The following is a 57,671-nucleotide window of genomic DNA, read 5'->3' as shown; positions in this document are numbered from 1 at the left end:
ACAGGCGAGCCCTAACGTTGAAAAGCAGGCTGCAAATCAGCAGATTCAAAACCCCGGCTTGCCGGTATCTTGAGCCGATATTCAGCCCCTTTGACTGGATGCAGCCTATGCATGAAACAATGGAACAGGCGTTTTCCCAACCAAAATGAGCTAACTTCTTGCGTCTCCATGTACTGCCACACTTCACCAAAATTCTCAGCGATAGTGGGATCCGGCAGTTCACGGTTTGCTGCCCGTTTGGCTAATTCTGCCCACATGTAATGCCATTCATTACTGTCGGCGGTGACAAGTGAAATACCATTCATAGGATAATCCTCTTTCAAATGTTGAAGCGGAGGATCTATCCCCAGACGGGTATAAATCCCCGTCAGGGTATAAGTGGTTAAAGCAAGCGCTTTAGAATCGGTAACGCAGCCTGGCCAGATGCTCGGCCTGCTGACAGGCGAGCCGGTAGGCCTTTCTGCGCTCGGTATGTTTGCAAGGCAACGCAACACGGGTGCTTACGTAGGTATATTCACCTTTGTACCAACCCTTGCGGAACGTCAGTACCGCGTTGACCGAACCATCATCACTGCAGATAACATGCGCGCGAACGGCAAAATTACCTGCTGCATTGACGTACCAGTCAGTAAACCGCGGCGGCGCCATGCGAAAAGATATTCGCTGGACGGTCGTTATGACACGGTGCAGGGTTGAGATGAAATCAGGAACAGCTGAAGAAGTAAAAGCAGACATGGTGTATCTCCTGTAATGAAGAGACACCAGCCCGAGGGGAAGGTATCTCCCCGGGGGATTGGACTGCGGTAATCGCAATCGTCAGTACATCTGTCATTACCTTCATCACCGTTAAGTGATCCCTGTTCTCAAAGGTTAAACAGGGTTACCGCCACTGGGGCTTCCTCTTTCAGGCTACGAGGCTATTTGCAGTCACCCGAAGGCATTTCTCACAGACCGCTGAAACTTTGGTTGGCACTCACCCGAAGGCGCTTCTCACAGAGTGCTGAAGCATTGGCTGGTTGTCCGAAGACAACGAGTAAGCCTGTTCATTTTCAGAGCAAATCTGAGATGTGTCAACCCCCCAGATAAACGATATACTCTTACATTACTAATGGGATACAAAAATGATTAAATTTTCCAATAATCTCTGGTTAACCTGCCATTAAACTTAGAAGGATATAATTATGGCAAAACTTAGAAATAGATTTTGTGTTGAACTTTGGGATGCAACATCAGCAATATCTGTTATGAAAATGCTGGCAGAACAGGCTGAATACAATATCAAACGAGCTGTAGATGAGGTCTGTAAGCCTGATGCTGTATTAGAAGAGGTGTATGATGATTATGGAGAAGATGAACATGGAGTGCCTTACACCTTTGAACGAACCTGTTACACTTACGGATCATGTATTGGTCTCGATCGTGATGAAGTAAAAAATGAATATATATATTTAATTACCCAACTCACTCGACGCTCAGCATTTCTTACAATCTATGGTCTTTTCGAACACCGTATGAATGAATGCGTAAAACTGATGCTTGATTTATGTGGTTATACTGAAAAGCTAGAAAAAGGAACTCTGGAAAAAACGCATCAGGTTCTAAAGAAGGGGATTGGAGCAAAAGGTATTGTTGATGTCGACCATCTTACAATACTCCGTAACATTATGGCTCACGGAGATGGTATTTATACTGAATATAAACAAATCATCAATAAGTCCACAAAGAAAACCCCTAGTGAAAAGCGAACGATAAATGCATTAAACAGGGCCATGTCAAACTCTTTAATCACCGTAAATGATTTTGGTGGTGTATTATTAAAAGATAACTTTCTAAGTGACATCACAAATGAAATTGAGCGCTATATTGCAAGTTTAAATAAAGAAGTGGAAAAATACAGTAATTAAGACAGCAACATTATCCATTTAGAATTACATTTTAGAGGTCGCAGCCCTGTGTGAGCTGCGACCGTTTAACACTACTTACTCAATATCATTTTTAAAATAGACTTGTCGAATATAACGTCCCCGACCATCCCCGTGACCTAAATCCATCGAGACCAATGCATTTGCTTCCTCTCTGCTCATGCCATTTTTAACGTGATGCGTTACAGCATCCCTGGCATAGGCATATCTCAAACTATGGGGCGCATCCTTTCCAGTCATACCAGCCTCACGTACGATATTTCTGTATCGCTCTATTGCCGTATGCAGAGATGGCTTATCAATCAGCTTCCCTCTATTCTCACTACAATGCTTTATCGCCTTATTCAAAATGGACAAGACCTTCTCGCGATTAAATACTGTTGTTTCCCGGGCCCGCCCCCCTTTCGTCCCGAAAATGACCTTAACCCTATCATTGCCATTCAAAATGGCCTGCTTCCAGGTTTTTAGTGACTTGGCAGACTGGACTGTTTCTTCTGTTCTCAATCCCAGGTAACGGGACAACTGCACACCTATTGCTACGCCCTCATCTTTTTTAAACGCATAGCTAACAATTGCGGCCAACTTATCATCCGGAAGCGCTGTTTTAGTTCCGTCGCGACTTGCCCCTGAGATACCTAATGCCTGGTTACTCAATTTCTCATGCGAAGGATCAGCAAGTTTATTCCGTCCTGCAACTGACATGATCGAACGTACCGCTGCCATTTCATTTTGAAGTGTGCGTTTTGATATATCTTCAGCCATACGGCTACTAATATACTTTTCGATATGAGACGTCTTGACGTGTTTTACATCACGGATTTGGATATTTAATTTTGCAAGGCGTTCAGAAAAACGCTCTGCTATTCTCGAACGGTCTGCGACAGTTTTAAAACTTCCTCGTCCCTGGCGGGCGAGCGTAACCAGCTGCTTGCTGAGCTTTGACATAACTTCTCCTCCCACGGGATACACACCCCTCTGCTTTCCACAAAGCAGACGGATCTGTATCCCGATAATTTCAACCCCGACGACACGGTTACTTTTGCGCTTCCTGCGTCTCGACTGGTATCTGTGCATCGGGGCGGCGAAATGTTGAGTTATTTCGAAGCTCCCCAGGTCTCTGACCTGTTCGCGGCTTACGCCGGGCTGACGTTCGTCAGACTGCTTCCACACACTACTGTTCGTAGTGTCGCCATCGATACCGAGTCGATTTCCTCCTTTTAGATAGTGAAACGTTCAAAACGGTGTTTTCCGTCGTAATTACGTTGAAGTGAATGAGTGTTTAAAACCGTACTGACACGGACTACGTGTTGGTCAGATGGTAGTAAAACGTTGAAAGCCACGTCGTGCGTGGGTTGAGACGTTATGCGCTACGCGCGTCACTTGGTAGTGTCTTCGCCACTTCACAAGTGACGCGCGCTCCTCTGCTCCTAATGATACTCACGTAAGCGGCCAAATGTACCAAATGGCCTTATACGTGCGTTCAAAAGTCGCATCGTCAGCAACACGTCATAAAAGATAAAAGAATCAAAACGTTGAAGCGTAAAACCTCGCCGTGGCGAGCTTTATCGCTGAAAGACGTAATACATACGTTATTGGTGAAAGGAACCGTACCAGGACTGGCGCGGTTGAGTCGTTAATGAACCTTCATCACAGTCGTGATCTCCGTTCTCAAAGGGTAAACGGAGGTACCGCCACATGGGCATCCTCTTCCAGGCTACGAGGATATTGTGACCACCCGAAGGCGTTTCTCACAGGTCACATGAAACATTGGATGGCACTCACCCGAAGGCGTCTCTCACAGAGTGCTGAGACATTGGATGGTCGTCCGAGGACGACGATACAGCTCGGCTAGGGTAAGCGATCCTCCTGATTACAGTCAATTACCCATATCTATTTTCATTCAATTTTTTGATGTTGAATAAGATGAAAACAGTGGTTCTTTACCTTTTTTGGACTTCCCCGTATGAATATGATTAATATCAGTAATTAACTCATCGACTCTCATTTGTACTCTTACATCAACCTCATCATGTAGGATATAGTTAAGTTTGTAATATGGATAAGCATCTATGCATGAAAGTCTGTATGCTTCTATTTTTTCACCATTAAAAATGAAAGCCCTATAATCATTATCGGTAACTTTAACAAATCTCGCTGTCAATCCGCGACGAAATGTTTTGTACTCCCCACCACAATAAAACCTAGCAGAGGAATCTAACTCGATTGACTCCTTCATGAAGGAAGTTTCAACTTCATTCTTATGCTTCACCAGGTGAATGGAAATTAGAACAATCAATACGGCCAATGGGAATGCAATAGGCAAAGCATCATACCGGGCCCGCAAGAAATAATGCACCTTCCCGTTCTTTCCAGTAAACATCCCCTCCACTGATTTATTTTCGAAACATATAATAAAAATATAGATAAAACCAGAGAGCAAAAACAAAAGAAAAGCCAGAGCAACAATAAAAAATACATATGTAATTATTCTTGACGATGCGAATTCATATGTTACATCCATATACTCCATTGTTTTGTATTTTGAGAAAGAATAAATACAGTAAACAATAACCAAAGAGATAATTCTTGCCACCCAAATAACCCGCTTTTTAGAGTCATCCACCTCCCCCTTTGGGTTTAATATATACAAATAAGCAGAAACAATCATTAAGAAAACAGAAACAAACAAAATACCTAGTGGGTAATCATAAATCAAGTAACATTCAGTCAGCATCAAATAAACAACCATAAGCACGGTTGCAGCATACAAACATAAAAGAGAACTCTCATACCTGGATATTTTTATTCTATTTTTACGAACTCTTCTTTCGAGAAACTTCCTAGTCATTAGCCTAGCGGATGGAGTCATTATCGATACAACAAAACCAAACATATTTATAAATATAAATACTGAAAACCATCCTGATTCAGAAGAAAAAAGACAGGAAATAGCAACCCCAAAAAGGAATACATACTGCAAATAAATGATTTTATTAGGCCTTAGTACCGTTTCCCTACTCTTCATTGATCCAACCTCTTATGTATAACAATTTACTTAGCGGCTATATATTAGCAACTAACTTTTGGGATGTCTGAGTATCTGGTTGTAAAGGCAGGAGACAACTTCTCTCTACGCATTTTCCAACCAGGATCGTCATTATGCATCCCTTGTCCTGCAAACCATACCTTCGTCTTCCCTGAGTTGTTCAACCCATCCAGCAATGTCATTAACTTATCGCTATTTCGATGTAGTTTGAAATCGTCAAATAACGTCAGTTGTGACACAGCACTGCTGCGAAAATCACTAAGCATAACACCTGCCCGATGATAACGATGCCCCGAAATAAATACGGCCTCTAACGCTTTGACTGCCGCCCCAATTATAGCCCTGGTATCCTGAGTTGCGACGGCTAATTCAGTTGAAGCCTGGTTCTTATAAAACACCTCATTTTCAGCAAATGGGCTGGTGCTGACAAAAACACTGATCCTCTTGCAATACTGGTGCTCAGCCCGTAGCTTTTCAGCTGCACGCTCAGCATGTGCGCAAATTGCCTGGTGCACGCTGTCCTCATCTGTTGGTTTTTCACCAAAAGAACGGGAACAAATGATCTGTTCTTTAGGCGCCGCAAACTCCTCCAGGCCCAGGCAAGATATTCCGTTTAGCTCCCGAACGGTCCTTTCAACCACAACGGAAAAGTTTTTGCGTGCGAATACCGGCGAGAGTCTGGAAAGTTTCAGCGCAGTATCGATACCCATCAGCTGCAGCTTTTTGGCCAACTGCCTCCCAATCCCCCAGACTTCCTCTACCGGCACCAGGGCCATCAGCTTTTCCTGGCGCTGCCGGCAACTCAAGTCAACGACCCCCTTTGTCGCTGGCCAACGTTTACTGGCGTACTGGGCCAGCTTGGCCAGCGTCTTCGTCGGTGCGATCCCGACTCCCACTGTCAGATGCGTGCGGCGCCGTATCTGCTCACGCAGCTGCTGGCCGAACTCATCCAGCGCGGTCAGCCTTCTCATCCCAGTGAGATCACAGAATGCCTCATCAATACTGTATATTTCGACGCGAGGGGTCAGTTGCTGCAAAATAGTCATGACTCTGTCAGACATGTCAGAATACAGACTATAATTGCTGGAAAAGGCCACTACGCCTCTGCGCTCGGCCTCCCTGGCCACCTTGAACCAGGGGTCCCCCATTTTGTATCCGAGCCGTTTGGCGGCAGCCGATCGCGCAATAATACAGCTGTCATTGTTGGACAAAACCACGACTGGTTTCCCCCTTAGATCCGGCCGAAATACGGTCTCGCAGGATGCATAGAAGCTGTTGACATCAACCAGGGCAAACATGGTCAGGAATCCCGTGATTTAAAGCTGTGGACGAGATGGCGTACAACTCCAAACACTACGGTGTCGACATCCTCCGTCAGGGGGATCGGTGAATATTCCGGATTGGCCGGCAGCAATGCCGGCATCGGCAGCAACTGGAGTCGTTTACAGGTGAACTCACCGTCAACGGCCGCAATAACAATGTCACCGTGGCGCGCCTGGCGAATGCACTCGACAACTAGAAGATCTCCGTCACGAATGCCGGCGTTCCGCATCGAATCACCCTCGGCACGAACCAGGTATGTGCTCTCCGGGTAGTGGATAAAGAAGTCATCCAGCGACAGGCGTTTTTCGACATAGTCCTGCGCCGGCGACGGGAAGCCACACGATACCCCGTCACCAAAAATCGGGACACCGGCCCTCTTCTTCTGCGGGTCTGCTTGCATTTCAAGGGCGGTATAAGCCATCAGATACATAGCTCACCTTTATGAATAAACTGTTCATACATACAGTATAATAATAAGAATTTTACTATGACAAGGGAGAAATCAGGCAGGAGCAGCAAAGCGATGAGTTACAATGAGAAATTGAGAAATATGGAGGCCTGACGATGACCCACTCATGCAACCTGGCCAACTTGTCCAAAGAGGATATGGGTAAGGTGAACGTCGACCTGGCTGCCGGCGACGTTGCCTTCAAGGAACGCTACAATTATGCCAGAGCTCACTGAGTTGGTTAAAGCTAAACACCCTAAGTACTTGTGGGCATACTTCAAAGAGCGTCACCCCATCACTGAGTGCAGAAAAAGGGCAGTTTAATATCGGACATCTTTGTACATCATGATCACTTTTTTTACCAATCATGACACATGAGGCATTAATTTTAGCCAGCCCTTTTCCTCTCTAGATTCCTTCACTCTAGGCTGATAGATACGCTTTACCTATTTCAAAGATGTCGTACCTAACAGTAATGTGTTACCTGTTTCCAATACATTAATAAGAGAACGATGCCAAACCATTCTTTCGTGCTCATTGTCTAGTCCACATCTTCGGATATCAGTATGCAATCGTCGTAGCAGTTGTGCTTATCGAAGTCCTGTAATCCAAGGTAGGTATTGAAACTTAATCTCCCTCCGTTTGCAGCTTCGGGCTGCGGCGTAATGCCGCTAGCCAGCGATAGTGCGAGCAAAGTTTCGTTCCAGTACGGGCGTTTCATACTATGCTGAGAAATATGTGATACCGAGCGAACACGCGACAGTCGTTGAGGCCGTAGAATACATGATTTATGTGCTTCAACACTATCTGAGTCATCAACCAGCAGGATCCTATAGACCTGTGTTTGAGACAGTTGTTTGATGATGCTCGACGCAAACTCACTGAATCCAATGATAATAAACGTGTCTCCTTTTTCGGCTCGAGCAGGTAGTTCTCGGATAATCCGAACATCGACCAATTGAGGGAAGTGGCCCATCATCCGATTTGCATAAGGGTTATTCTGCACCACCGCATAAACGTTTCCGCCCTGACTGTTAATAATGCTGTCATCAATGCAATAGGCCATCAAGGCTGCATCATCTTTTTGGTATTTCAACACCTCGGTTTTGTTAATTTTGTTGAACTCGTAAAACTCACATGCTGTCGAGGCCGGTAATATCAAAGGGATGGATTGACGGACGTATAATGGTAATGCCGCCAGTGCTGCAAAACTGGAAAAATGACCAACAACCACCTCTGCACCCCATTCAATTAATTCAATAGCGGCACGTTCTCCTCCTGTTTTCGATTTTTCATCGTTGACAATTTTCAACGTGTTTTTTTTGAATTCAGGGAAATACTTGAGGCTATAATTAATAGCCTCAATAAAGGTTTGAGTATGGCTATTGGCATCTTTCCCTAACGCAATCGCCAATCCGATTTTTTTCATCGTGTCGTCACAACCACTTGCTGGCTGTAATTCATGGCTTTCTCTTCTGTCTCTTGTCGGCTGTCACCCTTAACGCCCAAGAAACCGATAATGTCGTTCCCCAACGGCGGGCGTTTGATGACACTACCGAGCGGCGAAATGATTTTCAGCATGAAGGTGTTCGGATCCTGCATGATGTGTTCGGGGACGCTGATGGTGTCAATGCGCCCTGGCGCAGAGATCAGGCAAAGCGCGAACGTATGTTTACCGGTTGGTGCATAACACAGGTAGTCCGGCTTCCGCCCAATAGCCATATCAATGACCGCTTTTATTGGGCAATAGCCAGCAGAGATCCGGGCCATAAAATCAAGTCCGCCACCACCGGGCCGGGCGGCAATCTCTACGATATAAGGCTCCCCCTGATGGAATCGGATCTCAGCGTGCATCACACTGCGCGTCAGTCCCTGAGCCACGGCGCCGGCATGCACCGCTTCGTGCACACGCTTCAGCTCCAAGCCATCAAGATCGGTCGGCGTGTGATGAACATCATCATCAAATGAGTTTCCTTCCAGCGTGACACGATCGACGATGGAGCCCAGCACCGTGACACCGTCCCAAATATAGGCCTCGATCAGGAATTCACGCCCATCCAGATACGACTCTACCAGCAACGAGTTGAGGCCCAGCACATCCGTGATCCCTTCATTTTTAAACTGGCTCATTTCTGAGATGCCGATCAAGGCCTTAGGAAAGAACTCAGCCATTTGCTCAGGTGTGTCGACACGATAGACAAACTGACTGGCCGAACCCAGTGTAGGCTTGAGGATCACCGGATAACCGAGTGCAGTCGCCGCTTCCAGTGCTTCAGGCAGCGCCGATGTCAAACGAAATTCTGGGTGAGGGGCCTGCCCGGCCCGGTGGGCTTCGCGCATAGCGATCTTGTTGCGACTTTTTACCGCAGCCTCGACCGAGATGCTCGGCAGTTGCAGTGCGTCGGCGATTATAGCCGTGGCGATCACGCTGTTTTCCGCGAAAGTGAACACCCCGTCAAAGTGAAAATCCTGATGCAGCTGAGCGGCAAGTGAGGTCAAGTCATTGATATTCATACTGTTGGAAATAAAAAACCGCCCGGCATGCCAGTGATCGCTGTCAGCCAACCCGGACAGGACATACAGTTCAATACCGTACTGCTCCACCTGTTGGTAACGCGAATTGTAGTAATCGCCAAATTGCCCGACTTCAATCGCCAATAATTTCATTTTGTTTTTCCTTTAAAGACCAGGGTTGATGCCAGAAGCGCTAGGAAGGCCACCGCCAGTGCCAGCGCCACATATCCGGCAAGTACTGTGGTGCTATCGACCAGCTCGCCAATGGCGTAGGTCAATACGACGGCTGACGTCAGTCCAATCGCGTTGCTGAAGCCGAAGAAACGGCCGGTGTAATGAGAAGGGATGGTGTTGAACATCAGAGTGCGGCACGAGATGCGCGCCAGACCAAAACACACCGCGCCAAGCGGGAAGAAGACCATCAGCCACGGCAGCGTAAATTGCGGCTGCAGGGCGATAAATACCGCATTCGCCACGTAGCCGAACATAACTATCGTCAGTAAGGAAAAACGCTTCTGCAGGAACGGTGTCATGGCGGCGGCGATGGCCACCCCCACGCCGGCCAGCGCGTCAACCACGCCCAAAACGCCGGCGCCGGAGGCGAAGTGTTTAGTGACCAACAGCACCAACAGCATATTGCTGACCGTTACAATGATGTTGCCGACGCCATACAGCAACATCAGCCAAGGTTTTCTTACGGCAGACACGGTTGCCCCCGGTACAGATTCTGAGGGAGTGTCGCCTTCGGACATCTCATCAGACTCCTGTCCACGAGGCACCAGCATGAAAAACAGCACTGCACCGACGAAGAAGGTGATGGCGTTCAGCACAAACACGAAATCCACACCAATTAGTTGAATGAGGAACCCACCGATAGCTACCGATGTCAAAGCACCGATTTGCACCGCCATTTCGAGTTTGGCATTGAATGCAGCCATTCTGCTCGACTCTACAGAGTCTTTGATGATGGCGTTATTGGCCGGGAAGAACATGGCCATCGTCATGGACAGCATAAAACTGCAGACAAAAATGACCATCGAGGGATCGGTGAATGTATTGATGCCGGCTAAAACACCAATGACGATGACCGCATTGACCACGTTGGTGATAATGCAGATCTTCTTTCTGTCACAGGTATCGGACAACTTGCCGAACAACACCGAGAAGAAAGCTTGCGGCAATGCGATCAGGATGAACAGTGTGCCCACGGCTTTCGCCGTTCCCATACTCTGTGAAATGATCAGCGCGTTGGCGATGGTGAGTATCCCACTTCCCAGGGTGGAAACCAGCGACGCGGCAAGGATTAAGTTTTCGTTTCTTTTGCTGATCTGGCGAGTAGTGACGTTCAGCAAAATGGTTTCATTGCTCATTCGTTAACTCCGTGAATGACATACTGACTGATCTGCTCGGACAACGCCGGGGCGATCTTGAAAATAGAGGCATCGCACGCTTCAACGGCAATGCATCCGGTGATGTCATGCCGACCCCAATAAGCGGTGTTTTGCCGCTTTTCAGTCGGCAATTCAAAGTAGGGCGATACGGCAACATCCACCTGGTCATATTTGACGCGCAACCGGTCAAGCAAATACTGCTTACACGCCTGCAGGCCGTTACTGTCTGGTGGCATCGGGTAGGAAAATCGACTTGCGCTCACTTTCAGCACCCGGCGCTCCGGCGACGGCACACACCATGAACGATGCTCATCCCCCATCGTCAGCACTGGCTTTAACAAGTACGCCCGGGCATCGTTGAGGTGCACGTCAAGGTGTACCTGGTATTGCGGTACCGGAACGGAACCTGATCGGCTAATGTGTCGGATGAGAGGGCGACTCGCCGTGCAAATCACTGCAGTGTAACTTTTACGCTCGCCGTTAACGCTAAAATGTCTCCCCTCTCGAATGGTGTTGAGCTCCACGCGCGTATGCGGTTTCAACACGATCGTATCTGTGTTTGCCAACGCCTGACACAAATGTGCATATACCTTTTGTGCATCGAGGAGAATGGCATCATGGCCGACAAATATCCGCCGATTGGCTTTGGGCAAGCGCAACAGGCTGTTTTGTACCGACAACACAGGATCCTGAATGTCGTAACCTATCGACAAGGTGTCATAAAGCTGCGCTAAGCGACGACAGTCAGCGTCATCTACCACACGAATGGATTGTGTCTGGCAACCAAACGTCTTATGGCCAGTGCCGATGAATTGGCGCCAGAAAGTAAGCGAGTGGGCTGCCAGCGATTGCAACGCGGCATTGTTTTCGTGTACATGTTTCCACAGGCGACCATGCGCCCACGACAGATTGGTGGCGTTCGGAATTGCCGCGGCATCATACAGCTCAACGCTTGCGCCCTTACGAGCGCAAGCCAGCGCGGTCATGACGCCGGTAATACCGGCACCGATGATGGCGATGTTAGGACGCATGTGACCCACTCTTGGTGAAAAAAGTGGTGATCGGCGACAGCTCTGGCAAGACCCATTGTTCACTGCCGTTCAGCGGGTTGGTATTCACTATAGCGTGGTGAAGATCAATCATGATCAACCCCAGTCCGTCGACAAGTACCCGCAATTGTTGATTGATCGCCTTCAAGCTGATGTCGCTTTCCCCCGCAACCAGTTCCTGCAAGCGACCAATATGGTGCAGACACCAATCTGCCAGCCGGCTTTGACTGAACGTTTCGAGACGACAAGTCAGAGTCAGGCGCTGATTCATGGTGTCAACCAGCAGAGGGGTATTGCCTTCATCGTCATTCAGGCGCAATTCCCAGCGCTGCGTAGTGTATGCCCGTACAAGCGCATTCCAGGCGTCAATTAGCCGCTCGTTAAGGATTTGACTGAGGGCATCCCGACTGAAATTGTTCCGGTTGTGCTCCGGACTAGTCAGGCAAAGGTAGAAACGGGCATAGTCGCGAGGCAGGGTTTTCACCAAATCGCGGGCCCAGATCAAATGACCGCGGCTGGTTGAAAACTTGGCGTTTTCCAGTTCGTAAAACTCATTAGGCACGATGGTGTCAGGCAACAGGTACTTGCCCTCATGCGCCATCAGCAAAGCAAGATGTGTGACTCCCCAAAAATACGAGTTGTCGAAGCCGAGGAAATACGCCAAGCGATTGCCAGTTTCTGCACGCCAGGTTGCATCCGTCGGTGCCGTATCGTTTTCGCCACAGGCGTTGCAATACATCGATGCCGGCATTCCTTCAGCCCAGGCGTTGATCACTTGTCCTTCGGTGCCGGGAAAATGTGATGGCAGCCCCCAAGTGATGGGGTAAGTAATTGGGAAATCGATCAATTCACGACTGAATAGCTCCGTCATCAGTTGAAGGATGTGTGGGCGCCAAATACCTTTTTTCGCGCTGTAATAACGCTCCAGTTCAGCTCTGTACTCTTCAAGCGGGAACACCAGGATCTTCGTTTCCCTGCACTCCAACGATTCATAGGGAGGCAGTGTTGCCACCGGATTTTTTAATCCGTCAAAGTTGTTGGGGTGTCCGCAATTTTCACACAATCCACCACGGGACTGTGCCAGACAAATCGGGCACTCACCGGATACGAATGACTCCACCATAAACGTATTGCGGAGTGTCGAGTACGGAAGTCTGACAGTTTTTAGTCGGAACTTGCCCTGTTCATACAATGGAGATAAAAAGGCGTACACCATTTTTTTATAGCCATCGTCGAACTGGGCATAGCCATCCAGCGCAACCCCCCAATCATTCAGGCTCTGTCTGATGTCATCGGCAGCCTGACGGCACAAATTCTCCGGTGACGTACCCAGCTTGCAGGCGCTGGTGACAACATAGGTTTGACTGTCGTCAGTACCGGTCGCGTAATTGACACGTTCTCCGATCAGACGCAAGTAGCGTGCGTAAATATCGCCGGCCAAATAAGGCCCAGCCATGTGGCCAACATGCAGATCGCCATTGGGCGTGGGCGGCGGAGCAATAACGAGGGTTTTAGACATGACCTAACACCTGATTTTTTTGTTGGTGACGTTGAATAAAACGCGAAGACATCTCCGCATCCCACCAAATGCTGTACATTTCAAACGGTTCAAGGCTTTCATTTAGCACGCAATGCCGGGTGAATGGTGGGAACTGCACTGTGTCGCCGGCTTTAAAGCGAGTTTTCTCACCTTCGCACACGATGAAGGCCTCGCCTTTAATGGCGACGAATATCTCGTACTCGTGATGTTCATGCGGTGTGGATACCGCACCGGGCGCGATAACACACCATGAACTTTCGAACGGTGCGTTCAGTTCGGGCCACGGCATCAAACGCTGAGCGTGCAGATTGTTCTCGAATCGCATAGTGGTGCGATCAAGTGGTTTGAAGGAATGCATTTATTTCCCCTAAAATCAGTCCGTGATGTCGTCAATTATTTCTTTTGAACGGAAAGCCAGGACACTCAGCAAAGAATCCGCAATACCGTGTGTATTTTCGTTAACCCCTTGCAGATGCAGAGAGACGCCGGGGGCATATGGCAGGACAGCACGGTAATTACGGTCGACACAGATCTGTTCGATATCGAGTTGATTTGACAAATTTTCGAATAGTGTCGGTGTCTTATTCTTATATCCCGTCCCCAACAACACCACGTCAAAACGTGCAGAATGAGTGTGGCCCGTTTTGTTATCTTGCCAGGTGATCAACACACCTCCGTCATCGTCTACCGCATGTAAAAGATCGCATTGCGTCAACATTGCAACTCGGTTTTCACCGCGCATATCTTGCAAATAATGAAAACGGTAGAGCTCTGACAAGGTTGATGGCGCCACACCGGAATAATTGGTGGTATGCATGGCCGTCAAGGTTTTTTCACGGGTCGTATTATCGCAATTGAAATACGTGTTGATGTAGTCATTCTGGAATAACGTGTTGGTGAATTGACTTCCTTCATAATTCACCAATCCAATAGAACGCATGATCATGGTGATATTGGCCGTCGGGAAATTCTCTATGCAGGATTGATACATTTCGGCGCTGCTTTGCGCGCCACCGATCACTGCGATGTTATTAATTCTTTGACTACTCATATGTTCAAGAGCCGTCAAGAAATTAGCGCTGTGGATCACATTATCCTGTGAGACATTTTCAAAAACGGCTGGTACATTGAGGTCGCGACCTGCCCCGAAAATAAGGCGATTTGCGCGGTAACATTCTCCATCTTCAACAAACACCTGCCAGCCGGTTATTTCCCCTTCCGGCGTTAGTTCAGGCAACACCTCTGTCACTTTACTGTTGTAGACGACCTGAGTTTTTTCCAAGTTATCTGCCACCCACTGCAAATAATCCGAAATCTCTTTACGATAGGGGTTAAACGTCTGCAGATTTATAAAGCTGTCCAGGCGTTTCGATTTATGCAGGTAATTGAGAAAACTGAATCGACTGGTTGGATCGCGCTGCGTGACCAAATCTTTCAGAAAGGAGACCTGAGACTGTGCTTCGGGAAATAACATTCCTCGATGCCAGCAAACAGAAGCATCTTTTTCAATAATAAGGGAAGATCTAATATTATGGGCTTCAGTACACTCTTCAAGAGCGACACCCACAGAGAGGTTTGACGGGCCGCAGCCGATCATTAATAGGTCGATGTGTTGCATTAAATTTTCCTAAATCCATTTTGTACATAGCAAACCTCGCATTATTGATTGCGAGTGGTTGCTCCCTGTCATTTCCCTGGAAAAATACTTCCATTGCTAATTATGTTACTTTTAGCAACCACAATCTTTGTGGGTCAAACAAAGCTAGCACCTAATCATTGCGCAAACAATACACACAAAGATACAAATGGTAACTTTGAAGTAACATTTTAAAATGAGTTATCACAGCAGGATAATCTGTTTGTATTAACAGCATTATTAGAAATTTTTGACTAACCGAAGGCCATCATTATTCATTTCACCGCGAGAAATTTGGTTAAAACTTCAAATTAAACATGTAGATACATAGAAGCACAAAGATGAGAGCTTTGCGGTATAGTGGTACCTAAGCAGAAGGAATTTCATCATATCCGCAGGCTTAATACATAGTAGTCTAGCCATGACAACAGGCACAGAAAGCGAGGCGATGAACAGTATGGCAACAGTAATCGAAGTGCTCCAATACACGTTAAAACCTGGAACAGGCGCCGCATTTCACGATATTATGGAAAATCAGAGTGTGCCGCTACATCGACAATGTGGCGTGAATATATTACGATTTGGTAATTCACTTCACGATCCCGAACGATATTATCTGGTGCGAAAATTTCAAAGTATGTCAAAAATGGAAGAGCAACTTACTCAATTTTACGCCGACCTTCGGTGGCGCGAAGGCCCACGTAGCGTAATCATCAATATGATTGATGACAGTCACCGAGTCGTCATTCCGGGAGAAACGTTTGCAGATTGATGCCTCTGAGCTAACAAAAATGCCAATTAAAAAGTATAATAGAGGGTGTTTAAATTAATAATTCACCCTGTATCAACATCGATGTTCATTACTACAGTTATAGTTTTTTTCAGAAAACGGATACAAATAAACACCTATTTCCCGTAGCTAGGATACTGTGAATGCGAGCGCACACGTACATTTAACGTTAATTTAGCCCTCTTTTGCCCTCTCTAGAGACCTTCCCTCCCTGCCAGATAGACACGCTTTATCCTTTCAATTTCATACAGTTAGATAGCCAAGTTGATATCGATGCAAGCGGCAGAGAATAAACCTAGAGTTAACCTCAAACTTTTCAAAAAACAAGCTTACCGTGCAATAATTCTCTATACCCCCCCAGAAAAATAAACCTGTGCATCTGCCACCTAAGGAACCTGGAAAATAGCAATTGATTGTTATTTGAGCTAGGATGAAGTCAGGTTATCATCTGGTTAAGGAGTGATGATGAACGAAACAAGGCAGTACCACGCCTATCAACGTGGCATGCGTATAGCGAGCCTGTGGAAGCGTATTAAAGGTACCATTCTGAGGTGGGATGCTTTTTGTGTGGCTAAAGCACATGATCATAAGCTGCCAAGCTGGGTTGGCCGTACTCCCTTAATTTTTATTTCACTATGCATGCTGGTAGCTTTAGCGCTTGGTGGGATTATTTTCCTGCTGATAGCTCTTTTTATAACAGCTATTTCACTTTTAGTACTTTCGATTTTTTCTCCACCTCCTACGCATAGAGATGACGCTTTTGAGTATAAAGCTTTTGGAGATTTAGGTCCCGGATGGTATTCAGGAAAAACAAAAGTTAGCTCAGGGGATAGCAGTCCTTATAACTATCGAGGTAATTCAGATGGCTAATTCATTAGCCATCTGAACTTTAACCAATCATTTGTTCGGTTTATTCAGTACGTTACTTGCTCCCTTACTAAATAGCTGCGCCTAATACCGCTCCACTTTTGCCAGGCCATGTTTTCCTCCGGGGAATGGGCTGGCGGTTTCCATAAAATGCCGTACCTTTTTCAGCAGTTGCCACATTGAACGGCATTGATGGTTGCGCGTTATCGTGTTGTGCAACGCCTGCCATAACCGCTCAACGTGATTCACCCACGGCGAGTAAACCGGCTGATAAATCACCCTGAACTTCGGGTTCTCCTTCAGCCAGCGCTGGGTTTCCCGGCTTTTGTGGATAATGTAGTTGTCCACGATCAGCGTGATGGTTTTCGCCCGCCGGTACGTCGCTTTAAGCCGCTTCAGCAGGCTGATGAACAGCGCCGAACTTTTGCTGTTGCCGCCCACGTAGCTGACTTTGCCCGTGCCGCAGTGCAGTGCTCCGGCCAGATAGTATTTTTCGTTCTGTCCCGGCGTCACCACGCGTTTTTGCTGCCCGCGTAGCTGCCAGTCCGCACCGATTTTGGGATTAAGATGGATATCCACCTCATCTTCATAAAATACCGGATGCTCTGCGCTGCATTCGTCCAGTGCTTTGTGGATTGCCGCCATCTTTTCATCCTTATGCGGGTCACGGATACGCAGAGTTGGCGCGGCCCTGCGCCATACCATCCCGGCCGATGGCAGCCAGCGGCGAAGGGTCCCGGCATGTAACTGACATCCGGTTATCTCATTGATTTTTATTGCCAGCAATTCGGTACTCCAGCGTGAACGCTGATAGCCAAAATCACCGGGAGTGTGTTTTATCAACTCACGTAATAACGTGCAGATATGCTCAAAAGGCCAGCGACGGGAACGCCCTGCGGGGAGTGATTTGAGGCCTTCAACACCTGACTGCGTGAACCAGTTAATCCAGCGTCCGACGGAGGAACGGGCACAGCAGAGCGTTCTGGCAACGTCGATGACGCGGTCACCCCGATGTAGCATCAGCATGGCAGTCAGCCTGCGGGCATAATTTTTATCGTGCGTTTTATGGATTGCTTTCTGCATCAGGCGTCGTTCGTCACGGGGAATAGGTGCTATGATCGGCATCGCTCAGTCCGGTTAGTGATTTGGGATATTCAGCGATTGATCAGATCGCACAATCCGGACTGAGTTCCCTCAAAGTGATCTACTATTCCGCGCAGCTATTTAGCTAAAGTGGGCATGGAAAATAACATGGGGAAATAAATAAGAACAATACTGTAAAATCGTCCAACAATGCATTTCATTTTTAATTCACCTTTAGTTAACAAACAGACAGGTGATTAAATTTAGACATTATAAATAGGGAAGAGACTCATATAATTAAGAAACATTCCATAATATCATTCAGTAAAAATTTATATTCCCGGCTGTTACAGCGCCCCCATTTTTAATTGGTGGCATGGTCGTTAAGAGATCTGTTATGCCCGGCGATCAGTCACTGACATCCGCGAAACAGACAAATAATATTCAGAGTGGTACTTTAATAATACGGGTAATAGCATCATGAGTGTCTTGGGAAATCTGTCTCATGGCAGAAAAATAATCGCTTTGATTATCATGTTTAACCAGGAATTCTCTAGCTTTATCCCTGATATACTGCAGTTCAATCACACCAAGCTCTTCATTACAAAACAGTTGTAGAAAACTCACCAGTAGTGAACACTCGATAAAGCCATAGCCTCCGAGTTTTTTAATCAAAGTACAGCGTGCCACGGGAGAAGCGGAGACGGCCGGAGTGATCAACTCACGTTGATGGTTCATCGTTATTCCCTCACTACATCATGCTTTTTAGCCTACGGGTGACATCATTACGCCTCCCAGTTTCGATGGTTACAAATTATCCACATGGCGAATTAATACTCAATACTGACAAGTACGAAAAACAACGTGGTAGTCTTAGGCATAAAAAAAGAAAACACTATTTTGGGTAAGATGACATAGCTCAAAATGGCTGAACCGCCCCGGTTTTATGGGAGAGAGTTAAGTCCGGGAACTCAGGCTGCCAGATCCTTTTCCCCGATGGAAGCGTAATACGCTTTTTCTGCTTCAATCGGGGGGATGTGCCCGAGTCGCTCAAGCAGCCGGCGATTGTTGTACCAGTCCAGAAATGGATGCCACATATGGCAGCCGGCGTATGTGCATCGAGTTACGAGAACAAGGTTTTAACGTGGGCAGATACCGCGTTCGGCAGATAATGAAAACCTTATTACTGGTAGCTAAACGCCCCGGGCGCCATCGCTATCCACGCGGTGGAAAACCTGCTGTCGTTGCCGCTAATCTGTTGAATAGACAGTTTAATCCAGAGATATTGAATACCTGGTGGTCAGGTGATATTACCTATCTGCGTACCGCTCAGGGTTGGTTATATCTGGCTATCGTCATGGACTTATGTTCAAGAAAAATAGTGAGTTGGGCCTTCTCAGACAAACCGGACAGCGACTTGACCGTCCGGGCCTTAAGGTTGGCAGTAAATAAACGACGACCAACAGGGTCTGTGGTGTTCCATAGCGATCAAGGGGCGCAGTATACCAGCGCTCAGTTCCAATTATGCCAGCAGGAGCTTGATGTGACGGGCAGTATGAGCCGCAAGGGCAACTGTCTGGATAATGCGGTTACAGAGAGGTTTTTCCGCAGCCTGAAAGGAGAGCGAGTTAACTACCGTCGCTATGAAACGCGAAGTCAGGGTATTGCAGACGTTATCGATTATATCGACAGTTTTTATAACCTGAAGCGGCGGCATTACCGGCTGGGAAATATATCGCCGAATGAATATGAACGCCGATTACAACAATGTGCCTAAATCCGTGTCCGGTTTTAGTTGACCATTACAAAGATGCTCAGGAGAAGATCGAGCACTGGCGGCAGGAATATAACCAATACCGGCCACATTCCTCGTTAAATAACCAGACTCCGGCAGAATTTATCCGAAGCCTGCAAACAGGCCCGGATCTCTGATTTATCCTGGCACCGATATTGGGAAGGGATCACAACTTACTGTCCACGTTTAGTGACGGCAGCAAGCTATTATTTGATCAGATGTCGATAAAAATTATTAAAGTTTTGAAACCCGTATTTCTGCATGATATTACGTCGGTGTGTATAAACCGATTTCTCACTGAGGTTATAAAATTTTGCTATTTTTCTGACGGTAAACCCCAACATAAAAAAGTTGAATACTTCACTTTCTCTTTTGGTTAACCGGATATCGCTATTATTGAATACACTGGTGTTTTTTAACTCATATCGGATATCACAATTTATTTTTTCCAACTCGCGTTTAAACATCAGCATGGTAGATGTCATATCAATCCAGTGGCAGCTTACACCTGAGTTTTCTTTCCCTGCATTCATGGGAAAAACTAACATTACAGGCGTTACGCAACGATAGATACTCGTATAGATCCCTTGCCACAGGCTAATAATTTTAGAGGGTAGCCGACTATCAATTAATAAGATAAGCTTTTTCTCTTGCGTTTCCATACCGGCTGATGAATATTCACTGGCATGACACTTGATGGGTGGCAACCCTAAAGATTTATCGCTCATCGCTCGACAAAGGAATAAATCCTCTGAAAGAAGTATATAACTATACGTTGACATACCCTTTTTCCTCAGGTCAGCGCCAGGCATTGTATACGAGGCGCTTTGACTGAAAATAAATTCATTCAGAAAATATTGATAACCACTCCTGAATTTCCAGTTAAACCATTATTTATAAGTGATAGTAAAAGTTAAATTACCATTCGCCTGACCAGGTTTTATTTCTTTTTCTGTTCGAATATAACGTGCAACTAAAGGGAGACGATAATTTTTACCTTCACCTGACGGTGCGTAGTAGGGTTTTTCCTGGGAAAAATTAAAATTCACAGGCGAACCACTTACCTCACCAGACGCAATTTGTATACCGATTCCGCTGGCCGCATTGCTGCCGGACGCAATAGCCATAATACCCTGAGTAGCGTCAATAATGCCGTTATTCGGTCGCAATGAAAGACCAAGCATATTACGATTTGCCGTGCCCTGATTTAGCGTACCCGAACCACTTTGCCAGTTCACCGCCGCCTTCGGATAGTAGCCGTAAAATATCGGACAATCTTTAAGCTGGAGTGATGAGTTAATCCACGGAGTTGCTGCGCCTATGCTCCCGATTTGACTGGTATCATATTTTCCTAAATTAACCGTCAGATCCGGTGTGATGCAGGTTTCTGACTTAATCAGCAGACTACCGGAAAAACGCAGCGTCTTAAGCGTTAGTGGCAGCCCGGTATAACCAGCCTTAGCTGGAATAGTTTCCCGCAGCGTTGGCAACTGAGCACCATTAATAATGCCGGGCGTTACCGGTCCAATTTTTATGATACTAAGGTCATACCCTGTGCGTTGAGTCTTAAATCCTCCCCCAGGTGCATTATTTATATAAGGCAAATGCTGAGGAAACGGATTTTTACTATCATAGGTTGATAAGTAAACAGCTAATCCAGGTACTCCAGTCTCATATACGGTGGGAGATCCCGACCATGATGCAATTGGAAGTGGCTTCGTTAAATAATCAATATTGCTGGTTAAATCAAAGGGTGCATTACATGCCACCCCATTGGTTAAATTTGCGATACTGGACTGGCGTGAAGTAAATACCACGCTGCCGACCGGAATATCTTCCCCTACAGAGATAGTGATCCCGCCTAAATCGACGGTAGAATCCTCAGGTATCGATCCCATATCCCCGCCTTCTCCCCAAGCCTGGGCAGTATAATGACAATCTATCGCTAATGCAGAACCACTCATCAAAGCAAAGGCAATAAGTAATGTATTTTTTAATATTCTGGCAAACTGTTGTTTCATATTAACCTCAGTGCTATTTCGTTTTTATCAACCGTAAGGAGTACTGTCTTTATTTGTCAGTGCCATTTGTCCCGCTCCTTGCGATATCGCACCCGCAACGCCTTCACACGCGGCGTTAAAGCGCGTTACAAACTGTGCAGCATCTTTTTTCGCCTTAGTCGGCAGACGATAAGACACAGAACACTGCTGGTCTGGTGCATCACCCCATTTAACGCGAAGGGTTCCCTGCTCTTTTTCTACACGTGCATAAATCTGTCCGCCCTGCCCTACAGAACCCACGCTATTACCATTACTGTCTACAACGTTCGCGCCAAAAGGTACCGGTTCGCCGTTAAGCGTTGAGGTCACCAGCACCGGCGTCCCGCGGCGAGTGTTATATTTCAGCATGACCACCGCACCAGAGTAAGGTGCTACTTTCTGCGAAGTGTTCTCCAGCTCCACATCGTTAGCCATGCCCTTCGGATCGATACTGACTTCGTTCAGCGCATAAGGATTCAGGTAAGGCACCGCCGCATAGCCAAATCGGTCGATATACACGCCCGGATAAGAAGATACCGCTGCACCTTTGGCTCCTTTTGCCTCGACGATTGCCATCGTCTCAGAGGTATAAGGCGTCAACGTAACACCGCCCGGGTGAGCAATCACCGAACCTGTCAAGCCCACGGAAGCGCCCTGATAATGTTTCCCTGCGCTATAGGTTCCGCTCATCGATGTCATCTGGTTACGATACTGTCCATTTACCGAGCCGCTGGTGCCTGCACCCTGGTTAGCATTCATTGCCGTTACGCCATAGCTATACTGGTTTTCCGCCCCACCGGTGCCGGAGATAGTTGCCTGTTCTCCATAGCGACCGTTGTTGTCATGGTTAAGATCAAAGCGAACCTGTGGCGTGTGGCTGCTATCAGCACGTCCCAGCGGGAGACTAAAACTTAACAAATAGTTGTTTTGCGCCCGTCCGTAATTGGAGAAGCTACGGCTCATCGTCAGTCCATAGGTCAGACGCTTATAGCTGTTGTTGTAACCGACCTGAAACTGACTATCGCTACCCTCTTTATTCCAGTAATTTTGTACTGAACCACTGGCATAAAACTGTCCCCAGTTACCCGGTAATCCCTGGCCCGCAGTAACGGTAAAGCGGTTCTTTGCACGCCAGACGGTATTCGGGTCCACTCCTTCAGAAACCGCGTCACGCGTTTGCATCGCGGTCATAAAATCCATATAGCCGTTAGTAGAAAAACGATAGGCCGCCAGCGACAGGTTGCTGTTGGTTTCGCTGATCGCTTTGCTGTAACTGATCTGATAGCTCTGCCCACTCAGGGTATTGCCGGACTTAACCCTGCCAGATTCATCGCTGCTCTTACCCAAATGGGTTCGCGCCTGAGTGGCATCGAACGCCAGCGCGCCGATTGGCGTCCCCAAGGCTGCACCTAACTGCACCGCATAATAGTTTTGACTCGCCTGCACGCCGCCGTAACCGGTGATGGCGTTGGTCAGTCCACGTTGATAAACCGCCTGATAAAGCGCAGGTTTGCCGCGGATATTGTCATTGCGCGCTTCGCCCAGCGTCACGGAGTAACGTGAAGATCCGGGACGTAAGAGTTGGGCCACAGAAGCATACGGCACCAGGAAAGTCTGTTCACTGCCGTCAGCCTCATGCACGGTAACTTCAAGGTTGCCGCCGTAGCCGGTGGGATACAGGTCATTAATCAGAAACTCGCCTGGCGTGACCGTGGTTTCATAAATGACCTGGCCACTCTGTTTTACCGTGACGCGTGCGTTGGTTCGGGCAATACCGTGAATATCCGGCGCATAGCCACGCTGTGATTCCGGCAGCATACGTTCGTCGCTTGCCAGCTGGACACCAGAGAACGGCAGAGTATCAAATACCTGTCCTGGGGTATTTGATTGCCCCATTAATACCCGACCCTGCAACACAGGAATATCGCGCTGCAAATAGGTATTAATAGTGTTGTATTGCTTCGGCCCGTTATCCATCCAGTTATAAGAACCGTTATGGCGTAAATACCAGGCACCGATATTCATCCCGGCATTTAATCCGGCATAAAAAGAATTTGTTGATGTACCGCGTGAACGGTTGTTATAGCCATTAAGGTTATAACCGACAAACGCAGCGGGTACGCCGCTATCCCACAATGCCGGACTCACGCTGCCACGAGCCAGTTTATTAATATAAATTTGCGGGATAGTGATATCCAGGCGCTGTTCACCACTATCAAAATTGATCTGGGTTTCCGGGAGTTGTTTTTCCAGGTCAACACACTCTTGCCCACCGCTGCCTGCAGTCAGTGCATCTGACGGAAGCTTTTCATAATTAAAGGGAATATTCTTTAACAGCGAGGGTGTTAGGCAGGGAAAAACCGTTTTGTCATCACGTACAACAAACTTAATTTCTTCGTTGCTAATAAGCTGGTTATTGACATAAACCGCAGTGCGATAAATACCCGGCAATGCAGAGGCGCCATTAGCAAAACGCGATAAATCAACGGAAGTATTGTTAGCCAGGTTAAGAAACGACGGATCAAATTCCACGTTTTTTTCTATTTCCTGTGTTGCCACAGGCATGACCTCTGCCCATACTTTCGTCACTGGCAAAGCAGTAAATAAAGCGAGAACGAGCGGGGATATTCTCCATGAATATCCATCTTGAGAAATTTTACGCATAATGATCCCTTTCAACCCCTGATGCTGAAATAATTAGAACTTCCGGTGAATATTATTTAATAGTATTTTCGAACTTATTTATTGCACCGTAATCATTAACAAACTCACCGCTAATTTTACTTCCTGATGACGCTGGTAATTTAAACGTCAGCGATGATTTAGGCGCGACCATTTCACCTTCGACCTGCTTACCATTAACGGAAAGCGTCACCAGAGATACATAGTAAGGCGTTGGGTTTGTCGCTTTTACTCCACCAGAAACGGTCTGCCAGGTCAGTGCATTACCTGCATCATTCGCATTACCCTGCAGTCCGGTAGGGCGATAGAACAATTTGATGCGAGAACGGAAAGCCAGTTGCAGGAGATTTTCACTGCTTTTAGCCTGTTTTTTGGCCGGAATTTCCAACACGTTCAGCCAAAACACACTTTCGCGATCGGTAGGCAGCGACGTTGCGGTAGAACTGATACGCAGCGTTTGGCCTTTAGCCGGATCGACGCGGTTCATGGGGGGAGTGATAATAAATGGCACTTGAATAGAGTCAGGCTTGGCTTCGACGTCGCCGGTATCAATCCAGCTTTGGATAAGCACCGGGCTTACGCCTACATTATTTAATTTAACGGTAACTTCTTTGGCATCAGAGGGGTAGATAACACGAGTTCCACTGATAACGATACTGGCATAAGATGTTGCACTCGCCAGACACAATGCAAACACACTGAAAATATTTAACATCCGGGCAAACTTTTTCATACAACACCTCATTAAGGAAAAAGTAGAGAGGGCAAGCCCTCTCTATATAGGCAATATTACTTGTACTGAATAGAGTAGATCACGTTGCTAACAACGGTACCAGCAGTGGTTTTGCCGTCTGCATAGTATTCAACGTTGTAAGGCAGGTTAGCTGAACCAGAAGCAACATCAACATAGGTGGTGTTGCTGGTCTGGTTTGAGTTACCCGCCTGGATAACTGCGTTAGATGCGCTTGAAGCGTCACGCAGCTGCAGGCCAACGTTAGTAGCAGTACCGGAAACATTTTTCAGGCGACCAGTTACCAGGTCCACAGATGAACCAGACTCAAAGAAAGCAGAAGCAGTTTTCAGCGTGCCTTCACAGTTGCTCAGAGACATGTTGAAACCAGTCTGGCCTGCAGTCTGACCAGCAGTAGTCAGCTGATTAACGCTAACAGTTGGTAAAACGATGGTAGCATCTGCAGTCTGTCCATCAACGATTACGTCACAAGTCGTGGCGGTCAATTCGCCGTTAAAAGTGATGGTGCCAGTTGAAGCGGCCTGCGCATTAACACCAGCGAAAGCAGCAACAACAGCAGCAGCAACGATTAACTTTTTCATGATATTTCCTTTTCAATTACGACATTTTATTTAATTAAATAAATCCACTTATTCCAGGTGATGGATTTACGTTCAGGTTTACCACTAGGGTATATTTTTATCTACAGAAGAACGCATTCTTCATATAGAGATACTACTAACTAATACTTAATAACTTTTTATAATAGAGAGGCGTAACAACGCCCTCACGAATAAAAAATCCTTTCGTCTCCACACGTATAATAAAATCATCCGGAATGCCTACCACATTTAACCGCTGTTTGAGTGCCTGCATAACCTGCCACAATCGTTGAGTTGATGAGCTCAGTTCATGCTTATCCCAAACGTTAAGTAAAATTTCATCATTCAGAATAATTTCGCCATTAGCGTGTTCAAGTAAATAACTCAGCAAACGCATCATGGTTGTTCTCAGGGTAATAATTCCTTTACCCCCTTCTGCGACGACAGAGTTGATATTGATTATCCTGCTATGAATAACATCAACCTGTACATTAGGATGAATGAAGTACCCAAATATCTGTTTATTAGTATTACTCATCCAAGTCTCCTTGTTATTACTTCTCCTTTCACATCCTCACCTAACAAACAGGAAAAAAACAACTCTTGTTATTAACCTGCTGTTATTTGCGGTGACATATACTATGCTCTTCGCTGCAACGTTGACAATCACATCAAAAAATCACAGCGAACATCTTAAGAAACCTCTTAGCTGGTTTTTGGTTCTAAAAAACAAAAAAACACAGCATTTAATTACAAGGTTTTGCTTAAAATTAAAATTTTCATCCAATCTTGGCCGCATCTAAATCATCAAGTGATTATGCTGTTTTTGGTTCTATATAAAGAGAATAAAACCGCTCCTCATTTATTATGAAACCTTTGATGTTTATCATTAACAAATTAGAAACATCAAACTCATATATCCTTAAACTCATCTATCCACATCTAATTCTTTTTCATCAAGTCAGGAGACTGTGTGGCCCCTGTTGATGCGACAAATATTATGCACTCCCTCACCTTAATAGAAGTGAAGTCGTCGTAATAAAATCTGATCCGTTATTTTATGAGATCGGTTAAATATTCTTATTGTAAATTTATACAGCAAAAAACATAACAAAACAGCAACGAATGCAAATTAATTACTATATATCAATAAGTTATACCGAAAACCTTTAGCGAAAGAACGTTTGTGGCAATACTAAGAAAATTTTCCAAAAAAATTCTTAATGCAACTATAATATGCTTTGTAATCTTAATAAGGGCGAAAAGTGTACAGTTAAGATGCCATTAAGACGCTGAAAAGCAGGATTTCATCTCTGAGCAAGTGCAGGCAAACAGGGTTTCATCTATGAGCAAAGGCTATTTGATTAATAATGTCCTCGAATTCTGGCCAGAAGAACACTCTTTGGTCTCACGAGGTGCAGAACGCAAGACAATTTCAATCAATGTACCTGCAAGCCGGTGTTTTTTGTTACTCCTTGAAAGAAGAAGCGATCTTGTTCCACAGCATGATTTTTTCAACTTTGTATGGGGTGATGCGGGTGATACCGTCCCGCCGAATACGCTGTATCAGAACATATCCATACTAAGGAGAGGGTTAAAGGCTATCATTGAACAGCCTGTCGATTTGGTGGTGACCGTGCCTAAGCAGGGATTTAAGCTAAATGAAGGGGCTGAAGTTGTTGAGATAGATAGTGTTAATAAAGCTGTGCCAAATGCAATACTGCCGTTGGAAGATAAAGAATCAACGGCAAATAAGTCTTCACCACAACTAAATGAAGCGCCCCTTCCTGCTGTCACCATACGGGAGGGAAATTTACGTAGATGGTACGCCATGCTCGCACTATTGCTATTAGCGATCACCGCCGCACATTACTACCTGCTGACGCGGGAAAAAGATTTTACGCCCTACTTTAATTCTTACACTGCGCTTAAAAATAGTGGACAGTGTCATATCTATGTTAATAACGATGCTGAAGATTACACTATCCATCAGAAAGCGCTGCAAATGATTAATCTGAACTGTCGTCTTTACCCCTATGTTTACGTCACCGCTTACCAGTTCATTCCAGTTGTTTCACTGATTACCTGTAATAAGCCATTCGATGAACGGAAAAAGACGTTACGCTGTGCTTCGTATAATTTGCGTGGGGTCTATTCCTCATGAAAAAGACCGTCATTTATATCGTTAGCCTGGTCGCGTTGTTCTCTGCGAGTAATGTGGCGATGCGCACTATTGAAGTTAAAAATGATAACCAGTTCAGTTGTACCGCTCGCTATACTACTCAGATGAATGACGTACAGATAAATTCAATCATTCGCTTTATATTTAATAATGGTGACGGTATCGCTACCCTTGAGGGCAGTATGATTGATGGTCCTGGCCCGCTAAAAACCGTTAGCAGGAAGGTTCTGTTTAAATACGACAGAGAAAATACCAGCTATTTTCTAACGACCACGAATGCCAGCGTCCAGTTGGATGATGAAAGTAATACCGACGAAATGAAAAAAAACGTTCCTGACTTTTACCTTATAAAAGACGCCACAATAAATTTCGGCATCTATCCGCTGAAGCAAAACAGTTACTTATTTACCTCACGCGAAATCCCTTCTTTTTACTGTACAAAGTAACGGGCTCAATAGGTGATCCTAATAACCTGCATATCCTGGGACTGAAGGTTAAGACTGGAGCTTTCCCCTGATTCTTCTGCGAGACGATCGTGGAGCTACTCAATTGTTGGCATAAAAATCTGGTTACGCCAGGTTGTAAATTTGTCCAAATCGAACTCAGTTTCATGCTCTTCCGGGGTAAGCGCCCCATGTAGGACGTAGGGGCAGTCCAGGGGAAGGGTTTGCTCAGGTCCTGATAACACTTCAACCCTCTTATTATTCTGACTGGTTGGATTTGACCCTATATATCCAGACACTTTTTCTCTCTTACGGTTGCGATAACTTCCTGCGTATATATTCTCGTGGTGAGCGATACCCCAGCGCACTGTGCGGGTGATATTCGTTGTAATGACTAAACGCCACCGCCAGATTCATCACTGCTGCCTGGCCGTCCGGTTTTGGCATGATGCTGATATAGTCCCGCTTTATCGTTTTCACGAAGCTTTCCGCTATCCCGTTGCTTTCCGGGCTACGGACTGCTGTTGTGCACGGCTCCAGTCCCAACATCCGGGCGAAGGCCCGCGTTTCATGCGCCCTGTACGCGGAACCGTTATCCGTCAGCCATTCCAGCAACTCTGTGGGTAGCTGCTTTCCGAAGCGTTTTTCCACCGCACCCAACATCACATCCTGCACCGTTTCTTTGTCATAGCCTCCGGTGCTTGCTGCCCAGTTAATGATCTCCCTGTCGCAGCAGTCCTGGGCGAAGGTCACCCGCAGCTTTTCGCCATTGTCACAGCGGAACTCAAAACCATCTGAGCACCAGCGCCGGTTGCTCTCAGCCACTGCCACCCGCCCTTTATGGGCCCGCTTTCGGAGATGGTCAGCAGGTTTACGCTCAAGAAGCAGGTGGTGGGTGCGCATAATGCGATACACCCGTTTTGCGTTAACCACTGGCAGACCATTCCGCTCTGACTCCCGTCGCAGCAGCGCCCACACACGGCGATAACCATACGTCGGCAACTCAGCCAGCGCCGTGCTTATTCGGGATAACACGGCGGTATCGTCAAAATGGGATTGCCGTCTGCGATCCTGCCAGTCAGATGGCCGGTGAACCCTGAGGCTCAGTTGCGCACGCGACACGCCAATACTCCGGCAGACGTCGGTTAGTCGTCGTCCCCGGGCAACAAGGGCGCATGCGCAATCCATTTTTTTGCCCGGCCGAACTCCACGGCCTCTTTAAGTATTTCTGCTTCCATCGTCTTTTTACCCAGAAGACGCTGAAGTTCGCGGATTTGCTTATTGGCAGCAGCAAGTTCAGATACGGGTACGACCTCTTCGCCTGAGGCCACAGCGGTCAGAGAGCCTTCTTCATACTGTTTTCGCTATTTGAAGATCTGATTGGCATTGATGCCATGCAGGCGAGCGACATGAGACACGGTCATACCGGGCTCCATAGTCTGCTGAATAATGGCAATTTTTTCCTGCGGAGTACGACGCCGACGCCGCTCAGGTCCTGATAACACTTCAACCCTCTTATTATTCTGACTGGTATTAAACATAGTTCTAAGACTACCTCTTATTTTAAGAGAGGCGAAGTGTCTGGTTATCTATGTAATGGTCAACTAAAACCGGACACGGATTTAGGCACATTGTTGTAATCGGCGTTCATATTCATTCGGCGATATATTTCCCAGCCGGTAATGCCGACGCTTCAGATTATAAAAACTGTCGATATAATCGATAACGTCTGCAATACCCTGACTTCGGATTTCATAGCGACGGTAGTTAACTCTCTCTGCTTTCAGGCTGCGGAAAAACCTCTCCGTAACGGCATTATCCAGACAGTTGCCCTTGCGGCTCATACTGCCCGTCACATCAAGTTCTTGCTGGCAGGACTGGAACTGAGTACTGGTATATTGCGCCCCTTGATCGCTATGGAACACCACAGACCCTGTTGGTCGTCGTTTATTTACTGCCAACCTTAAGGCCCGGACGGTCAAGTCGCTGTCCGGTTTGTCTGAGAAGGCCCAACTCACTATTTTTCTTGAACATAAGTCCATGACGATAGCCAGATATAACCAACCCTGAGCGGTACGCAGATAGGTAATATCACCTGACCACCAGGTATTCAATATCTCTGGATTAAACTGTCTATTCAACAGATTAGCGGCAACGACAACAGGTTTTCCACCGCGTGGATAGCGATGGCGCCCGGGGCGTTTAGCTACCAGTAATAAGGTTTTCATTATCTGCCGAACGCGGTATCTGCCCACGTTAAAACCTTGTTCTCGTAACTCGATGCACATACGCCGGCTGCCATATGTGGCATCCATTTCAGCGTGAACATGCTTAGCCGCCGCGTACAACATCAGAACATCGGGCTTGAGCATTGGCCGACGACTACGGGCATAAAACACGCTGCGCGTGAGCGACAAGCAGCGGCATACTTGTTGGATATTTGCACCGGCCTTCTTCAATTTTACCGCGACTTTTTGTCGTTGTTCATTTCCATGGCGAAGAAGGCCGAAGCTTTTTTTAACAGGTCATTGTCGCTCTGCAACTGCCGTACCTGCTTTTCAAGTTCTTGTATTCGCCGTTGTTCCGGTGTTATAGCACTGGCTATCGGTGTGTTCCCGCGGATCTCTCCGCGATACTGCCGTAGCCAGCGTTGTAATGTTGAAAGGCCAATATTCATTGTTTCAGCAGCCTGAGTCACCGGGTACTTATGCTGAAGAACCAGATTGACGCACTCTTGTTTGAACTCATGAGTAAATGATTTTTTTCGCATTCTCACCTCGTTAGCGTTGCTCATTATATCTCTAACAACGTGTCCGGAATGATTAGACCATTACAATGCGCTTAACTGACGTACTTTTACGAGAAGCTAACTTCCCATATTCAAACCAATTCAATAAGGAAGTCACATGCCTTTAGCCTTGAATCATGTCTTTGAGATTATGCAATTTGCGGCCTCAAAGCCAAGTACAGCGAGGGAGGTGCGAGGGATATTGACTCACGCATATAAGAGTTCGCTGAAGCAATTCACCCTGTTTTCAGGATTTGTCTCGATGGGGGTACTGGGTCACATTGAAGATGGTATTTACAAGGGGCACACCATAGTGCGGGAACATCACCGGAAGATTCAGAGAAGCCTGACTGCCTACATTAAGGAACGCATGGATGGTGCACCATGGGACTACACCGAGTTTGAAGAGCGCGTTAAATACCTTTCAGAGGTGCATCTCACCAGTGTTGCCGAAAACTTTGCACTCAATCGTAAGGGCGCGACCTATAGTAGCGTAGGTATTGAACTGTTGCGTTGGGATTGCCTAACTCTCACACAGCAGGCATTACTTCATAAACATGTCTTGCATGGTCATGTTGGGAATGCCTCCGAGTTTAAACCTATACCAAATGAAAGCCATGAGCCAATAATCTGAAACACTATATTTTCCTTCAGAGCAATCAGCATACTCTTGAAGATATGGACCACTATCCTTAGGAATTCTAAATAGCTGCGCGGAATAGTAGATCACTTTGAGGGAACTCAGTCCGGATTGTGCGATCTGATCAATCGCTGAATATCCCAAATCACTAACCGGACTGAGCGATGCCGATCATAGCACCTATTCCCCGTGACGAACGACGCCTGATGCAGAAAGCAATCCATAAAACGCACGATAAAAATTATGCCCGCAGGCTGACTGCCATGCTGATGCTACATCGGGGTGACCGCGTCATCGACGTTGCCAGAACGCTCTGCTGTGCCCGTTCCTCCGTCGGACGCTGGATTAACTGGTTCACGCAGTCAGGTGTTGAAGGCCTCAAATCACTCCCCGCAGGGCGTTCCCGTCGCTGGCCTTTTGAGCATATCTGCACGTTATTACGTGAGTTGATAAAACACACTCCCGGTGATTTTGGCTATCAGCGTTCACGCTGGAGTACCGAATTGCTGGCAATAAAAATCAATGAGATAACCGGATGTCAGTTACATGCCGGGACCCTTCGCCGCTGGCTGCCATCGGCCGGGATGGTATGGCGCAGGGCCGCGCCAACTCTGCGTATCCGTGACCCGCATAAGGATGAAAAGATGGCGGCAATCCACAAAGCACTGGACGAATGCAGCGCAGAGCATCCGGTATTTTATGAAGATGAGGTGGATATCCATCTTAATCCCAAAATCGGTGCGGACTGGCAGCTACGCGGGCAGCAAAAACGCGTGGTGACGCCGGGACAGAACGAAAAATACTATCTGGCCGGAGCACTGCACTGCGGCACGGGCAAAGTCAGCTACGTGGGCGGCAACAGCAAAAGTTCGGCGCTGTTCATCAGCCTGCTGAAGCGGCTTAAAGCGACGTACCGGCGGGCGAAAACCATCACGCTGATCGTGGACAACTACATTATCCACAAAAGCCGGGAAACCCAGCGCTGGCTGAAGGAGAACCCGAAGTTCAGGGTGATTTATCAGCCGGTTTACTCGCCGTGGGTGAATCACGTTGAGCGGTTATGGCAGGCGTTGCACAACACGATAACGCGCAACCATCAATGCCGTTCAATGTGGCAACTGCTGAAAAAGGTACGGCATTTTATGGAAACCGCCAGCCCATTCCCCGGAGGAAAACATGGCCTGGCAAAAGTGGAGCGGTATTAGGCGCAGCTATTTAGGATGCCTTAGGTGTTTTTCCTGATTCATCATCAATAAGTTGATCTAAGAACCCCACCTCTACTATCATTCCTCAAGGCACACTGCTGGCAGAACCAGAAACATCCCCCCATCTACGGACTCAAGATGGATTTCATCACCAGATCTGTAAACGCTTAGCAGCCAGCAACTCAGTCAATCTGACTGGGAATCCCTGCCAGCGATAAAAAAACAGCTATTCGGTATGTATCATGGTGCATCAAGAACACTTTCGGGTAAGTGCTTGACGTGTCTGCTCACTAATGGCATCGGTAAGTTCATAACGCCGCCGATATACAGCACGTTTTTTACTCGGCACATCGCCTAACCTTTTCCTGATGATATTAATAGGTATCGAATAATAACCATGGCTGTCTATATTTCCGCCAGACATTTCCCAGAAGGAGTCATAATCAGCATGCAAATGTTTACCCCTGTTTTTATACCTGACAGCCTGGTATACATGAAGTTTATTGGATACTGCGAAAATTTTATCCACGCTGAGCAGACTGGCAACCTGAATTAGAGACTCCAGAACAAGCCTCTTTGGGAACAAACCATACAGATTTTTTGTTGCCTGCTGGACAAGTTCTTGAGCGTTGTCATTATTAGGCCCCTGTAACCCACCTATAATTACAGACCTTTTGTTATCGCGTAAGCAAAGCACAAACGTGATTTCCGCCAGCATTTGTCCGGAACCGTCTCTCAGAATGATGCTGGCTTCCCCTTCTCGATCCAGCCTACATGTCGAAACAAACTGAAGGATAAATAGTTGATCATCTTTCCCCATAAACTGACACAAGCAGAGTCCGTCGAGCGACAGATGGCTCTTGAACGCTTCAACATCCAGGAAAGAGGTCAGCATGCTGTAATGGTAAAGGATGGCTTGCATCCTTTCTCCACTGGATAAGGCTGCGCTTACATACGGGCGGTGGATCCGACAGGGTAACCGGGGCTGATTTTGCAAAAGCTCATAATAAAGCGGATGACTCGTAAGAAGACTCAGTAACTGATAAGTTTTCACCGGCATAAGCAGAGAACGAGAAAAAAATTTAAATCGAAAGTGAGGAGAGTTCCAGAACCGGTGCGGCTGCAGATTACCGATAGATAAGGCCATGTAAAGTCCAAGCGGTGATTCAGGAAGTGAAACTGCTGTACGATTGTTTGAAATGTGAGACATTATGATATTCCGAAGCTAGCGCCTTCTACTTCATCAATACTGCAAAAAATAAATTCAGGTGTTCGTGCAGAATCAATGAGGTGAAATCGTATTTTATGATTACAGGGCACACTAGCGTGAAATAATCAATAACTGGTCAATACAACATCAATATTCAGCCAACAAAAGACACCAGATAATAAATTGATCAATGAATGAAAAACATGATTAAACATCTGAAATAATTAAGGTAACAGTGACAGATTACGATCTGCATCCTACAGACCAATCGCTGGAAAGCACTCACCAGGCCAACCCCGGCCGAACATTTTCAGGTTAGCACCCTCCTAAAACTCTGAAGCTGGGTGCCCCGAATCGGGCGTGGTCGATGGATTTTGTTATGAAGGCACACTCATTGGAGACAAGTTATCCGGTTGATCCACTATCATTCACCGGGTCCGGATCGCCTTCAATGATTAAGACATGTTTCACAGACTCACATTGATTAAACATTGATAAACCCTTGTCGATTTCTTTATTATTTGTGGCGATACTTCCGGAGTTGTTAACAAGCATAATTCACTCTAGGAGCTCGTATGAAGGGGATAAAAAGGACACTATCGGTGATATTGTTTTTGCCATTTGTAACTTATGCATCATCTGTCAAAAATAAACATGAGATAACCGTTGGAATAGGAACACAGTATGCACCTACGTATATTGGAGCCGATAAATATGACGTGACAAACGCACCTTATTTTGAATGGACCAACGGGAGCTGGTTCGTGAGCTCAGAAAAAGGTATTGGGATTACTCATTCCTTTGATAATGGTTTATACTTGGGGCAGGCATTGGGGTATACATGGGGTCGAACAACTGATGGTGATTCGTGGTTACAGTCTGGCTCCGACCACCTAAAAGGAATGGGGAAAATAAACACAGCATTAAACTCAACAACAACTCTCGGTTGGTGGATGACTCCCTGGATTGGCGTTGAAGGAACCATTATCGCCCCCCTGACTGAAAGCCAAGGAGTTAATTACAACATAGGTGTTAATGCTGTTTTATTTAATGATGACAGCAACACGCTAACAGCCAGTGGCGTCATGCATTATGGCGACGCTCGTTATAATAACACCTGGTTTGGTGTTAATGAGAAGCAAAGCCGAAATTCAGAGTTCAAGAGTTTTAACTCTACAGGGGGCTTATACAGTGTCGATTATAGTATTAACTGGCAACACTTATTTAATGAAAACTGGTCTGGTTACGCGGCTCTACACTATACTACACTGGCTAACCATGTGAGGCACAGCCCCATCGTGCAGAAGGATGATTATTTCACTTTCACAATAGGTGCATTTTATTCTTTCTAATATGATAAAAGTATTTACGTAACTTTTTGTAACGTCGCAGCCCCGTGAGAGCTGCGACTTTTTTCACTACTCAATCAATATCGTTTTTAAAATACACTTGTTTAATATAACGTCCTCGTCCGTCTCCATGCCCTAAATCCATCGAGACCAATGCATTTGCTTCATCTCTGCTCATGCCATTTTTGATATGATGTGTTACAGCATCCCTTGCATAAGCATATCGCAAGCTGTGGGGGGCATCTTTTCCAGTCATTCCTGCGTCACGCACGATATTTCTGTATCGTTCTATCGCCGTATGCAGAGACGGCTTATCAATCAGTTTCCCTCTATTCTCACCACAATGTTTTATCGCTTTATCCAAAATAGCCAAAATCTTCTCACGATTAAACACTGTTGTTTCCCTAGCGCGTCCCCCTTTTGTCCCGAAAATCACCTTAACCCTATCGTTGCCATTCAAGATGGCTTGCTTCCAGGTTTTTAGTGATTTGGCGGACTGGACTGTTTCTTCTGTTCTCAAACCCAGGTAACGAGACAATTGTACGCCAATTGCTACACCCTCATCTTTTTTAAAAGCATAGCTAACAATTGCAGCCAACTTATCATCCGGAAGTGGTGTTTTAGTTCCGTCGCGGCTTGCCCCTGAGATGCCTAATGCCTGGTTACTCAATTTATCATGCGAAGGATCAGCGAGTTTATTCCGTCCTGCAACTGACATAATCGAACGGACAGCTGCCATTTCATTTTGGAGTGTACGCTTTGATATATCCTCAGCCATACGACTACCAATATACTTTTCGATATGAGACGTCTTAACGTGTTTTACATCACGGATTTGGATATTCAATTTCGCAAGACGTTCAGAAAAACGCTCTGCTATTCTCGAACGGTCTGCAACAGTTTTAAAACTACCCCGCCCTTGGCGGGCGAGTGTAACCAGCTGCTTGCTGAGTTTTGACATAACGGTTCCTCCCACGGGATACACACCCCTCTGCTTTCCACAAAGCAGACGGATCTGTATCCCGATAATTTCAACCCCGACGACACGGTTACTTTTGCGCTTCCTGCGTCTCGACTGGCATCTGTGCATCGGGGCGGCGAAATGTTGAGTTATTTCAAGGCTCCCCAGGTCTCTGACCTGTTCGCGGCTTTCGCCGGCCTGACGTTAGTCAGTCTGCCTCCACACACTACTGTTCGTAGTGTCGCCATCGATACCGAGTCGATTTCCTCCTTTTAGATAGTGAAACGTTCAAAACGGTGTTTTCCGTTGTAATTACGTTGAAGTGAATGAGTGTTTAAAACCGTACTGACACGGACTACGTATTGGTCAGATAGTAATAAAACGTTGAAAGCCACGTCGTACGTGGGTTGAGACGTTATGCGCTACGCGCGTCACTTGGTAGTGTCTTCGCCACTTCACAAGTGACGCGCGCTCCTCTGATCCTAATGAGACTCACGTAAGCGGCCAAATGTACCAAATGGCCTTATACGTGCGTTCAAAAGTCGCATCGTCAGCAACACGTCGTAAAAGATAAAAGAATCAAAACGTTGAAGCGTAAAACCTCGCCGTGGCGAGCTTTATCGCTGAAAGACGTAATACATACGTTATTGGTAAAAGGAACCGTACCAGGGCTGGCACGGTTGAGTCGTTAATGAACCTTCATCACAGTCGTGATCTCCGTTCTCAAAGGGTAAACGGAGGTACCGCCACATGGGCATCCTCTTCCAGGCTACGAGGATATTGTGACCACCCGAAGGCGTTTCTCACAGGTCACATGAAACATTGGATGGCACTCACCCGAAGGCGTCTCTCACAGAGTGCTGAGACATTGGATGGTCGTCCGAGGACGACGATACAACACGGATAAGGTAAGCGATCCTCCCGACCATAGTCAATTATATTTACCGCTAAGCTTTCCCTACTTATTTATGCCAGTGTATGATTATCGTGACTGTAGATACTTTGTTAATATCAAAAGCGCACTATTAATCGGAGTGATAATGTCTGACTTAGAACAAATCGATAAAAAAACCTTAAATCTTAAATTAACAGAATTAGAAAAGACCATTCAGGAACTGCAAGAAATAGGAACAAAAGAAAAAAAGAAGAAAGAAAACGTAAAAAGATAGCTGAGATTCTAGATGCAACCATGAAGGTAATGCAAATCGTTACATTTCTCGCGGCAATTTACGGCTCATGGATGTTGTTTTCATTTGCGAAAGAGAACAACATAAAATACACAGATTTAGTTGGATCAAGCTTTATCATTTCATTTGGTGCTTTAAGTGCAGCGGCAATACTCTCAATCGCATTATTCCCTTCACTCATAGTTATACTCAGTCATGTAAACTCAAAGAACAATTACAAAACCTTAGTTTTTCACTCTAGATTCACCATAGTAAAAAACAACAAACTAAAAACATTACTCGCGTACAACCTAATTATATCTTTATGGCCATTTATTCACATTCTGTCAAAAGAACATCACGCACTTATTCTTACACTACTCTACCCACCTTTAATACACTTAGTTCTATCCGTACTATTAAACAAAAATCCAATAAGTATTATCAAACCATCAGCAATTCAAATAATGACATTAACCATGGAGGTTATACTAGCGCTTATATCTATTATTTTCTTGTCGTCATTCATAAAAAGCATATACAGTGAAATAAACGATGGAGTGTTGAGCTTAATATTCTCCATTGTTTTTTTCCTTCTTAAACACCCCGGGTTATCAACAGACAATAAAAAGGCAAAAGTAACAACGGTAATCATAGTATTCCTATTATCGGCTGAAGCGTTCTTTATGTTCTCATTCCCGTTTTCGAGTAATATAGGAAACACAATTGCAAAGTCCATTGACTTAAAGTTAGGTGAGAAATGCTTCCTAGCCAATAAAGAGCTCACAAATAAAATCCCAGTAGAATATATAAATAACGTAACATTAGATGATAAATTAGCGAAATTAAATGTGGGAACAAATGTTGGAGACATATATTACCTTATCAAAGACAAGGAAGACAAACCATCAATAAGACTTGAGGGACTACATTTAACCATGAAAAACTGCCCATCTAAAAAATCTAGAGAGGTACAATAATCAACACCTGAATAACTTCATGCTGGGGCAGTGTAAGTACACCCATCTGTCCAGAATTTTCCCTGCAAATTCAGAACCATGATACCTATTAAGTGCATCCAGCTAGCGTTTAAGTCAGCTCTTTTTTGCCAGCACGTCCTGCAGCATCGCCTTGTCGAGGCTCAGATCGGCAACCAACCTCTTCAGCCGCAGATTTTCCTCTTCCAGTTGCCGCATGTGTTTGAGTTCAGAAGGGGAAATTCCGCCGTATTTCTTACGCCAGGTATAAAACGTGGCATCGGAGATACCCAGCTTGCGGCAGACATCCGGCACGGACGTACCCAGCTCAGCCTGCTTCAGGGCAAAGACTATCTGCTCTTCGGTGAATCGTGACTTTTTCATCGGCACCACCTCCGTTCAGGGGAGTCATTATCATGCCGGAATTCTGTTTCTGAATGGAGCAGGATTTTGGGTCAGGGTCAAAGCCGGGCATGGTGGTATGGATACCGCCTGATACCCTGTATTAGGGGTGTCGATATCACCGTGCGGTATATCTCTCCCGAACTTTGCCGCACCGTCACCCCACATATCAAGCTGATTGGCGCTTCTATGCTGATCTCAGCGTTGTGCGAACGGCTGGCCGATACCACGCTGTCGCGCTGTTCTGGCTGCAAGACTGGCACCGGGCGTTCCAGCTGTGGTTTGTGCTTAGCGTGGCGATTTTCATGATTGATTCGCTGGCGGAAAAGCGTTGGCGCGATCCTGCCACCACTGCATTGGCGCAGCTGCTGCTAGGGCAGAATGGTTGGGCGGAAAACGCTGACCAGCTGCACAAGGCGGTGATCGCACAGATGGCATGCACAGCGCTGATACTGCTGGTGATGCTGTTGCACAGCCAGTTACGCATCAACCTGTGGGCGCTGTCACTATGGCCGTGGATTAGCTAACCCGTCAACTGGCCAACCGGGTTAAAATGCGTAGGAAAGACCCACACCGGTATAGTGATATTTGCCGTTGCTGCCCGCATCGTCAGCGGTGCCGTGATGACGCTGCAGTTCATAGGCATACTCCAGGCTCAGCGCAATGCCCTGCGGCAACGTCAGTTCCAGCGACAGGCCGATGCGGGTGTCGGTTTCACCGTCGTTGCGCTGTAGTTCAACGTTATAGTAATCGGTGTCCAGCGAGTGCCGCAGATAAGGGGTCACGGTCAGTGGCGTGTGCCACAGCGATAGCGTCAACGGAACATACAGGCGCAGCTCCTGCTGAGAGAATTCCGCTAGCCGATCGCTGCCGCTATTCCAGCCGCGATCGATATAATAATTGAGTTTGAAGCTGAGCAGGTCGTTGACCTGGTAGCCAAACCCGGTTTCGCCTTCCAGTTCCTTGTCGGTCAGCGCGTTCTGCCTTATATGATTGATATATTGATACAGCGCCAGCCAGCCGCTAAAGTGGGTCTGGTCGCCAAGCCGGATTTCCCAGTCGGGTTGCACGGTATAGCGCTGCGTCTGGTAGCGGGTTATGCCGTCTTGCTGTTTATATTGCCACCGATAATGACGTACGCCGGCCATCAGACCAAGGTCGTAGACGGCATGGCTGACGATCAGATAGCGTAAATTGATCTCGTACTGATTAAACCAGTCGCTACGTCCCTGAGTACCGTAATAGTGTGCGCCATTATGATTCTCTTGATAAAAAGAACCATAGATACTCCAGTTGCCGCGCGCCGCCTCAAGGTACAGGGTGGGCTCCCAAAATCCTTTATTATCCGATTGGCCTTCGACGTTTTCCGTTTCAATCAACAGGCCGGTGGTTATATGCCAGGTTTTTTCTGCGACTGACGACGTTGCCGGGGCGGCAAGCAGCGGCGGCTGGTCATGTTTGCTGTCGGCGTGTTCAGCGTCAGCCTGCTGGGCGCAGGTGGTGCCGGCCCATACGAGCAGGCTCGAGGCGAGGACCTTTATCTGGTTCATCATTATTCTCGTCAGCTAGCGAGGCGGTTTATTATTGTCGAGGTTGCAGGCAGCAGCGTACGTGCGCCTGGGCTGTGTCTATCGAGCCGCAGCAAGCGACGTTTGGCGTGGCCACACACCACATCGTGGACCCGCAGTTGGGGCCCACGATGTGCGCGGTTTACCAGCCGCTGCGGATAACCAGCATTTTGGCCTCGTGCGATTGCACTTCGCTGCTGTAACTGTCGGTCACGGTTGCCACATCGCGGTGTGCCCACAGATCGCGCACCAGCGTTTTTTTCCAGGGCAGATCCAAATCCTGGTGGAGATTGAGGGTCATGGTGGCGGTCTGTCCCGAACGGTTGAGCAACGCTACCGCCCAGGAGCCGTCGGCGAGTGGTTTGGCAAAGATCTGCTGATCGCCGTTATTGACATAACGTTTGGCTTGCAACCCCAGTGGATCCTGATTCAGCGCAATGATTTCCTTGTTTTTCAAGGTAACCATATCCGCGGCGTTCAGATCGTCGAGGCTGGCGCCAATCAGTAGCGGTGAACTGAGGATCGCCCACATGCTGAAGTGGGTGCGGTATTCGGTGTCTGACGCGCCGGTGCCGACCAGCTCTTTTGAATGGCCATGCAGCCCGATGACCAGCATGTCGTAGTCGTTCCAATGCCCTTTGCCGCTGTAGGCTTCCAGGCCAACGCCACGGTCGATCATATCCAGCACGTCAAAGTAGTAACCTTCGCGGTTGCCCGGATAATTGAAGTCGTCGCTGATGTCTTGACCGATGCGCCACTGGTTTGCGCCAACGCTGTTACCCCATTGCCAAATGTTCTGCCAGCCGCAGTGGCAGGCATGATAGACAATCGGCCGGCCGGTAGCCTGCAGCGCCTTGGACATATCGCCAAACACCGTTTTTAGCACCGCCTGACTCGCCTGTTGGTGACTGCAGCAGGAGTCGTATTTCAAATGGTCGACCCCCCATGAGGCGAACATGGCGGCATCCTGCTTTTCATGCCCTTCGGAACCGACGTAGCCTGCGCAGGTGGAATTCCCCGGCCCGCTGTAAATGCCCAGTTTCATGCCCTTTTGGTGAGCGTAGTCGGCGAGGTATTTAATACCACGTGGAAACTTTTTTTCGTCATAGGTTAATGGATGGTCGGCGCGCGAGCCTTTATATTTTTGCCAGCCGTCATCAATATTGACATAAATATAACCGGCGTCGCGCAAACCACTGGCAACCATTTTATCGATGGTGTCTATAATAATTTTTTCATTGATTCTGTCGCCATAATAGTTCCAGCTTGACCAACCCATCGGCGGCGTTTGCGCCAGCGTGGTTACCCGTTCGGCGGCATCCTCGGCGCTGGTGGGCTCTGCAGTTGCGGCATGCACGGCGCCGCTGAGTAATATGGAACAGAGGACGGGAAGTAAGCGTTTCATTAATTAAAGGCTCCGGTAAGATAACGGGCGTAGCGGTTCGCTGCGCCAGCACAGGGAATCGATGTTTATCCTGAAAATACCTTTTATCTAAAAATGACGTCTGAACTTACGCTTGCTGCATTAATAAAATAACTGGCTGTGGTAATAATGGCGCGATCGGTATTAATCATGCCAGGTGTGTTATAGGGCAGTGCTCAGCTTGGCGGCATTTTGCTTTTCTTCGGAATAGACCATCATCGTCGAGCCTGAAATCGCCAGCACAATACCGGCGATTGCCCAACTGCTCGGCATAGACTGGTAAATGATCAGGGAAATCACCGCGGTCAATACCGGCGCCAGCGCATTGGTGCAGGGGGCGATGATGGTGGCCTTACCGCGCGACAGCGCCATGACCAGGCAAAGTGCGCCAACGGCGTTCAATACCTGAATGCACGCGGTAGCCAGCGTGGCCATCAACGGATAACTGGCGCCCTTGTCCGCCAGCATCAGCCAGGCAACCGGCGCCAGCAGGATCCCGGTCAGCGTCATATAACCAAACAGCGAACTGTCGGCAACGCCCAGGTTGGAGGCGCGTTTCATAAAGAACGCCTGTACCCCCCATGCGGCGCAAATCACCACCGAATACAACAGCCACAGCAGGCCGCCGTCGCGATCGCCGTCACCGCGGCTGATACTGAACATGACGATCGACAACAGCGCCAGCAGTACCCCCAGGCCGCCCAACCGGTTTACCCGTTCCTTCAGCAGCGCCAGCGACATCAGCACCGTGATGGCAGGAGAGATGGAAATGATTGGGAATACCAGATAGGCGGGGGCGCCCATCGCCAATGTTTTGAACAGCAGCAGTTGCCCGCCGGCACCGGTAAAGCCGATCAGACAGCCATACAGAATCGCGGTGCCGGAGGTATCGAAGCGCTGACCGCGTAGCGCGAAATAGCAGGGAATTAGCATGGTTAATGACCAGATGATGTAGATCCACTGGTCGGGATAGCCATAGTGGGTGGTTGGCCAGGCGCTGAACGCCCCCCAGACTCCCCAGGTAATGACCACCAGAAAGGTATAAACGATCCAGGATGTGTTATTGACCATTGTATTCACCGAGTGACAGTTTGCCCAACGCCTGCCCAGAGAGCGGCGTACCGTTTAGTTTCGCGGCATAGATCGCCGCGCCGAGTGTGGGGTGATATTCAGGCAGACAGATATGATAATTGCCGTTCAATTTAGCGAGTTCATAGGCAAAGGCCTCCAGAATCACGTCGCCGCATTTGAATACGCCACCGGAATAGGACACGCGTACGCTTTCATCGGCGTGCCAACGCAGGGTTTCACGCAGCGTATCCACCATCAGTGCCAGCTCTTTGGCCGCCAGAAAGAATATGGCGCGGCTTTGCTTGTCGCCGGCGACCGCCGCCTCACAGGCGATCGGCGCCAGCGAGGCAATCTTGCCGCGGTCGCCTTTCCACTGGTTGAACACCAGATCGCAGATGTCCAGATCGTTGCGGCAGGGGTATTTTTCGCGCATCAGATCGTAGAACAGATCTTTCTGCAATCGTCCGTCGGCCATGCGCGAAAACAGGTTCAACGCCTGACAGCCGATCCAGTAGGCGCTGCCTTCGTCGCTGAACAGCTCGCCCCAGCCGCCGCAGCGCGCGCTACGCCCCTGGTATTCGCCATAGGCGATTGAGCCGGTGCCGGACACCACGTTGATGCCGTCGCGACAGCCCAGGCTGGCGGCCCAGCCGCAGATCATGTCGTTATCGCAGCGATAGCGTTCGCGGTTCAGCAGCGACTGCGCTATCGCATCCAGCCGCTCCACGTCGGCCGACACTTCGCCGTAGGCCGGCAGGCCAAGAAAGGTAAAGCTGATATCGGCGGGGGTGATGCCCGCACGATGACAGATTTCGCCAATGCCGTTGAGCACCACGCTGCGCGCGGCATCCATGCCGACGCTCAGGTAGTAGCTGGTTGCCGCTTCATGGCGGGCCAGCACATCGCCGGCGTCATTGATCAACACGAAGGCGGTTTTGGTGCCGCCACCATCAACTCCCAGGTAAATCACCGTTCACCTCCCGCATTCAGTCGCCCCTCAGCACCGCACAGGGTGATTTTTTCATGGATAACGCGTTTCATGGCATCCATCCCTTCACGCATGTAGTAACGGGGATCGCTGGCATCGGGGTGCGCCGCAAAGTAGCGTTTCACCGCGTCGGCGAAGGCAATTTTCAATTCGGTGCCGACGTTGACCTTGGCAATGCCCAGACCAATCGCCTGCTTGACGTCGTTGTCCGGCACGCCACTGCCGCCGTGCAGCACCAGCGGGATCGCCACCCGTGCGCCGATCTCCTGCAACCGGGCCAAGTCGATGTTCGGCCGCTGGGCATACATGCCGTGCGCGGTACCGATCGCCACCGCCAGACTGTCGATGCCGGTGCGCTCGACAAAACTGAGCGCCTGCGCCGGATCGGTCAAAAATGCCTGCGCTTCGTCAACGTCCTGATCGTCTTCGATCCCGCCCAGCCGTCCGAGCTCCGCTTCCACGCTGCAGTCCCGCTGGTGGCAATATGCCACTACCCGAGCGGCGAGTTGGATATTTTGTTCAAAAGGGAGATGGCTGCCGTCAATCATGGCGCTTCTCACCCCGACGTCGACCTTGCCAGCGATATCCTCAAAGGTCTCATGATGATCGAGGTGCAAAATCACCGGCAGTTGATAACGGGTTGCGTAGGTTGCGGCCAGCGCCAGCATTTCCTGACAGCCGATATGGCGGAAGGTGCCCGGCGTCCCGGCCAGGATCGCCGGCGATTGCCGTTCCCGGCAGGCTTCCAGTACCGCCTGAATGGTTTCTGCGTTGTGAATGTTGAACGCCGGGACCGCCCAGCCCTGTTTACGCGCCTGTGCCAATAAGTATTTGGTTGAGATAATCGCCATGGTGTTATTCACTCCTGAGGCTATGGTTGCGCGTGCCAAGGGTAGATAGTGACCCCTTGTACCACCCGGTTGACTCGCCCTTCCGGTGAAGGGTTGTCCGGCGTCATGCCGAAATGCACCGATTGCGCCAAGGCATAAAGCTGGGCGAATACCAGCAACCCCAATGCCAGTTGGCCATCGTTGAAGCCTTGCGCGTTGGGCAGGTAGATATGCTCACCCCGTTCGATCTCCGCCGACGGCCTGCCGGCCAGAGCCACAATCCGACAGGCCACGCCGTCGTTACGCAGCTCATTGAGCAGGTCTTCGTCATAACGGCGGGTGTAAGGGTCGTTGGACATCAGGACGATAACCTGCGTTTGCCGATTAATCAGGGACTTGGGGCCATGGCGGAAGCCCAGCGGTGACTCATAGAACGCCGCCGTCTGCCCGGCGGTCAGTTCCAGCAGTTTCAACGCGCTTTCGTGGGCGATGCCGCGCAGTGCACCGCTGCCCAACCAGATAACCCGTTGCGCATCGGCGGTCTGTAACGGCGATCGCGTCACATCACGCGTTGCTTCCAGCAAGGCGGCCACGCTTTGCGCCAGCGCCTGTACTGCGACCTGGTCGATGCCAGCAACGTTAAAGGCACACAGGCAGGCCAGAATCATGCTGCTCATGCTGCTGGTCATGGCGAAGCCGCGATCGCAGGTATTGGCAGGCAGTGCTAACGCCAATACCCGTGGCTGGTCATGATGACGGCGGTATAAATCGCCTTCGGCGTTGCAGGTGATCAGCAGGTGGTGGCTGTCGGCGTTGTGCTGATTGGCCAGCGCCACCGCAGCCAGGCTCTCGGGGCTGGCTCCCGAACGGGCAAACGACACCAGCAGCAGCGGCCTATCGGCGGGCAAAAAACCGGCCGGATCGCTGACAATGTCGGTAGTAGAGACCGACTGCACCGGCGCGTTGAGGGTGCGAGCCAGCATCGGCGCCAGCGTATCGCCGATAAATGCGGACGATCCCGCGCCGGTCAGTATCACCCGCAGGCCGGGGCGCGCCAGCAATGGAGCCAGAAAGCTCTCCAGCGCCTGGCGTTGCCGATCGATGGCGTCGACGGTGGCCAGCCACACCTCGGGTTGCTGACGAATTTCCCGCTCGGTCCAGCAGGCAGCGGTGGGTTGTCGATACATATATTTCTCCTGAATAGCCATCTCACTGGCAGGCTGCGGCGTAGGCGCGCAGAACATCGGTAATGCAATCCAGCGCCAGACTGCGGGCATCGCCCGGCAGTTGTCCGGCGCGCACGCGGTGATACTGCACCGGCAGGTATTGGCTCAGCAGCGGCAGCGGCAAGGGCTGGTGAGCAAGGTTGTCCAGCAGGCGTGCAACCGCCGCTTGTACCGTGCTATCGGGCCAGTAGTAACGCAGACGATCCGAATAGCTGAAATGCCGCGCGAAATACCGTTGCCATTCGTTGCCGTGATAATATTTTTCCCAGGCGTCCGGCCGCTGGCACATCACCCGCTCAAGCTGGGCGCGCAGATCGCTGCATTGCGCCGCCGGTAGCAGTTCGCGTTCCATGTTCTCCAACGCGTACAAGGCTTCGCGCAGCGCGAAGGTCAGCGCCGGGCCGACCTTGAGGATGGCGAAGTGCCCCTGTACCAGACTGCGGTAGGCCTGCGGCAACTGGTAATCGGTGGAGTGGGCTTCAAATACCAGGTGAGGTTGCTCAGCGACGTAGCGGCTCAGCGCCGCCGCTGGTTCGGGTTGGAAATCCACCACGCCATGGTGCGAAAACTCGACGCCCGGTTGCACCACCAACCCGATAACCCGTGGCCAGATATCCGCCAGCCCTTGGCGTGCAAAGGCTTGCCGGTGTGCCGCCAGCGTATGCTCCACCGCGGCAACCTGGGTGACGGCGAGCGTATCCAAGGCCTCTTGCGCACCGCCGGGCACCGGAACTTCGGTGCCGATCACATATACCACCTCGCTTTTGCCAAACAGCTTCAGGCTGGTTTGTTCGCAAACGTAAGCCAGCTGTGCCGCGCGCTCGGCAACCGTCCGATCGCTGAGCGGCTGCGGATCGTCGGCGCAGGACATGCTGCAATCGAGGTGAATTTTCTGAAAGCCGGCGGCAACGTAGTGCTCAACCAGCACCGCCGCCTGCGCCATCGCCTGACTGGCTGGCAGATGTTGCCAGCGGTTGGGGCCAAGATGATCGCCACCCAGCACCAGTTGGGCCGGATCGAGATCCAGTTTTTCCGCCAGCGATCGTAACTGCTGTTGAAACATCTGCGGTGTCATGCCGGTGTAGCCGCCATGCTGATCAACCTGATTCGAGGTGGCTTCAATCAGCAACGGCGTCTGCTGCTGGCGTGCATGCAGCATTGCTGCCTCCAGCACCCAGGGGTGGGCGGAACAGACCGAGGTAATCCCGATATGTTCGCCTTGTTTATGCCTTGCAATCAGCTCAGTTAAACGTGTCATATATCCTCATTTCTTTCGTTTTATTTCTTTTTGGCATTTAGCAAACTAAAATCGACGTTAATAAAAACGAAGGGAAAGATCAACACGATTAATGTCGCACCGAAAAGAAAGTGTAAGTATTGTGATCGCGGTTTTGTTTTTGATGAGACGCCAATAAAAAGAAAGCGAAATATTTATGCCGGTTATCACCCTGAAAGGAAAAGAAAACAAAGAAAAAGCATTGAGCAACATCGTCGTTCGGCGGCGAATATGGTAGGGTTCGTAAGGGAAGGGGGGCCGTACGGTTGGCATAGCATTGCGCGACGGCCGTTTTTACCCAGTGATTTATCTTCAACCACCCTGACGGTGTAATGGGTCATTTCAGACGATGAGCATGAGTGATAAAAAAAGCGTTCGTGGTACCAGTGAGCGACGGGAAAAAATAATTTCCTTGCTGAAACAGCAGGGAGCGGTGCAGGTGAGCGAGCTGGCGGCGCAGTTTAACGTGTCAACCGTCACCATCCGTGGCGATCTGGCGTTTCTGGAAAAGCGGGGGATTGCCACCCGGGCCTACGGTGGTGCGCTGATTTGCGAACCGCCGGTGATGGCCAGCGAACGCAGCATTGAGGCCAAGCAAACCGAACACCTGGCGGTAAAGCAGCGCATTGCCCGCAAGGCCGCTGAAATGGTGGTTACCGGTAGCAGCATCATTCTTGATTCCGGTACCACTACCTACGAAATTGCACAGCAGTTACGTGACAAAAAAGAAATTATCGTCATGACCAACGGTATGAACGTCGCCAATGCGCTGCTGGATGCCACGGAGGTCGAACTGCTGGTCACCGGTGGGCATCTGCGCCGCAGCTCCCAGTCGTTCTATGGTTCACAGGCCGAACTGTCACTGGACAATTACCATTTCGACATGCTTTTTCTGGGGGTTGACGGCCTCAGCCTGAGTCAGGGCGTTACCACCCATCAAGAGAATGAAGCGCGCCTCAATCGTCGGATGTGCGAGGTGTCCAAACGCATCATCGCGGTAGCCGATTCCAGCAAGTTCAATCGCGTCGGGCTGCATCGTATTATCGATACCGCGCGTATCGACGTACTGATCACCGACACCGCCATCCCCGACGAGATGCGCACAGGGCTGGAGGCCCTGGGCGTGGAACTGTTGCTGGTTGAACACGACTAACCGGCAGCGGGCGGGCCAAACCAGAACGCTTGGCCCAGACGGCAGAAGCTCGGGTTGCCGAACAGCAACGCGCATAGTGAGGTTCACACTGCCTGGCTGGTTGGTCAGGCAGATTGCCCCGGTACCGACGCTGGAGAAACAGAGATGAAAATCGAATTGAATGGCAAAAAGGCTATCGAGCGTGTGCCGATGACCGACATCCTGGTCAATAATCTGGGCACCGCACACCTGGACAACTTCTTTGGCCAGGCTGATGATGAATAAATACCATACAGGTGTAACGAGTTAACCCAGCGGCGATCATTGAGTTCAAAATCCGAGCTATCTTTTCAGTAGTCTAAGTAAATAGCAATTGATTGTTATTTTGGCTAAAGTATTCAAGAAACCCAAAGACACGTTAGAGATTTTTATGATGAAAATCAGAAACCTACTAGCCTACCAACACGGAATTTGGGCGGCGCACATATGGAAGCGTCTTAAAACCACGATTTCGAGATGGGATACATTATGTGTGTATAAAGCTCGCAAGTACGGACTGCCAGCTTGGCTGTGCCATGTACCTATGACTTGTTTAGTCACCCTATCTGTCATTAGCTGCTTAGTTGGTGTATTACTGATAGCCGTTATTATTTTGTTTGTTTGGGCATTTCTACTCATTCCTTCCATGATGGAATTGCTCAAACCGACTGTAAATGTCAAAGTTACTAATTGGGAAGAAAAGAGCCATAAATATAATTATGACTCTAATGGTTCTAACGGTTCGGATGGCTCAACTGGCTCTTGACTATTTACCTCCTGAAGCAATTTTTGAAACAGCTGTGTCACCAACAATCCCACCCGTTTGTTGAGACTTAGATGTTCCATCAGTCACCATGCGGGAAAGTTCACCAATTCGTACACCTGCCCATGAAAATGCTGCAAGCCATACAGCTGGTAGCACAATAAACATTGCTCCCATTACTAGATTCATGATCAGGTCATCAGAGCTGTTCTGAAAACCGGCCACGTTCCATCGGCTGTGCATATCCGAACCGTAAAGAGCTTCCAACAACCAACTGTCCAGCCAGCGCGCCAGTTCCCACCAGAACGTCAGGAAATTGAGAGCAAATACCACGAACGTCATTGTGATCACCGTTTTATACTCGTAGGCCGCAAAGGCCAGAATAAGCGGTACCATGATATACACCGCCATCAGCAGGACGGCTTGCACCATCGGCAGGGCCTGCCGCATGGCATCAAAGGCAGGGAATGCCGCCAGGCTTCCCAGCGCGGTTCCACCGGTTGATGCAACACGGTTAACCGAGTTGCCCATGGTGAAGTCAGCGTTGCCGCCATAGCCGGCATAGGCCCGTCCTCCCTGAGAGACTGTCAGGTTATCCGGACTAACCAGACGACGTACCACGGCTTCTTTGTAGTCCGCGTCTGCCTGTCCCATCATTTTAAGCGCTGCAGACATCCGCAGCATCACGCCCGGATCAACCTGCTTCACCACCCGGGCTTCCAGGCCGGTGTCAGCCGCCGACCACCACTCGCTGCAGGTCGGGTAACCACCTCGCCCAGTGTTAGCCCGGCCACTGTCCCGTGATTCATTCCATGGGAAGCTGGCGCGCGGCGTTTTCGACTGCAGGTTGTTGTAGTACCCGCCGTTCAGGAAGGTTTTCGCCCCCAGCCACTCGATATCACGCAGCGTCGCCTTGTCCGTCGTCTGCCCCTGGTCACGGTTCTGCCAGGTGTACAATGCCAGCGCATAGCAGTCATTGGTGAAGTCCTGCAGCTCCTTCGCCAGCGCCGGGTTGTTGACCCGGCTGTGCTGAACCTCAAAACGGACTTGTCGCAGATCCGGCCGACACGGAATGTTAGCTACAGCCACCGCGGTGAACCCCTTCGACAATTTATGCACGACCAGCCACCACACCGGCACCTTCGCCGTCTGACCGTTCATGCTCGACATGATATTCGCATACCCCGTCTCATCCGGTTTCTTCGGTGTCCAGGTGCCGCAGGTGCTCGCCCGGCTGCTGTCATACTTGATGGTGTCCAGGCTGACATTCATCAGCGGCAGACAGCAGGCAAGCATCACGAAAAATGCACCATAGAGCAGGTTCTCGATGCGCGGCAGGGACAGCATCCCCTTGTTGCCTTCATCTTCCCCCTCTTCCCGGACCTTCAACCAGATGCCGACAACCTTGAACAGCAGCGGCAGCACGAATAACCCCGTACTGACCAGCAGCTCCCACAGGCCGTTGTTCACGATCCAGCCGAGCAGCGTCAGGAAATACTCCAGATAACTGTTGGTCATCATAGCGTCAGCCCTCCGCCAAAGATGGAGTATTCACACGCCAGGGCAAACAGCGCGCACGCGATGACCATACGCTTGAGGGGCTGACGATGTTCCGGTTTAACCCCGGATGCATGCCAGATTTTCCAGAATGCCCAGGCAAGCGCAGCATAAAGCGCCAGACGCCAGAACAGCCAGCCGTAACGGGTGCTATGCACCCAGCTACGCAGCGCTGCGGTTTCACCGGGATGGTTAACGCCCCAGTGTGCGAGCCCCAGCGCCATGACCATCGCGACCACAAGCATGGCAAGCAGCTGCAGGAAACGTTTGACTCCCCGGCCAAACCTGCCGCCCCGACGGGGCCGCAGGTCTTTGTTCTCTGATTTCGTCATAGATGTCTCCACACTCACTGGTCTGTTTCCGGCACGGCCAGCTGATTAAACTTGGTATCCGGGCTGTCTGCAGACTGACGCTGCGGGTTGGTTTCGGCGCGGTTGTTCTCGCGATCGATAATGGTCAGCACCGCATTGCGGGAGATTTCACGTTTCATCTCCATCTCGTTTTTCAGCGCCGTGATTTCGCGATCGAGCGCTTCAATGCGGCGGTCGCCTTCCTGCATGGCCACCTTCTGTGCGGCCGCATTCGGTTCGGACATGCCGGTGGTGATCATGCGGCGCATCAGGAAGGCCGTCTCGATGGTATCGGCCATCGCCAGCTCGCTGGCGAGACGCCCGACCAGGGCCGCATTATCCGGGTCGCGCTGCAGCGCGCGCACCACACCGGCCGTCACCGCCAGGCTGCCGGTTTTCAGTTTGGCCAGGTTCGCGGTGGTTGGCTTTTCGGCGCCGTTCACCAACTTGGCCAACTGTTCATTATTAGCCTTGGTGGCCTCTTCGAGCATCGGGGCAAACCCGGTGCCGGCCACAGTGCTGCCCGGCTGCTCATCGCCTTCGCCACTGGTGCATTGCGACGCGTCCTTACAGGTGCGTAATGACGTGTCGCCCAGCACTTTCACCACTGCGGCCGCGGCTTCCTCGCTGCTGGCGTATTTGGCGCAGGCACCGCCGGTGCAACTGCTGCCGGACACGCCGGAGGTACTGGTGACAGGCAGCGCATTCATCATGTTGTAGCCGGCAGCCGCCAGGTCATGGGTCGGCTTGATGGCCGGCTGGCCAGAGCCGCCACGTTTCTGCCCGCCAATCCATGTCTGCCCGGACTGACCGGTCACCTTCTCCGTCGCATTCATCGAGCGGACGGCATCGCCGCCGCTGCTGTTGACCAGGCTCTTGGCCTCTTCCATTGCGGCGGCCTGCGACCAGGCGCCGGTATCGGCCATGTCCATCATGCGTTTGGAGAGGTTCTGGCAGTTGAGCTGCGCCTTGTCGAACGCGACGCCGCCTTGCAACACCCCGTTGGTCAGCATTTCATACAGCCCCGGATTCGCGCGCTGGATGGCCATCGCCGGCAGGCTGGCCACCGCACCGGTGGCACCCTGGATAACATCACCCATCAGGTTCTTGAACCCGTCGGTAACGCCGTTGAGCTGGTTGCCGATCGTCGTTTTCAGGTCGAAGTTGCCGCACATCAAATCCGAGCTCCAGCCCAGGTTCATGCCCAGCCGCTGCATGTTGCTGCGCGTCGCCGGCTGCGAAATCACCGAACCGCCGCCCAGGGAATAAAACAGCTTGTCGGACACCGCGCCGTTGGCGCTCTTCCCGTAACCGATATTGCTGTCATTGACCTGCGGCAGTGAGATGCCGAACAGCGTACCGTTGTCGTCATTGTCATCGGCATGCGCACTCATCGTGCCAACCAGCGCCAGGCTGCCGGCAATCAGCAGGGACAGCAGGCTGCGCCGTCCCCGGGAACATTTATTCATCGTGTTATTCATCATTCAGACCTCAGAAATCCGTGCTGTAGAGGAAACGCTGCCCGCGGCGCTGGCAGCAGCTGTAGGGTTGCCACAAGGCAAAGGCGGCGTTGGCATCCGCTGCCGGCGGATGGTCACCGTCCGGGAACACGGCGCAGGACTGGCTAAGCTGCGGCGCCAGGCGCTGCCATTTATGGTTGCTGGTTCCTGTATTTTCCTGAACGGCGCCCGGCGGCCAGTACCCTTCCGAACGCTGGCCCACCAGTGGCTGGTAGACGTGAGGCTGGCCAGAGCGGGTAATGATGTCAGCCACCCGCTGCGCCACGACAGCGCCGGCCTTGTCATCATCAACCTGGGTCACAAATCCCGACCGGGGGTAAACGTTTCCCCACATGTTGGCGCCGGCCTGGCTGCCAATCTCGCGTTGGCCAGGCACCAGGGCTTCGGGATACAGGGACTCGGGCATGCCGGTACGCCATGCCAGGCTGTCGAGCGTGCTGAGGAAATACGGCACAAACGGCATGGCGGCACTGCGACAGGAATACCCGGGGATGCTGCCACCAATGATGGACGTAGCCGGGTGGCCAATGGCGTCGGCGTATTTGAAATGCAGGTTGGTTTTGCGCTGTCCGGGGGTTTTCAGCTCGTTATTTCCGCCGCCGGCGGATACGCCGCTCAGCGCGCCGGTGATACTGCTCTCCAGGCCGCCGGAGGCCTGGCTGACCATCCACATCTCACGCCAGGGATTGCCGCCCTGGCTGTTGTAGGTCGAGACCACCGCTTCCGGGATAAAGTGGGTTACCTTGACCGAGGTCCGCACCGTACAGCCGTGCAAGCCGCAAAACATCCAATAACAAATGCCGGACACACGCCAGCTGATACAGGCCTGCGACACGGCACTGGCAACAATCTGCGCGCTGTTCAGCGCGGCGTTTGCTGCCGGCACGCTGGCCACAGACAGCATCATGGCCATACCCAAGGATTTGAGGTTCAGGCGGAACTGGCCGGGAAGCGAAGTATCGGGGAGTTGATGTTGCATATCACTGCCCTCCCTGTGCCTGTTGGCGCAGCGCCACAGCCTGAGCGACATCTGCAGTGCCGTACACCACGTCGGTGTCATCAAACACCACCGCCGGCACTTTTTTGACGCCCATCTCCCAGGCGTGCACCACTGCACGGTAAACCGTGGCCAGCTGCTGCTCGTTCGCCTGCCATTGCGGGGATTTCAGTACGGCCTGCGCCTGGCGCTCGGCCTCATCGGGGTTTGACGACAGCTCGCCGAACATTTGCTTCTGCAGCTGTTCCGGGCCGTCAAGATAAATCACAGATACCGAGGCATCGATGTTGCTCGGAGGGTGGTGGGAATCGGTATAGAGTACCGTGCCGGCAAGCACCGATGCCGGCATCAGCAGAGGGAACAACGTCAGCAACGTGCTGATTTTCATGGCGTGCACTCCTGCATGGATAGAATCCACACAGGGTGCTACGACATGGTCAGAAAGGCAGCAAAGAAGTCTTTATTCGATTACAAAAGTTTTTTGTTTTCAGTCCTGAAAATCATCGTTTTCGATGTAATAACGGACCGCTTCAAGAAGTTCTACACTCCCAGAGGCAGGGCTGTGCTCTAACTTATTGTCAATGACCGCCTTAAAGATCGGCGCTTCAAGGAAAGTGCCGTAGTTATCTTCAAAATCCATTTCTTCGTCTTCGTTTTCAGCAATATAATAACTACCGTTGACTATATCCTCTTCAGAGGAAAGGCTGAACGATGGCGACACATAAAGCCAACCAACATCAGGCAGGCCATCTTTCATTTGTAGTAACTCACTAAAACCATTAATAACAATCATTTAAACCTCCACTATTTTCTGCAGGATGTCCCGCCACCCCATTTATTACGGCCACCAGTTCCATCAGGATGATAAATTTTATGGTAACTTTTGTGATCGTTAAAATCTGCCAACTGCAGTGAGCCAGGGGAATCACCGTGGTGCCACGTCATCCCTTTAGGTGATGTTCCTCTGAATTTACCATTTCTCATCGGTTGAACGTGCTCCACAACACCCGGGTATTTGACTTGTAACTCTCGTTTAAAGTCAGGATCTACTTGCAAACGCTTATATACCGACTCATTTGCCCGACTAAAGTGCTCTTTATCCGTCATTGTATACTCTGAAGAGTCCAAAGTATGTTCATGGAACACATGGTATTTCCCTAAATCACGTTCACCCTCTCCACGGTATAGCCCTAACGGGTCAATCCATCCCAGTGGGTTCGGCGCATACTGATACAGGTTCAGCCCGCCGCGCAATCCTATCGGATCCTGCGTGGTAAAACGCCCTACCTCCGGCTCGTAGTAACGGAACAGATTATAATGCAGTCCGCTTTCGTCGTCCTGGTACTGGCCGGCATAACGCAGCGGCTGATCGACGAGTGTGCCTTTGCGCCGTTCGGCGCCGGCGACCGTTTGCCCCTGCAGTCTGCCGAAGGTGTCGTAGTTGCCGGACCAACGCAGGTTGCCCTCGGCGTCTGTCACCTCCAGCGGCGCGCTGTTGAGGTCGGTATGCAGCCAGTAGATATCCGCCTGCTGGCTGGCGCCCGCCTGCTCGAGGGCCGCCAGCGGCGTCCAGGCGTTGGCCGGGTCATAGCTCCAGGTGCGGCGCGTACCGTTGTCCCGCTGCGCCTGCAGCAGTCGGTATCCTTCCCATAAAAAGCGCGTCGTTTCCGGCGCTTTCCCCTTGTAGGTTACCGTTTTGCGCGTGCGGCGCCCCAGCGCGTCATAGTGATACTGCGCCTCAAAATCGCCCTGCGGGCCGCGGCCGTGCGCCTTTATCAGCCGGTTGTCGGCATCATAGACGTAATGCTGTTGGTAAACCCCGTTGCGCCGGCTGGTCAGGTTGCCCCAGCCGTCATAGCGGTAAAACATCCGCTGCCAGTATTCGAGACGGTTATCGACCACCGGCGCCGGCGGCAGCTCGGCGTCCGGGGCATGGCTGACGCGCTGCTCACCGGTCAGGTTATCCGCCAGGTCGTAGCGCAGCCGGTGGCCCGGCTTGCCCTGCTGCGCTTCGCGGTGCTGCAGCAGGCGTCCTTCCGCGTCGTAGCCGTAATGAATCTCGCCGCGCAGCGCGTCACTGACACCTTCCAGTTCCCCTCGCCCGGTATAGCGGAACGTGCGCCACAGCACGCCCTCCTCCGGTTTGCTGATGTGCCCGAATGCGCTGCTCTGCCCACTGCGCCGCCCCAGCACATCGTATTGGCGCTGCTGATGCAGCGCGCCCTGCGTACGACCGGTCTCCCGGTGCAGCCGGTCGCGGCTGAACTCGCTTACCAGCTGCTGGTTGAACTTGATGGCGCTGGCGTGGCCGGAGCCGTAACGGAGCCACTGCAGTTGGTCGCCCTGCGGCAGCGTCAGCGCCTGCAGGTTGGACAGGGCATCCCATTGGTACTGCAGCTCACCGTTAATACCCTGCTCGCTCAGCAGGTTGCCGGCCCTGTCGTAGCGCAGCTGCACGCTGTCCGGCTCGATACCCAATTCGCTGCCGGCGGCGGTCGGCGTACGCGTCAGGCAGTTCATACGCCCGGCCGCATCGTAATGATAATGCCACTCAGCGCTGTCGTTGGCGCGCCAGACAAGCTGGCCGGCGTCGTCATAACGGAACTGATGCAAGCGTTGTGCAGGCGGTGCCTGCGGGTCGAGCGGCCCGGTTTCCCGCAGCTCCGCCAACTGGCCATCAGGGCCGTAACGATAATAGCGGTCGGTGCGGTCCGGACGCCGTTCAGCCGTTAACCGGCCAACGGCATCGTGACCGAAGTGGTAGTCACCGCCGTTACCGTTCTCGATATTGGTCAGCCAGCCGCGGCAGTTGTAGTGATAACGGCGCGTGCGGCGGATGCGGTCAGTGACACTGACCGGCTGCCCCAGCAGGTTATACTGCCAGCGCGTCTCGCTGCCGAGCGGGTCCTGATGTTGGGTCAGTTGTCCATGCACATTCCAGGCAAACCGCTCTTCACTGCCGTCCGGATTAACCAGTCTGGCCAGCCGGCCGGCACGATCCCAACAGTAACGGGTCAGGTGACCTTCTGCGTCGGTGCGGTGCGTCAGCTGGCCCAGCGCGTCATAGGCGTAGGCGGTGACGCTACCGGAACAGTCGGTATAGCGCGTCAGCAGCCCCTGAGCATTCCAGGTCAGTTTCACCTCGCCGCCCAGCGCATCGATGATGCTCGCCGGCAGGCTCTCTTCCTCGTCGGGATAGTGGTAACGGGTAACATTGCCCAGCGCATCAATCTGCTGCGTCGGGCGTCCCTGGGTGTCCCAGTGCTGAAACGCCTGACTGCCGTCCGGGTAGGTGACCGAGAACAGGCGACCGCTGTTGCGGGAATACTGGTAAGTGGTGGTGCGGCCCAGTGGGTCGGTCTCGCTCAGCAGGCGGCCGTAACGGTCCCACTCGCTCTGACGCTGCGCCCCGCCCGGCAACACCACACCACACAGCTCGCCCCGCGTATAGATGAAGGCCGACTGCCGGTTATCAAAGTCGGTGAACTGCGCCACGTTGTCGTCATCGTCCAACTGCCACAGCGCCCGTTTGCCATCCTCGCGCACCGCCCATCGCGTGCCGTTGGCAAAATCATAATAGAGCGCCAGCTGCTCGCCGGCGCCGTTGCGGTAGGCCACTACACGCGGCAGGCCGTCAATTTCCTGCCAGCGGTACTCGTTCAGCAGGCCATTCTGGTCCTGATGGCTGACCATCAGCCCGTCCTGCCAGCCAAAGCGTCGGGTGACTTCGCCGGCGCGGTTGCGGACGGTAACCAGTTGCCCCTCGTCATCGTACCCGTAGTGCACCAGCGGCAGCTCGCCGTCCGGGGTAAACAGCAGCACGCTCTCTAGGCGGGAAAACCCGTTGGCGGTGATCAGGTAGCGGCATGCCAGCCGTTGGCCGGCGCTGTCGACCAGTTCGGTCAGTTGGCCATGGTCGTCGTGGAACAGGGAAACCGCGTTGCCGGCGAGGTCAGTCACCATCTGCAGCCGACTCGGCTCATCACTCAGCGCCGGGTAGTGCCAGGCCTGTTCGCTGACGTCGAACACCTGCCAACTGCCATCGCTGTTGTGCATCAGCCAGCACTTTTCCGCTTCGCAGTAGGTTTTATGACCTTTGGGCACCATCGGGAAGGAGACGTAGTCGCCGGACGGCGCACGCCACACCAAAC

General features: G+C 50.1%; 53 protein-coding genes and 4 pseudogenes (1 of these 57 running past the window's edge). 16 read left to right on the top strand and 41 right to left on the bottom strand.

Translation table 11 applies throughout. The features are described 5' to 3' along the window. Nucleotides 1-11: 11 nt before the first annotated feature. Together HF675_RS04085 and HF675_RS04080 are read right to left on the bottom strand one after the other, a co-directional pair. Nucleotides 12-305, bottom strand: a complete 294-nt coding sequence (locus HF675_RS04085) for a hypothetical protein (protein WP_187044107.1) — start codon at nucleotides 303-305, stop codon at nucleotides 12-14. A gap of 91 nt (nucleotides 306-396) precedes the next feature. After that, a complete protein-coding gene (locus tag HF675_RS04080; protein ID WP_187044106.1) occupies nucleotides 397-735 on the bottom strand; it encodes a hypothetical protein in 339 nt (112 codons plus the stop codon). Between the two features lie 446 nt (nucleotides 736-1,181). Here HF675_RS04080 and HF675_RS04075 point away from each other — a divergent pair, with 446 nt between their 5' ends. Continuing rightward, on the top strand, nucleotides 1,182-1,904 hold the full coding sequence (locus HF675_RS04075; protein ID WP_187044105.1) for a hypothetical protein: 723 nt from the start codon (nucleotides 1,182-1,184) through the stop codon (nucleotides 1,902-1,904). A 75-nt stretch (nucleotides 1,905-1,979) separates the two neighbouring features. Here HF675_RS04075 and HF675_RS04070 read toward each other — a convergent pair whose 3' ends face one another. From HF675_RS04070 to umuD, 4 genes are all read right to left on the bottom strand, one after another. Beyond that, entirely contained in the window at nucleotides 1,980-2,867 is an 888-nt protein-coding gene (locus tag HF675_RS04070) for an integrase domain-containing protein (RefSeq protein ID WP_187044104.1), read from the bottom strand. Nucleotides 2,868-3,822: 955 nt separating this feature from the next. After that, nucleotides 3,823-4,947, bottom strand: coding sequence for a hypothetical protein (locus HF675_RS04065; protein WP_187044103.1), 1,125 nt, complete (start codon nucleotides 4,945-4,947; stop codon nucleotides 3,823-3,825). Nucleotides 4,948-4,991: 44 nt separating this feature from the next. Continuing rightward, nucleotides 4,992-6,266 (bottom strand): translesion error-prone DNA polymerase V subunit UmuC, encoded by a 1,275-nt coding sequence (gene umuC / locus HF675_RS04060; RefSeq protein WP_187044102.1) that lies wholly within the window; start codon nucleotides 6,264-6,266, stop codon nucleotides 4,992-4,994. 2 nt (nucleotides 6,267-6,268) lie between these two features. Beyond that, complete coding sequence (gene umuD, locus HF675_RS04055; RefSeq protein WP_187044693.1) at nucleotides 6,269-6,712, bottom strand: translesion error-prone DNA polymerase V autoproteolytic subunit; 444 nt, start codon at nucleotides 6,710-6,712, stop codon at nucleotides 6,269-6,271. Nucleotides 6,713-6,855: 143 nt separating this feature from the next. On the opposite strand from umuD, the pseudogene HF675_RS04050 reads away from it, so the two are divergent. Beyond that, a pseudogene (locus HF675_RS04050) lies at nucleotides 6,856-7,027 on the top strand (DNA polymerase III subunit theta); the annotation flags it as partial. Nucleotides 7,028-7,280: 253 nt separating this feature from the next. Here HF675_RS04050 and HF675_RS04045 read toward each other — a convergent pair. The 7 genes from HF675_RS04045 to HF675_RS04015 are packed head-to-tail and all read right to left on the bottom strand — an operon-like array spanning nucleotide 7,281 to nucleotide 14,851. Then, a complete protein-coding gene (locus HF675_RS04045; RefSeq protein WP_187044101.1) occupies nucleotides 7,281-8,168 on the bottom strand; it encodes a hypothetical protein in 888 nt (295 codons plus the stop codon). Next, the gene (locus tag HF675_RS04040) at nucleotides 8,165-9,406 is read right to left on the bottom strand and encodes an ATP-grasp domain-containing protein (protein ID WP_187044100.1); all 1,242 of its coding nucleotides are present in this window, start codon (nucleotides 9,404-9,406) and stop codon (nucleotides 8,165-8,167) included. The genes HF675_RS04045 and HF675_RS04040 overlap by 4 nt, the downstream gene beginning before the upstream one ends. After that, nucleotides 9,403-10,623, bottom strand: coding sequence for an MFS transporter (locus HF675_RS04035; RefSeq protein WP_187044099.1), 1,221 nt, complete (start codon nucleotides 10,621-10,623; stop codon nucleotides 9,403-9,405). The genes HF675_RS04040 and HF675_RS04035 overlap by 4 nt, the downstream gene beginning before the upstream one ends. Continuing rightward, complete coding sequence (locus HF675_RS04030; protein ID WP_187044098.1) at nucleotides 10,620-11,675, bottom strand: FAD-binding oxidoreductase; 1,056 nt, start codon at nucleotides 11,673-11,675, stop codon at nucleotides 10,620-10,622. The genes HF675_RS04035 and HF675_RS04030 overlap by 4 nt, the downstream gene beginning before the upstream one ends. Next, complete coding sequence (locus HF675_RS04025; protein WP_187044097.1) at nucleotides 11,665-13,212, bottom strand: class I tRNA ligase family protein; 1,548 nt, start codon at nucleotides 13,210-13,212, stop codon at nucleotides 11,665-11,667. Before HF675_RS04025 ends, HF675_RS04030 begins: the two co-directional genes overlap by 11 nt. Next, the gene (locus HF675_RS04020; RefSeq protein WP_187044096.1) at nucleotides 13,205-13,591 is read right to left on the bottom strand and encodes a cupin domain-containing protein; all 387 of its coding nucleotides are present in this window, start codon (nucleotides 13,589-13,591) and stop codon (nucleotides 13,205-13,207) included. The genes HF675_RS04025 and HF675_RS04020 overlap by 8 nt, the downstream gene beginning before the upstream one ends. Before the next feature lie 15 nt (nucleotides 13,592-13,606). Beyond that, complete coding sequence (locus HF675_RS04015; RefSeq protein ID WP_187044095.1) at nucleotides 13,607-14,851, bottom strand: SidA/IucD/PvdA family monooxygenase; 1,245 nt, start codon at nucleotides 14,849-14,851, stop codon at nucleotides 13,607-13,609. Nucleotides 14,852-15,326: 475 nt separating this feature from the next. Between HF675_RS04015 and HF675_RS04010 the strand changes: the two genes are divergently transcribed. Both HF675_RS04010 and HF675_RS04005 read left to right on the top strand, forming a co-directional pair. Continuing rightward, on the top strand, nucleotides 15,327-15,641 hold the full coding sequence (locus tag HF675_RS04010) for an NIPSNAP family protein (protein WP_187044094.1): 315 nt from the start codon (nucleotides 15,327-15,329) through the stop codon (nucleotides 15,639-15,641). 480 nt (nucleotides 15,642-16,121) lie between these two features. Then, the gene (locus HF675_RS04005) at nucleotides 16,122-16,529 is read left to right on the top strand and encodes a hypothetical protein (RefSeq protein WP_255427333.1); all 408 of its coding nucleotides are present in this window, start codon (nucleotides 16,122-16,124) and stop codon (nucleotides 16,527-16,529) included. An 81-nt stretch (nucleotides 16,530-16,610) separates the two neighbouring features. Here HF675_RS04005 and HF675_RS04000 read toward each other — a convergent pair whose 3' ends face one another. Further along, on the bottom strand, nucleotides 16,611-17,651 hold the full coding sequence (locus tag HF675_RS04000) for an IS630 family transposase (protein ID WP_004966524.1): 1,041 nt from the start codon (nucleotides 17,649-17,651) through the stop codon (nucleotides 16,611-16,613). Nucleotides 17,652-18,053: 402 nt separating this feature from the next. Further along, nucleotides 18,054-18,347: a hypothetical protein gene (locus tag HF675_RS03995; RefSeq protein WP_039992980.1), complete on the bottom strand. Its 294-nt coding sequence runs from the start codon at nucleotides 18,345-18,347 to the stop codon at nucleotides 18,054-18,056. A 346-nt stretch (nucleotides 18,348-18,693) separates the two neighbouring features. Between HF675_RS03995 and HF675_RS03990 the strand changes: the two genes are divergently transcribed. Further along, entirely contained in the window at nucleotides 18,694-19,386 is a 693-nt protein-coding gene (locus HF675_RS03990) for an IS3 family transposase (protein WP_088499789.1), read from the top strand. A 29-nt stretch (nucleotides 19,387-19,415) separates the two neighbouring features. Beyond that, nucleotides 19,416-19,541: pseudogene (locus HF675_RS03985) on the top strand (integrase core domain-containing protein); the annotation flags it as partial. A gap of 69 nt (nucleotides 19,542-19,610) precedes the next feature. On the opposite strand, the gene HF675_RS03980 reads toward HF675_RS03985, so the two are convergent. The 6 genes from HF675_RS03980 to HF675_RS03955 all read right to left on the bottom strand — a co-directional run bounded on the left by HF675_RS03980 (nucleotide 19,611) and on the right by HF675_RS03955 (nucleotide 25,995). Next, the gene (locus HF675_RS03980; protein ID WP_187044093.1) at nucleotides 19,611-20,186 is read right to left on the bottom strand and encodes a helix-turn-helix transcriptional regulator; all 576 of its coding nucleotides are present in this window, start codon (nucleotides 20,184-20,186) and stop codon (nucleotides 19,611-19,613) included. A gap of 108 nt (nucleotides 20,187-20,294) precedes the next feature. After that, nucleotides 20,295-21,425, bottom strand: coding sequence for a fimbrial protein (locus HF675_RS03975; protein ID WP_187044092.1), 1,131 nt, complete (start codon nucleotides 21,423-21,425; stop codon nucleotides 20,295-20,297). Nucleotides 21,426-21,452: 27 nt separating this feature from the next. Further along, nucleotides 21,453-24,107, bottom strand: a complete 2,655-nt coding sequence (locus tag HF675_RS03970; RefSeq protein ID WP_370569828.1) for a fimbria/pilus outer membrane usher protein — start codon at nucleotides 24,105-24,107, stop codon at nucleotides 21,453-21,455. A 52-nt stretch (nucleotides 24,108-24,159) separates the two neighbouring features. After that, nucleotides 24,160-24,840 (bottom strand): fimbria/pilus periplasmic chaperone, encoded by a 681-nt coding sequence (locus HF675_RS03965; RefSeq protein WP_102991097.1) that lies wholly within the window; start codon nucleotides 24,838-24,840, stop codon nucleotides 24,160-24,162. Between the two features lie 74 nt (nucleotides 24,841-24,914). Continuing rightward, the gene (locus HF675_RS03960; RefSeq protein ID WP_004958687.1) at nucleotides 24,915-25,457 is read right to left on the bottom strand and encodes a fimbrial protein; all 543 of its coding nucleotides are present in this window, start codon (nucleotides 25,455-25,457) and stop codon (nucleotides 24,915-24,917) included. A 136-nt stretch (nucleotides 25,458-25,593) separates the two neighbouring features. Beyond that, complete coding sequence (locus tag HF675_RS03955) at nucleotides 25,594-25,995, bottom strand: winged helix-turn-helix domain-containing protein (protein ID WP_187044091.1); 402 nt, start codon at nucleotides 25,993-25,995, stop codon at nucleotides 25,594-25,596. Between the two features lie 807 nt (nucleotides 25,996-26,802). Between HF675_RS03955 and HF675_RS03950 the strand changes: the two genes are divergently transcribed. Together HF675_RS03950 and HF675_RS03945 are read left to right on the top strand one after the other, a co-directional pair. Continuing rightward, entirely contained in the window at nucleotides 26,803-27,621 is an 819-nt protein-coding gene (locus tag HF675_RS03950; protein WP_004958696.1) for a winged helix-turn-helix domain-containing protein, read from the top strand. Next, on the top strand, nucleotides 27,618-28,085 hold the full coding sequence (locus HF675_RS03945; protein ID WP_187044090.1) for a hypothetical protein: 468 nt from the start codon (nucleotides 27,618-27,620) through the stop codon (nucleotides 28,083-28,085). Before HF675_RS03950 ends, HF675_RS03945 begins: the two co-directional genes overlap by 4 nt. 306 nt (nucleotides 28,086-28,391) lie before the next feature. On the opposite strand, the pseudogene HF675_RS03940 reads toward HF675_RS03945, so the two are convergent. From HF675_RS03940 to HF675_RS03930, 3 genes and pseudogenes are all read right to left on the bottom strand, one after another. Continuing rightward, nucleotides 28,392-29,623: pseudogene (locus tag HF675_RS03940) on the bottom strand (IS3 family transposase). Nucleotides 29,624-29,704: 81 nt separating this feature from the next. Further along, nucleotides 29,705-30,541 (bottom strand): IS3 family transposase, encoded by an 837-nt coding sequence (locus HF675_RS03935; protein WP_232251606.1) that lies wholly within the window; start codon nucleotides 30,539-30,541, stop codon nucleotides 29,705-29,707. A gap of 2 nt (nucleotides 30,542-30,543) precedes the next feature. Then, a complete protein-coding gene (locus HF675_RS03930) occupies nucleotides 30,544-30,876 on the bottom strand; it encodes a transposase (RefSeq protein WP_071825605.1) in 333 nt (110 codons plus the stop codon). A 112-nt stretch (nucleotides 30,877-30,988) separates the two neighbouring features. Here HF675_RS03930 and HF675_RS03925 point away from each other — a divergent pair, with 112 nt between their 5' ends. Beyond that, nucleotides 30,989-31,504 (top strand): hypothetical protein, encoded by a 516-nt coding sequence (locus HF675_RS03925; RefSeq protein ID WP_187044089.1) that lies wholly within the window; start codon nucleotides 30,989-30,991, stop codon nucleotides 31,502-31,504. A gap of 170 nt (nucleotides 31,505-31,674) precedes the next feature. Then, complete coding sequence (locus HF675_RS03920) at nucleotides 31,675-32,715, top strand: IS630 family transposase (protein WP_004966524.1); 1,041 nt, start codon at nucleotides 31,675-31,677, stop codon at nucleotides 32,713-32,715. 250 nt (nucleotides 32,716-32,965) lie between these two features. Here HF675_RS03920 and HF675_RS03915 read toward each other — a convergent pair whose 3' ends face one another. Continuing rightward, nucleotides 32,966-33,862 carry a VirK/YbjX family protein gene (locus tag HF675_RS03915; RefSeq protein ID WP_227745734.1) on the bottom strand — a complete coding sequence of 299 codons (897 nt, stop codon included), beginning with the start codon at nucleotides 33,860-33,862 and terminating at the stop codon, nucleotides 32,966-32,968. A 638-nt stretch (nucleotides 33,863-34,500) separates the two neighbouring features. On the opposite strand from HF675_RS03915, the gene HF675_RS03910 reads away from it, so the two are divergent. Beyond that, nucleotides 34,501-35,277 carry a MipA/OmpV family protein gene (locus tag HF675_RS03910; RefSeq protein WP_004958667.1) on the top strand — a complete coding sequence of 259 codons (777 nt, stop codon included), beginning with the start codon at nucleotides 34,501-34,503 and terminating at the stop codon, nucleotides 35,275-35,277. A gap of 70 nt (nucleotides 35,278-35,347) precedes the next feature. Here HF675_RS03910 and HF675_RS03905 read toward each other — a convergent pair whose 3' ends face one another. Then, a complete protein-coding gene (locus HF675_RS03905; RefSeq protein ID WP_039991738.1) occupies nucleotides 35,348-36,235 on the bottom strand; it encodes an integrase domain-containing protein in 888 nt (295 codons plus the stop codon). A 1,040-nt stretch (nucleotides 36,236-37,275) separates the two neighbouring features. Between HF675_RS03905 and HF675_RS23755 the strand changes: the two genes are divergently transcribed. Both HF675_RS23755 and HF675_RS03900 read left to right on the top strand, forming a co-directional pair. Next, a complete protein-coding gene (locus HF675_RS23755; RefSeq protein WP_255427331.1) occupies nucleotides 37,276-37,404 on the top strand; it encodes a hypothetical protein in 129 nt (42 codons plus the stop codon). 20 nt (nucleotides 37,405-37,424) lie between these two features. Further along, nucleotides 37,425-38,381: a hypothetical protein gene (locus HF675_RS03900; protein WP_187044088.1), complete on the top strand. Its 957-nt coding sequence runs from the start codon at nucleotides 37,425-37,427 to the stop codon at nucleotides 38,379-38,381. Between the two features lie 117 nt (nucleotides 38,382-38,498). Here the strand turns inward: HF675_RS03900 and HF675_RS03895 are convergent. Then, nucleotides 38,499-38,762, bottom strand: a pseudogene (locus HF675_RS03895) (IS3 family transposase); the annotation flags it as partial. A 224-nt stretch (nucleotides 38,763-38,986) separates the two neighbouring features. Here HF675_RS03895 and HF675_RS03890 point away from each other — a divergent pair. Then, nucleotides 38,987-39,307: a hypothetical protein gene (locus HF675_RS03890; protein WP_187044087.1), complete on the top strand. Its 321-nt coding sequence runs from the start codon at nucleotides 38,987-38,989 to the stop codon at nucleotides 39,305-39,307. Nucleotides 39,308-39,328: 21 nt separating this feature from the next. Here HF675_RS03890 and HF675_RS03885 read toward each other — a convergent pair whose 3' ends face one another. The 7 genes from HF675_RS03885 to HF675_RS03855 all read right to left on the bottom strand — a co-directional run bounded on the left by HF675_RS03885 (nucleotide 39,329) and on the right by HF675_RS03855 (nucleotide 47,144). Then, nucleotides 39,329-40,333, bottom strand: a complete 1,005-nt coding sequence (locus HF675_RS03885) for an OmpG family monomeric porin (protein ID WP_187044086.1) — start codon at nucleotides 40,331-40,333, stop codon at nucleotides 39,329-39,331. Nucleotides 40,334-40,490: 157 nt separating this feature from the next. Beyond that, nucleotides 40,491-41,753, bottom strand: coding sequence for a glycoside hydrolase family 27 protein (locus tag HF675_RS03880; RefSeq protein WP_187044085.1), 1,263 nt, complete (start codon nucleotides 41,751-41,753; stop codon nucleotides 40,491-40,493). A 180-nt stretch (nucleotides 41,754-41,933) separates the two neighbouring features. Beyond that, a complete protein-coding gene (locus HF675_RS03875; protein WP_187044084.1) occupies nucleotides 41,934-42,842 on the bottom strand; it encodes a DMT family transporter in 909 nt (302 codons plus the stop codon). Continuing rightward, nucleotides 42,832-43,812 carry an N-acetylglucosamine kinase gene (locus HF675_RS03870; protein ID WP_095099228.1) on the bottom strand — a complete coding sequence of 327 codons (981 nt, stop codon included), beginning with the start codon at nucleotides 43,810-43,812 and terminating at the stop codon, nucleotides 42,832-42,834. The genes HF675_RS03875 and HF675_RS03870 overlap by 11 nt, the downstream gene beginning before the upstream one ends. Continuing rightward, complete coding sequence (locus tag HF675_RS03865; protein WP_187044083.1) at nucleotides 43,809-44,681, bottom strand: tagatose bisphosphate family class II aldolase; 873 nt, start codon at nucleotides 44,679-44,681, stop codon at nucleotides 43,809-43,811. Before HF675_RS03865 ends, HF675_RS03870 begins: the two co-directional genes overlap by 4 nt. Before the next feature lie 20 nt (nucleotides 44,682-44,701). After that, the gene (locus tag HF675_RS03860) at nucleotides 44,702-45,847 is read right to left on the bottom strand and encodes an SIS domain-containing protein (RefSeq protein ID WP_222618804.1); all 1,146 of its coding nucleotides are present in this window, start codon (nucleotides 45,845-45,847) and stop codon (nucleotides 44,702-44,704) included. Nucleotides 45,848-45,869: 22 nt separating this feature from the next. Beyond that, on the bottom strand, nucleotides 45,870-47,144 hold the full coding sequence (locus tag HF675_RS03855; RefSeq protein WP_187044082.1) for a D-tagatose-bisphosphate aldolase, class II, non-catalytic subunit: 1,275 nt from the start codon (nucleotides 47,142-47,144) through the stop codon (nucleotides 45,870-45,872). Nucleotides 47,145-47,511: 367 nt separating this feature from the next. On the opposite strand from HF675_RS03855, the gene HF675_RS03850 reads away from it, so the two are divergent. Continuing rightward, nucleotides 47,512-48,315: a DeoR family transcriptional regulator gene (locus HF675_RS03850; protein WP_187044081.1), complete on the top strand. Its 804-nt coding sequence runs from the start codon at nucleotides 47,512-47,514 to the stop codon at nucleotides 48,313-48,315. A gap of 364 nt (nucleotides 48,316-48,679) precedes the next feature. Beyond that, a complete protein-coding gene (locus HF675_RS03845) occupies nucleotides 48,680-49,099 on the top strand; it encodes a hypothetical protein (protein ID WP_255427330.1) in 420 nt (139 codons plus the stop codon). Here the strand turns inward: HF675_RS03845 and HF675_RS03840 are convergent, their stop codons facing one another. The 7 genes from HF675_RS03840 to HF675_RS03810 form a co-directional block, all read right to left on the bottom strand. Then, nucleotides 49,100-50,617, bottom strand: coding sequence for a conjugal transfer protein TraG N-terminal domain-containing protein (locus HF675_RS03840; RefSeq protein WP_187044080.1), 1,518 nt, complete (start codon nucleotides 50,615-50,617; stop codon nucleotides 49,100-49,102). Continuing rightward, nucleotides 50,614-50,985: a hypothetical protein gene (locus tag HF675_RS03835; RefSeq protein WP_187044079.1), complete on the bottom strand. Its 372-nt coding sequence runs from the start codon at nucleotides 50,983-50,985 to the stop codon at nucleotides 50,614-50,616. Before HF675_RS03835 ends, HF675_RS03840 begins: the two co-directional genes overlap by 4 nt. 14 nt (nucleotides 50,986-50,999) lie before the next feature. Then, nucleotides 51,000-52,484, bottom strand: a complete 1,485-nt coding sequence (locus tag HF675_RS03830; RefSeq protein WP_111738014.1) for an integrating conjugative element protein — start codon at nucleotides 52,482-52,484, stop codon at nucleotides 51,000-51,002. 10 nt (nucleotides 52,485-52,494) lie between these two features. Beyond that, complete coding sequence (locus HF675_RS03825) at nucleotides 52,495-53,430, bottom strand: TIGR03756 family integrating conjugative element protein (RefSeq protein WP_370569839.1); 936 nt, start codon at nucleotides 53,428-53,430, stop codon at nucleotides 52,495-52,497. Between the two features lie 73 nt (nucleotides 53,431-53,503). After that, nucleotides 53,504-53,908, bottom strand: a complete 405-nt coding sequence (locus HF675_RS03820; RefSeq protein WP_111736451.1) for a TIGR03757 family integrating conjugative element protein — start codon at nucleotides 53,906-53,908, stop codon at nucleotides 53,504-53,506. Between the two features lie 99 nt (nucleotides 53,909-54,007). After that, nucleotides 54,008-54,313 carry a hypothetical protein gene (locus tag HF675_RS03815; protein WP_004958587.1) on the bottom strand — a complete coding sequence of 102 codons (306 nt, stop codon included), beginning with the start codon at nucleotides 54,311-54,313 and terminating at the stop codon, nucleotides 54,008-54,010. Nucleotides 54,314-54,324: 11 nt separating this feature from the next. After that, on the bottom strand, nucleotides 54,325-57,671 hold the 3' portion of the coding sequence (locus HF675_RS03810) for an RHS repeat-associated core domain-containing protein (RefSeq protein WP_187044077.1). It continues 907 nt past the right edge of the window; the window shows 3,347 of its 4,254 coding nt (coding positions 908-4,254); its start codon lies beyond the right edge, outside the window; its stop codon occupies nucleotides 54,325-54,327.

The organism is Serratia sp. JUb9, assembly GCF_014298095.1.
GTDB classification, from domain to species: domain Bacteria; phylum Pseudomonadota; class Gammaproteobacteria; order Enterobacterales; family Enterobacteriaceae; genus Serratia_B; species Serratia_B rhizosphaerae.
Note: the sequence above shows the minus strand (reverse complement) of the source record. Positions and strands in the feature narration are given on the sequence as shown.

Excerpts from the sequence above, each read along its gene's own strand:
- HF675_RS04085 (WP_187044107.1), bottom strand. The coding sequence starts at position 305 with ATGAATGGTATTTCACTTGTCACCGCCGACAGTAATGAATGGCATTAC.
- HF675_RS04080 (WP_187044106.1), bottom strand. The coding sequence starts at position 735 with ATGTCTGCTTTTACTTCTTCAGCTGTTCCTGATTTCATCTCAACCCTG.
- HF675_RS04075 (WP_187044105.1), top strand. The coding sequence starts at position 1,182 with ATGGCAAAACTTAGAAATAGATTTTGTGTTGAACTTTGGGATGCAACA.
- HF675_RS04070 (WP_187044104.1), bottom strand. The coding sequence starts at position 2,867 with ATGTCAAAGCTCAGCAAGCAGCTGGTTACGCTCGCCCGCCAGGGACGA.
- HF675_RS04065 (WP_187044103.1), bottom strand. The coding sequence starts at position 4,947 with ATGAAGAGTAGGGAAACGGTACTAAGGCCTAATAAAATCATTTATTTG.
- umuC (WP_187044102.1), bottom strand. The coding sequence starts at position 6,266 with ATGTTTGCCCTGGTTGATGTCAACAGCTTCTATGCATCCTGCGAGACC.
- umuD (WP_187044693.1), bottom strand. The coding sequence starts at position 6,712 with ATGGCTTATACCGCCCTTGAAATGCAAGCAGACCCGCAGAAGAAGAGG.
- HF675_RS04045 (WP_187044101.1), bottom strand. The coding sequence starts at position 8,168 with ATGAAAAAAATCGGATTGGCGATTGCGTTAGGGAAAGATGCCAATAGC.
- HF675_RS04040 (WP_187044100.1), bottom strand. The coding sequence starts at position 9,406 with ATGAAATTATTGGCGATTGAAGTCGGGCAATTTGGCGATTACTACAAT.
- HF675_RS04035 (WP_187044099.1), bottom strand. The coding sequence starts at position 10,623 with ATGAGCAATGAAACCATTTTGCTGAACGTCACTACTCGCCAGATCAGC.
- HF675_RS04030 (WP_187044098.1), bottom strand. The coding sequence starts at position 11,675 with ATGCGTCCTAACATCGCCATCATCGGTGCCGGTATTACCGGCGTCATG.
- HF675_RS04025 (WP_187044097.1), bottom strand. The coding sequence starts at position 13,212 with ATGTCTAAAACCCTCGTTATTGCTCCGCCGCCCACGCCCAATGGCGAT.
- HF675_RS04020 (WP_187044096.1), bottom strand. The coding sequence starts at position 13,591 with ATGCATTCCTTCAAACCACTTGATCGCACCACTATGCGATTCGAGAAC.
- HF675_RS04015 (WP_187044095.1), bottom strand. The coding sequence starts at position 14,851 with ATGCAACACATCGACCTATTAATGATCGGCTGCGGCCCGTCAAACCTC.
- HF675_RS04010 (WP_187044094.1), top strand. The coding sequence starts at position 15,327 with ATGGCAACAGTAATCGAAGTGCTCCAATACACGTTAAAACCTGGAACA.
- HF675_RS04005 (WP_255427333.1), top strand. The coding sequence starts at position 16,122 with ATGATGAACGAAACAAGGCAGTACCACGCCTATCAACGTGGCATGCGT.
- HF675_RS04000 (WP_004966524.1), bottom strand. The coding sequence starts at position 17,651 with ATGCCGATCATAGCACCTATTCCCCGTGACGAACGACGCCTGATGCAG.
- HF675_RS03995 (WP_039992980.1), bottom strand. The coding sequence starts at position 18,347 with ATGAACCATCAACGTGAGTTGATCACTCCGGCCGTCTCCGCTTCTCCC.
- HF675_RS03990 (WP_088499789.1), top strand. The coding sequence starts at position 18,694 with ATGGATGCCACATATGGCAGCCGGCGTATGTGCATCGAGTTACGAGAA.
- HF675_RS03980 (WP_187044093.1), bottom strand. The coding sequence starts at position 20,186 with ATGTCAACGTATAGTTATATACTTCTTTCAGAGGATTTATTCCTTTGT.
- HF675_RS03975 (WP_187044092.1), bottom strand. The coding sequence starts at position 21,425 with ATGAAACAACAGTTTGCCAGAATATTAAAAAATACATTACTTATTGCC.
- HF675_RS03970 (WP_370569828.1), bottom strand. The coding sequence starts at position 24,107 with ATGCGTAAAATTTCTCAAGATGGATATTCATGGAGAATATCCCCGCTC.
- HF675_RS03965 (WP_102991097.1), bottom strand. The coding sequence starts at position 24,840 with ATGTTAAATATTTTCAGTGTGTTTGCATTGTGTCTGGCGAGTGCAACA.
- HF675_RS03960 (WP_004958687.1), bottom strand. The coding sequence starts at position 25,457 with ATGAAAAAGTTAATCGTTGCTGCTGCTGTTGTTGCTGCTTTCGCTGGT.
- HF675_RS03955 (WP_187044091.1), bottom strand. The coding sequence starts at position 25,995 with ATGAGTAATACTAATAAACAGATATTTGGGTACTTCATTCATCCTAAT.
- HF675_RS03950 (WP_004958696.1), top strand. The coding sequence starts at position 26,803 with ATGAGCAAAGGCTATTTGATTAATAATGTCCTCGAATTCTGGCCAGAA.
- HF675_RS03945 (WP_187044090.1), top strand. The coding sequence starts at position 27,618 with ATGAAAAAGACCGTCATTTATATCGTTAGCCTGGTCGCGTTGTTCTCT.
- HF675_RS03930 (WP_071825605.1), bottom strand. The coding sequence starts at position 30,876 with ATGAGCAACGCTAACGAGGTGAGAATGCGAAAAAAATCATTTACTCAT.
- HF675_RS03925 (WP_187044089.1), top strand. The coding sequence starts at position 30,989 with ATGCCTTTAGCCTTGAATCATGTCTTTGAGATTATGCAATTTGCGGCC.
- HF675_RS03920 (WP_004966524.1), top strand. The coding sequence starts at position 31,675 with ATGCCGATCATAGCACCTATTCCCCGTGACGAACGACGCCTGATGCAG.
- HF675_RS03915 (WP_227745734.1), bottom strand. The coding sequence starts at position 33,862 with ATGGCCTTATCTATCGGTAATCTGCAGCCGCACCGGTTCTGGAACTCT.
- HF675_RS03910 (WP_004958667.1), top strand. The coding sequence starts at position 34,501 with ATGAAGGGGATAAAAAGGACACTATCGGTGATATTGTTTTTGCCATTT.
- HF675_RS03905 (WP_039991738.1), bottom strand. The coding sequence starts at position 36,235 with ATGTCAAAACTCAGCAAGCAGCTGGTTACACTCGCCCGCCAAGGGCGG.
- HF675_RS23755 (WP_255427331.1), top strand. The coding sequence starts at position 37,276 with ATGTCTGACTTAGAACAAATCGATAAAAAAACCTTAAATCTTAAATTA.
- HF675_RS03900 (WP_187044088.1), top strand. The coding sequence starts at position 37,425 with ATGAAGGTAATGCAAATCGTTACATTTCTCGCGGCAATTTACGGCTCA.
- HF675_RS03885 (WP_187044086.1), bottom strand. The coding sequence starts at position 40,333 with ATGATGAACCAGATAAAGGTCCTCGCCTCGAGCCTGCTCGTATGGGCC.
- HF675_RS03880 (WP_187044085.1), bottom strand. The coding sequence starts at position 41,753 with ATGAAACGCTTACTTCCCGTCCTCTGTTCCATATTACTCAGCGGCGCC.
- HF675_RS03875 (WP_187044084.1), bottom strand. The coding sequence starts at position 42,842 with ATGGTCAATAACACATCCTGGATCGTTTATACCTTTCTGGTGGTCATT.
- HF675_RS03865 (WP_187044083.1), bottom strand. The coding sequence starts at position 44,681 with ATGGCGATTATCTCAACCAAATACTTATTGGCACAGGCGCGTAAACAG.
- HF675_RS03860 (WP_222618804.1), bottom strand. The coding sequence starts at position 45,847 with ATGTATCGACAACCCACCGCTGCCTGCTGGACCGAGCGGGAAATTCGT.
- HF675_RS03855 (WP_187044082.1), bottom strand. The coding sequence starts at position 47,144 with ATGACACGTTTAACTGAGCTGATTGCAAGGCATAAACAAGGCGAACAT.
- HF675_RS03850 (WP_187044081.1), top strand. The coding sequence starts at position 47,512 with ATGAGCATGAGTGATAAAAAAAGCGTTCGTGGTACCAGTGAGCGACGG.
- HF675_RS03840 (WP_187044080.1), bottom strand. The coding sequence starts at position 50,617 with ATGATGACCAACAGTTATCTGGAGTATTTCCTGACGCTGCTCGGCTGG.
- HF675_RS03835 (WP_187044079.1), bottom strand. The coding sequence starts at position 50,985 with ATGACGAAATCAGAGAACAAAGACCTGCGGCCCCGTCGGGGCGGCAGG.
- HF675_RS03830 (WP_111738014.1), bottom strand. The coding sequence starts at position 52,484 with ATGAATAACACGATGAATAAATGTTCCCGGGGACGGCGCAGCCTGCTG.
- HF675_RS03825 (WP_370569839.1), bottom strand. The coding sequence starts at position 53,430 with ATGATGCTGTCTGTGGCCAGCGTGCCGGCAGCAAACGCCGCGCTGAAC.
- HF675_RS03820 (WP_111736451.1), bottom strand. The coding sequence starts at position 53,908 with ATGAAAATCAGCACGTTGCTGACGTTGTTCCCTCTGCTGATGCCGGCA.
- HF675_RS03815 (WP_004958587.1), bottom strand. The coding sequence starts at position 54,313 with ATGATTGTTATTAATGGTTTTAGTGAGTTACTACAAATGAAAGATGGC.